This is a genomic window from Brevibacillus sp. NPDC058079 (assembly GCF_042885155.1).
Classification (GTDB): Bacteria; Bacillota; Bacilli; order Brevibacillales; family Brevibacillaceae; genus Brevibacillus.
In genome coordinates, this window is record NZ_JBHVSO010000014.1 from 1 (window position 1) to 57,671 (window position 57,671).

The 57,671-nt window shown below is 47.7% G+C and carries 47 protein-coding genes, 15 tRNA genes and 2 riboswitches (1 of these 64 running past the window's edge); of the genes, 59 read left to right on the top strand and 3 right to left on the bottom strand.

Translation table 11 applies throughout. The features are described from left to right. Positions 1-16: 16 nt before the first annotated feature. The 19 genes from ACFVS2_RS28980 (at position 17) to guaA (ending at position 7,953) form a co-directional block, all read left to right on the top strand. Positions 17-92, top strand: a tRNA-Asn gene (locus tag ACFVS2_RS28980). A gap of 7 nt (positions 93-99) precedes the next feature. Then, positions 100-190 (top strand) — tRNA-Ser (locus ACFVS2_RS28985). A gap of 24 nt (positions 191-214) precedes the next feature. Then, a tRNA-Met gene (locus ACFVS2_RS28990) sits at positions 215-291 on the top strand. 8 nt (positions 292-299) lie between these two features. Beyond that, a tRNA-Leu gene (locus ACFVS2_RS28995) sits at positions 300-384 on the top strand. Positions 385-398: 14 nt separating this feature from the next. Then, positions 399-472: transfer RNA gene (locus tag ACFVS2_RS29000), tRNA-Glu, on the top strand. Between the two features lie 34 nt (positions 473-506). Continuing rightward, positions 507-582, top strand: a tRNA-Val gene (locus tag ACFVS2_RS29005). 57 nt (positions 583-639) lie between these two features. Then, a tRNA-Met gene (locus ACFVS2_RS29010) sits at positions 640-716 on the top strand. 5 nt (positions 717-721) lie between these two features. Further along, positions 722-798: transfer RNA gene (locus ACFVS2_RS29015), tRNA-Asp, on the top strand. Between the two features lie 35 nt (positions 799-833). Then, positions 834-909 (top strand) — tRNA-Phe (locus tag ACFVS2_RS29020). Between the two features lie 18 nt (positions 910-927). Next, a tRNA-Thr gene (locus tag ACFVS2_RS29025) sits at positions 928-1,003 on the top strand. Between the two features lie 4 nt (positions 1,004-1,007). Continuing rightward, positions 1,008-1,082, top strand: a tRNA-Gln gene (locus ACFVS2_RS29030). A gap of 5 nt (positions 1,083-1,087) precedes the next feature. Continuing rightward, positions 1,088-1,163: transfer RNA gene (locus tag ACFVS2_RS29035), tRNA-Lys, on the top strand. 67 nt (positions 1,164-1,230) lie between these two features. Next, positions 1,231-1,312, top strand: a tRNA-Leu gene (locus tag ACFVS2_RS29040). Positions 1,313-1,363: 51 nt separating this feature from the next. Beyond that, positions 1,364-1,439, top strand: a tRNA-Gly gene (locus ACFVS2_RS29045). A 7-nt stretch (positions 1,440-1,446) separates the two neighbouring features. Then, positions 1,447-1,523: transfer RNA gene (locus tag ACFVS2_RS29050), tRNA-Arg, on the top strand. 197 nt (positions 1,524-1,720) lie between these two features. Beyond that, on the top strand, positions 1,721-2,674 hold the full coding sequence (locus tag ACFVS2_RS29055) for an AAA family ATPase (RefSeq protein WP_390239784.1): 954 nt from the start codon (positions 1,721-1,723) through the stop codon (positions 2,672-2,674). 14 nt (positions 2,675-2,688) lie between these two features. Then, positions 2,689-3,894, top strand: a complete 1,206-nt coding sequence (locus tag ACFVS2_RS29060; protein ID WP_390239786.1) for a DUF58 domain-containing protein — start codon at positions 2,689-2,691, stop codon at positions 3,892-3,894. A gap of 4 nt (positions 3,895-3,898) precedes the next feature. Beyond that, the gene (locus tag ACFVS2_RS29065; RefSeq protein ID WP_390239788.1) at positions 3,899-6,133 is read left to right on the top strand and encodes a transglutaminase TgpA family protein; all 2,235 of its coding nucleotides are present in this window, start codon (positions 3,899-3,901) and stop codon (positions 6,131-6,133) included. Positions 6,134-6,153: 20 nt separating this feature from the next. Continuing rightward, a riboswitch (purine riboswitch) is annotated at positions 6,154-6,256 on the top strand. Between the two features lie 158 nt (positions 6,257-6,414). Then, positions 6,415-7,953 (top strand): glutamine-hydrolyzing GMP synthase, encoded by a 1,539-nt coding sequence (gene guaA / locus ACFVS2_RS29070; RefSeq protein ID WP_390239937.1) that lies wholly within the window; start codon positions 6,415-6,417, stop codon positions 7,951-7,953. Positions 7,954-8,018: 65 nt separating this feature from the next. Here guaA and ACFVS2_RS29075 read toward each other — a convergent pair whose 3' ends face one another. Then, the gene (locus ACFVS2_RS29075) at positions 8,019-8,504 is read right to left on the bottom strand and encodes an NTF2 fold immunity protein (RefSeq protein WP_390239790.1); all 486 of its coding nucleotides are present in this window, start codon (positions 8,502-8,504) and stop codon (positions 8,019-8,021) included. A gap of 137 nt (positions 8,505-8,641) precedes the next feature. Then, positions 8,642-8,743, top strand: a riboswitch (purine riboswitch). A gap of 195 nt (positions 8,744-8,938) precedes the next feature. Between ACFVS2_RS29075 and ACFVS2_RS29080 the strand changes: the two genes are divergently transcribed. From ACFVS2_RS29080 to ACFVS2_RS29275, 40 genes are all read left to right on the top strand, one after another. Continuing rightward, positions 8,939-10,315 carry an NCS2 family permease gene (locus ACFVS2_RS29080; RefSeq protein WP_390239792.1) on the top strand — a complete coding sequence of 459 codons (1,377 nt, stop codon included), beginning with the start codon at positions 8,939-8,941 and terminating at the stop codon, positions 10,313-10,315. A 294-nt stretch (positions 10,316-10,609) separates the two neighbouring features. Further along, positions 10,610-11,911 carry a histidine--tRNA ligase gene (locus tag ACFVS2_RS29085; RefSeq protein WP_390239794.1) on the top strand — a complete coding sequence of 434 codons (1,302 nt, stop codon included), beginning with the start codon at positions 10,610-10,612 and terminating at the stop codon, positions 11,909-11,911. A gap of 59 nt (positions 11,912-11,970) precedes the next feature. After that, a complete protein-coding gene (locus tag ACFVS2_RS29090; protein ID WP_390239796.1) occupies positions 11,971-13,467 on the top strand; it encodes a M1 family metallopeptidase in 1,497 nt (498 codons plus the stop codon). A 19-nt stretch (positions 13,468-13,486) separates the two neighbouring features. Continuing rightward, entirely contained in the window at positions 13,487-15,025 is a 1,539-nt protein-coding gene (locus tag ACFVS2_RS29095; protein ID WP_390239798.1) for a M1 family metallopeptidase, read from the top strand. 181 nt (positions 15,026-15,206) lie between these two features. Beyond that, positions 15,207-15,695 (top strand): 5-(carboxyamino)imidazole ribonucleotide mutase, encoded by a 489-nt coding sequence (gene purE / locus ACFVS2_RS29100; RefSeq protein WP_012684280.1) that lies wholly within the window; start codon positions 15,207-15,209, stop codon positions 15,693-15,695. Beyond that, positions 15,692-16,855, top strand: coding sequence for a 5-(carboxyamino)imidazole ribonucleotide synthase (purK, locus tag ACFVS2_RS29105; protein ID WP_007730006.1), 1,164 nt, complete (start codon positions 15,692-15,694; stop codon positions 16,853-16,855). Before purE ends, purK begins: the two co-directional genes overlap by 4 nt. Beyond that, the gene (gene purB / locus ACFVS2_RS29110) at positions 16,852-18,147 is read left to right on the top strand and encodes an adenylosuccinate lyase (protein WP_173618414.1); all 1,296 of its coding nucleotides are present in this window, start codon (positions 16,852-16,854) and stop codon (positions 18,145-18,147) included. The genes purK and purB overlap by 4 nt, the downstream gene beginning before the upstream one ends. A 445-nt stretch (positions 18,148-18,592) precedes the next feature. Continuing rightward, positions 18,593-19,165 carry a GNAT family N-acetyltransferase gene (locus tag ACFVS2_RS29115; RefSeq protein WP_390239801.1) on the top strand — a complete coding sequence of 191 codons (573 nt, stop codon included), beginning with the start codon at positions 18,593-18,595 and terminating at the stop codon, positions 19,163-19,165. A 298-nt stretch (positions 19,166-19,463) separates the two neighbouring features. After that, complete coding sequence (locus ACFVS2_RS29120) at positions 19,464-19,979, top strand: sigma-70 family RNA polymerase sigma factor (RefSeq protein ID WP_007730013.1); 516 nt, start codon at positions 19,464-19,466, stop codon at positions 19,977-19,979. Positions 19,980-20,636: 657 nt separating this feature from the next. Further along, entirely contained in the window at positions 20,637-21,335 is a 699-nt protein-coding gene (locus ACFVS2_RS29125) for a response regulator transcription factor (protein WP_173618411.1), read from the top strand. Continuing rightward, positions 21,332-22,348, top strand: a complete 1,017-nt coding sequence (locus ACFVS2_RS29130) for a sensor histidine kinase (protein ID WP_173618410.1) — start codon at positions 21,332-21,334, stop codon at positions 22,346-22,348. Before ACFVS2_RS29125 ends, ACFVS2_RS29130 begins: the two co-directional genes overlap by 4 nt. Before the next feature lie 67 nt (positions 22,349-22,415). Continuing rightward, on the top strand, positions 22,416-23,186 hold the full coding sequence (locus ACFVS2_RS29135) for an ABC transporter ATP-binding protein (protein ID WP_007729857.1): 771 nt from the start codon (positions 22,416-22,418) through the stop codon (positions 23,184-23,186). Next, entirely contained in the window at positions 23,161-25,047 is a 1,887-nt protein-coding gene (locus tag ACFVS2_RS29140; RefSeq protein WP_390239805.1) for an FtsX-like permease family protein, read from the top strand. Before ACFVS2_RS29135 ends, ACFVS2_RS29140 begins: the two co-directional genes overlap by 26 nt. Positions 25,048-25,117: 70 nt before the next feature. After that, a complete protein-coding gene (locus tag ACFVS2_RS29145) occupies positions 25,118-25,588 on the top strand; it encodes a nucleoside deaminase (protein WP_390239807.1) in 471 nt (156 codons plus the stop codon). 242 nt (positions 25,589-25,830) lie between these two features. After that, positions 25,831-26,307: an Lrp/AsnC family transcriptional regulator gene (locus ACFVS2_RS29150; RefSeq protein WP_173618407.1), complete on the top strand. Its 477-nt coding sequence runs from the start codon at positions 25,831-25,833 to the stop codon at positions 26,305-26,307. A gap of 119 nt (positions 26,308-26,426) precedes the next feature. After that, a complete protein-coding gene (locus ACFVS2_RS29155) occupies positions 26,427-27,989 on the top strand; it encodes an ABC transporter substrate-binding protein (RefSeq protein WP_390239809.1) in 1,563 nt (520 codons plus the stop codon). 41 nt (positions 27,990-28,030) lie between these two features. Then, positions 28,031-28,987 carry an ABC transporter permease gene (locus ACFVS2_RS29160; RefSeq protein WP_017249656.1) on the top strand — a complete coding sequence of 319 codons (957 nt, stop codon included), beginning with the start codon at positions 28,031-28,033 and terminating at the stop codon, positions 28,985-28,987. Continuing rightward, the gene (locus tag ACFVS2_RS29165) at positions 28,987-29,817 is read left to right on the top strand and encodes an ABC transporter permease (protein ID WP_173618445.1); all 831 of its coding nucleotides are present in this window, start codon (positions 28,987-28,989) and stop codon (positions 29,815-29,817) included. The genes ACFVS2_RS29160 and ACFVS2_RS29165 overlap by 1 nt, the downstream gene beginning before the upstream one ends. Positions 29,818-29,852: 35 nt before the next feature. After that, positions 29,853-30,827 carry an ABC transporter ATP-binding protein gene (locus tag ACFVS2_RS29170; protein WP_390239811.1) on the top strand — a complete coding sequence of 325 codons (975 nt, stop codon included), beginning with the start codon at positions 29,853-29,855 and terminating at the stop codon, positions 30,825-30,827. Beyond that, on the top strand, positions 30,824-31,810 hold the full coding sequence (locus tag ACFVS2_RS29175) for an ABC transporter ATP-binding protein (protein WP_007729875.1): 987 nt from the start codon (positions 30,824-30,826) through the stop codon (positions 31,808-31,810). The genes ACFVS2_RS29170 and ACFVS2_RS29175 overlap by 4 nt, the downstream gene beginning before the upstream one ends. Before the next feature lie 24 nt (positions 31,811-31,834). Further along, on the top strand, positions 31,835-32,416 hold the full coding sequence (locus ACFVS2_RS29180; RefSeq protein ID WP_048030999.1) for a chromate transporter: 582 nt from the start codon (positions 31,835-31,837) through the stop codon (positions 32,414-32,416). Continuing rightward, on the top strand, positions 32,413-32,943 hold the full coding sequence (locus tag ACFVS2_RS29185; RefSeq protein WP_017249659.1) for a chromate transporter: 531 nt from the start codon (positions 32,413-32,415) through the stop codon (positions 32,941-32,943). Before ACFVS2_RS29180 ends, ACFVS2_RS29185 begins: the two co-directional genes overlap by 4 nt. 315 nt (positions 32,944-33,258) lie before the next feature. Further along, a complete protein-coding gene (gene ggt, locus ACFVS2_RS29190) occupies positions 33,259-34,869 on the top strand; it encodes a gamma-glutamyltransferase (protein WP_390239814.1) in 1,611 nt (536 codons plus the stop codon). 201 nt (positions 34,870-35,070) lie between these two features. Continuing rightward, entirely contained in the window at positions 35,071-35,619 is a 549-nt protein-coding gene (locus ACFVS2_RS29195; RefSeq protein WP_173618401.1) for a hypothetical protein, read from the top strand. Between the two features lie 39 nt (positions 35,620-35,658). Then, positions 35,659-36,267: a hypothetical protein gene (locus ACFVS2_RS29200; RefSeq protein ID WP_173618400.1), complete on the top strand. Its 609-nt coding sequence runs from the start codon at positions 35,659-35,661 to the stop codon at positions 36,265-36,267. A 275-nt stretch (positions 36,268-36,542) separates the two neighbouring features. Continuing rightward, entirely contained in the window at positions 36,543-36,914 is a 372-nt protein-coding gene (locus tag ACFVS2_RS29205) for a response regulator (RefSeq protein ID WP_173618399.1), read from the top strand. 281 nt (positions 36,915-37,195) lie between these two features. Beyond that, positions 37,196-38,248: a glycosyl hydrolase family 8 gene (locus ACFVS2_RS29210; protein WP_390239817.1), complete on the top strand. Its 1,053-nt coding sequence runs from the start codon at positions 37,196-37,198 to the stop codon at positions 38,246-38,248. Further along, positions 38,229-39,098 (top strand): GGDEF domain-containing protein, encoded by an 870-nt coding sequence (locus tag ACFVS2_RS29215; RefSeq protein ID WP_390239819.1) that lies wholly within the window; start codon positions 38,229-38,231, stop codon positions 39,096-39,098. The genes ACFVS2_RS29210 and ACFVS2_RS29215 overlap by 20 nt, the downstream gene beginning before the upstream one ends. Next, positions 39,064-40,851, top strand: coding sequence for a DUF2334 domain-containing protein (locus ACFVS2_RS29220; protein ID WP_390239821.1), 1,788 nt, complete (start codon positions 39,064-39,066; stop codon positions 40,849-40,851). Before ACFVS2_RS29215 ends, ACFVS2_RS29220 begins: the two co-directional genes overlap by 35 nt. After that, positions 40,844-42,130: a glycosyltransferase family 2 protein gene (locus ACFVS2_RS29225; protein WP_390239823.1), complete on the top strand. Its 1,287-nt coding sequence runs from the start codon at positions 40,844-40,846 to the stop codon at positions 42,128-42,130. The genes ACFVS2_RS29220 and ACFVS2_RS29225 overlap by 8 nt, the downstream gene beginning before the upstream one ends. A 3-nt stretch (positions 42,131-42,133) precedes the next feature. Further along, positions 42,134-44,398 (top strand): cellulose biosynthesis cyclic di-GMP-binding regulatory protein BcsB, encoded by a 2,265-nt coding sequence (locus tag ACFVS2_RS29230; protein WP_390239825.1) that lies wholly within the window; start codon positions 42,134-42,136, stop codon positions 44,396-44,398. Positions 44,399-44,656: 258 nt separating this feature from the next. Continuing rightward, positions 44,657-45,076 (top strand): response regulator, encoded by a 420-nt coding sequence (locus ACFVS2_RS29235; protein ID WP_390239827.1) that lies wholly within the window; start codon positions 44,657-44,659, stop codon positions 45,074-45,076. Next, positions 45,073-47,277 (top strand): NAD-dependent epimerase/dehydratase family protein, encoded by a 2,205-nt coding sequence (locus tag ACFVS2_RS29240; protein WP_390239829.1) that lies wholly within the window; start codon positions 45,073-45,075, stop codon positions 47,275-47,277. The genes ACFVS2_RS29235 and ACFVS2_RS29240 overlap by 4 nt, the downstream gene beginning before the upstream one ends. Next, entirely contained in the window at positions 47,270-48,244 is a 975-nt protein-coding gene (locus ACFVS2_RS29245; protein ID WP_173618396.1) for a hypothetical protein, read from the top strand. The genes ACFVS2_RS29240 and ACFVS2_RS29245 overlap by 8 nt, the downstream gene beginning before the upstream one ends. Then, positions 48,241-50,148, top strand: coding sequence for a DUF2194 domain-containing protein (locus tag ACFVS2_RS29250; protein ID WP_390239831.1), 1,908 nt, complete (start codon positions 48,241-48,243; stop codon positions 50,146-50,148). The genes ACFVS2_RS29245 and ACFVS2_RS29250 overlap by 4 nt, the downstream gene beginning before the upstream one ends. 3 nt (positions 50,149-50,151) lie before the next feature. Continuing rightward, positions 50,152-51,558, top strand: a complete 1,407-nt coding sequence (pelF, locus tag ACFVS2_RS29255; RefSeq protein ID WP_390239833.1) for a GT4 family glycosyltransferase PelF — start codon at positions 50,152-50,154, stop codon at positions 51,556-51,558. 5 nt (positions 51,559-51,563) lie between these two features. Then, on the top strand, positions 51,564-52,964 hold the full coding sequence (pelG, locus tag ACFVS2_RS29260; RefSeq protein WP_390239835.1) for an exopolysaccharide Pel transporter PelG: 1,401 nt from the start codon (positions 51,564-51,566) through the stop codon (positions 52,962-52,964). Positions 52,965-52,995: 31 nt separating this feature from the next. Continuing rightward, positions 52,996-54,720 carry a CotH kinase family protein gene (locus tag ACFVS2_RS29265; protein ID WP_390239837.1) on the top strand — a complete coding sequence of 575 codons (1,725 nt, stop codon included), beginning with the start codon at positions 52,996-52,998 and terminating at the stop codon, positions 54,718-54,720. After that, positions 54,717-55,451 carry a polyphosphate polymerase domain-containing protein gene (locus ACFVS2_RS29270; protein WP_390239839.1) on the top strand — a complete coding sequence of 245 codons (735 nt, stop codon included), beginning with the start codon at positions 54,717-54,719 and terminating at the stop codon, positions 55,449-55,451. Before ACFVS2_RS29265 ends, ACFVS2_RS29270 begins: the two co-directional genes overlap by 4 nt. A gap of 22 nt (positions 55,452-55,473) precedes the next feature. Next, positions 55,474-56,160: a DUF4956 domain-containing protein gene (locus ACFVS2_RS29275; RefSeq protein WP_390239841.1), complete on the top strand. Its 687-nt coding sequence runs from the start codon at positions 55,474-55,476 to the stop codon at positions 56,158-56,160. 66 nt (positions 56,161-56,226) lie between these two features. Here the strand turns inward: ACFVS2_RS29275 and ACFVS2_RS29280 are convergent, their stop codons facing one another. Beyond that, positions 56,227-57,621, bottom strand: coding sequence for a DUF4832 domain-containing protein (locus tag ACFVS2_RS29280; RefSeq protein ID WP_390239843.1), 1,395 nt, complete (start codon positions 57,619-57,621; stop codon positions 56,227-56,229). A gap of 32 nt (positions 57,622-57,653) precedes the next feature. Further along, positions 57,654-57,671 carry the end of a response regulator gene (locus ACFVS2_RS29285; RefSeq protein ID WP_390239845.1) on the bottom strand. Its footprint extends 1,134 nt past the window's final position, so the window shows 18 of its 1,152 coding nt (coding positions 1,135-1,152); the start codon falls outside the window, past its right edge; the stop codon is at positions 57,654-57,656.

Consider the following 57,671-nt stretch of genomic DNA (forward strand, 5'->3'; position numbering starts at 1 on the left):
AACAAACCTTCAATGTTCCTCGGTAGCTCAGTTGGTAGAGCAATCGGCTGTTAACCGATCGGTCGGCGGTTCGAGTCCGTCCCGAGGAGCCATATATACGGAGAGTTACCCAAGAGGCCGAAGGGGACGGTTTGCTAAACCGTTAGTATGCGCAAGCGTAGCGAGGGTTCGAATCCCTCACTCTCCGCCATATGTTTTAATCTCATAGCTTCATGGCGGTGTAGCTCAGCTGGTTAGAGCGTTCGGTTCATACCCGAAAGGTCGGGGGTTCGATTCCCTCCGCCGCTACCATATTAGTTGCGGTCGTGGTGGAATTGGCAGACACACCATCTTGAGGGGGTGGCGGGGCGACCCGTGCGAGTTCGAGTCTCGCCGACCGCACCATACTTCATAATCTTGGCCCGTTGGTGAAGCGGTTTAACACAGCAGCCTTTCACGCTGTCATACAGGGGTTCGAATCCCCTACGGGTCACCTAGCAAAATGCCCTGCAATAGCAGGGATTCCTGGAGGCTTAGCTCAGCTGGGAGAGCATCTGCCTTACAAGCAGAGGGTCGGCGGTTCGATCCCGTCAGCCTCCACCACTTATTTAATAAGGCAAAGAAGATCAGTCAGCACTGACAATTGATCGTCCTAATCGTCGCGGGATGGAGCAGCTCGGTAGCTCGTCGGGCTCATAACCCGAAGGTCGCAGGTTCAAATCCTGCTCCCGCAACCAAATATGGAGCTGTGGTGAAGTTGGAGTTCACGCCGGTCTGTCACACCGGAGGTCGCGGGTTCGAGTCCCGTCAGCTCCGCCATTTTTCTTAAAGAATGGCGAAGATCAATCATAAATGGCTCGGTAGCTCAGTCGGTAGAGCAGAGGACTGAAAATCCTCGTGTCGGCGGTTCGATTCCGTCCCGAGCCACCACTAATTAAATTAAACAGCGCCGGTATAGCTCAATTGGTAGAGCACCTGACTTGTAATCAGGGGGTTGTGGGTTCAAGTCCTATTGCCGGCACCACCATTGGGGTATAGCCAAGCGGTAAGGCAACGGACTTTGACTCCGTCATTCCTAGGTTCAAATCCTAGTACCCCAGCCATTTGCGAGCCATTAGCTCAGTTGGTAGAGCATCTGACTTTTAATCAGAGGGTCGAAGGTTCGAGTCCTTCATGGCTCACCAGTTTTTTTGCTGAATAAGCAAAGCTGCGTGATAGTAATAGTAATGCCTTTTCTGTTCTAAGTAAAATGCGGGTGTGGCGGAATGGCAGACGCACCAGATTTAGGTTCTGGCGGGCAACCGTGGGGGTTCAAGTCCCTTCACCCGCACCATACTATGACAGAAAGCTTTGAGCTCAGTATAAACCACATAAAATGTAACATGCGGACGTAGCTCAATTGGTAGAGCGTCGCCTTGCCAAGGCGAAGGTCGAGGGTTCGAGACCCTTCGTCCGCTCCATTTATTTGTGCCCTTAGCTCAGCTGGATAGAGCGTTTGACTACGAATCAAAAGGTCGGGAGTTCGAATCTCTCAGGGCACGCCATATTTCATATGAAATCGAAGAGTAGGAATAGATCCTACTCTTTTTTTTATAATAACTTGTGTATTTTTGCAAATTTTAAGTATTTTTTCCTTGTATCTCCTATTTGCATCCATTACTTTAGAATTACGCTGAAAAGCATGGAGGAACATCTGTTACAAACCTGCGGAAGAATATCATGGAACAGGAGTTGTATCAACATGAACCCTATCAAATTGGAACAAGTAAATCCTGCAATAGCCAGTTTAATCGATAATATAGAAAAAGTATTGATTGGTAAACGCTCTGTAATTGAGATGATGGTAGCGGCTGTTCTAGCGAATGGACACGTTTTGCTCGAAGATGTACCAGGCGTTGGGAAAACCATGATGGTACGTGCATTGTCCAAATCAATCAGCGGTGAGTTTAAACGTATTCAATTTACCCCAGATTTGTTGCCAACGGATGTGACAGGGGTTGCTATCTTTAATCAAAAAAGTCTGGAGTTTGAGTTCCGTCAAGGGCCGCTTTTTGCAAATGTCATTCTTGCAGACGAAATCAACCGGACTTCGCCAAAAACACAATCCGCACTCTTGGAAGCAATGGAAGAGCGCTCGGTAACAATCGATGGTGCTACGTATCGATTGGAAGAGCCGTTTTTTGTTATGGCTACACAAAACCCATTAGAGTATGAAGGAACCTTCCCATTACCTGAAGCTCAATTGGACCGATTTTTCATGCAATTAAGCTTGGGGTATCCAACGGTAGAGGAAGAAATGCGGATGCTGTCCAGATTCTCGGCAGCGAATCCATTGGAAGAGCTTCAGCCGGTTATGACCACAGCCGAGCTTGCGGAACTTCAACGCCAGGTATCGACGATCAAGGTATCGGAAGGAATAAAAGAATACATTGTGCGTCTATGTCATCGTACGCGTGAGCATCATCATATTTATCTAGGCGTAAGCCCGCGCGGTTCTCTTGCTCTTTTCCGGGCTGTTCAGGCGTTGGCCTTCGTTCGTGGACGTGACTATGTCATTCCAGATGACGTGAAGGAACTCGTTCCATTTGTATTTGCACACCGTATGATTGTGAAACCAGAAGCAAGACTGGAAGGAGCAACCGTAAATCGGGTGTTGGCTATGATCTTGTCTGAGACCCGTGTCCCGGTAAGCTAAGGCGGTGATTGCAGATGAGACAGCAAAGGTGGGGTAGGCTCAAGGCGATTGCATTAGTCCTGATCACTTATTTATTCGCAAAATTTCAAGGTGGCTTCTCAAGCTGGTTTCTTTTCTATAGTAGTTTGGTATTTCTTCTGTATGAAATTGTCGCTTATGTACTCATGTTCACGAAACTAGAAGTCGAGCGTGAACTAGACCGCAATCGTCTACAGGATGGGGAAGATGTCATTGTAACGATACGCCTGCGCCGGAGGATTTGGTTTCCGCTGGGATGGAATATGATTATGGAGCCATTGCCGGCGAGGCTGGCTGGCGTGTATGAGCCGCATCGACAACTGATTTTCCCATGGTTCAAGAGGGAAGTCGAATTTCGTTATGTCATCCCCAATGTACCGCGGGGATATTATCGTCTCGATGAATGTGTAGTGAGCGGCGGGGATTTTTTTGGATTTTTTGAGCGCCGCAAGGTTTATACGATTTCTCAGGAGTTTCTCGTTTATCCAAAATACAAAGAATTGACCCATTGGGCTCTGGGGGATGGGAGCTTCAGTGGGACTGTGCATGTTTCCCATCGACGGTCTGATGACGTAGCAGCAGTACGCGGCGTAAGAGACTATCATCGGGGCGATCGGTTGAGCCAAATTCATTGGCGAGCTTCCGCACGGGGGACGGGTCTGAAGACGAAAGAGTTTGAGCATCAGGCGATGAATCAGGCGGTCTTTTTCCTTGATGTGGAGAAGGCGAGCTACCAAGGGAAGCCTGTGCACTTGTTCGAAACAGCAGTGAAGCTGGCTGCGAGTCTGATCGCTTACGCCAATCGGAATCAATATCATTATGGGCTCGTATACAAGCAAGCAGAACGCATATCGATACCACCAGGTCTGTCCCATGCCCATTTCCTCAGAGTTTTTGATCAATTAGCTCGTGTCGCGCCAGAAGGACAAGAGTTATTTGCAAGAATTGTGGGAAGAGAAGCATTGGAGCAGCCTCAAGGTGTTACTTTGATTATTATTACACCGCATGTAGAAAAAACGTTGATCAGTCGTTTGGTCACACTTGCTCAAAAAGGCAGACGGGTGCAGTTGTTTCTCATGCAGAACGAGTCAACGATTTCGCATGAACAAAAACAAGCGTTGCAGCTGCTTGGCGCAAACAAAGTAACATGTACGTCTATTCACATGGATGATCAAGAGTGGAAACGGATTGGAGGTGCATAGACTCATGAGCGTTTGGAAGCGTCCAACGATTTGGGAATGGGTCTTGGCCCTTTTTCTGTTCCTGATGTTAAGAGAGTGGCTCATTCCTCTACAGACATTAACCGATACGGGCGTTCTGTGGCCGTTTTATGCGATTGTGGCTGGAGTCATTATCATTGACCTGTTGATCCCTTATCGGTGGCTAACCTTACCGATCAAGGCTCTGGGGCTAATGGTGCTATTGCATGCTACTTTGTTTGACAAACCGTTTTTTGATTCGGAATGGATTGGCGAATTGTACGGGCAGATGATTCACGATCTTCCGTTAGCGTTTCAACAGGATTGGGCCAGCATGTCGATCTTGTCGCGGAATACCTTGTTTGATCTCGTGTTGGTGTTGTTAGCGACGATGTTAACGTATCTCGTGCTGGAACAACGGCAAGGCTTATGGTTTGTCTTTTTGACGGAACTGTATTTGGCTGTGTTGGATACGTTTCTCCCGTATGATGCCAGTGCAGGGGTTGTACGGACGCTGATCATTGGTTTCCTGATGCTGGCCATTAGCCATCTGATGAAGATGACGAACATGGCAACACTGGCAGGGAAGAGAAGCCGAATCATGCTCAACTCACTGCTGGCCTCGGTGATGGTCATTATGGCTTGTATAAGCATCGGTTATGCTGCACCGAAGTCAGGACCGTCATGGCCTGATCCGATCTCCTTTTTAACAGGGAAAGGAAACGATACCCCTGTTGGTGTGATGAAAAAAGTAGGATACGACAACAACGACGAACGGTTGGGCGGTCCTTTCCTACAAGATAACACATTAGTTTTTATTGCAAAGACGAACGAACGCAGCTATTGGCGCGGTGACTCGAAGGACGTGTATACGGGAGTTGGCTGGGAAAAAGGCGATAGAGAGTACGAGTCAATCCTGGACCCGCAAACTTATACATGGGAGAATACGTTGTTCCAAGGGCTTGAAACGAAGAAGGTACAAGCGACATTAGATTTTAAAGGCCCGCAGCAATTCCCGACTGTCTTTTATCAAGGTCAGCTGAAAAAGGTGAGCAACTACGCTCCACCAGAGGCAACCGTTGTTTATGACAAAATGAATCAGCAACTGGAAGTAAGGGCAGGAAAAATCAACTTGGTCCAGCTGAGTGAGAAAAACGATCGGCCAGAGTACGGCCCCAATCCCCTTTTGCTCAAACTGAATCAATACAAGGTCGAGACAGAAGTACCGATTGTCAGTGAAAAGGCCGTGACGAATGCGGGGACGAACTATCCGGATGATATCAAAGAGCGCTATTTGCAAGTGCCAGCCTCGGTCCCTCCGCGAGTAAGAGAGCTCGCTGCAACAATTACCAAGGATGCCAAGACTCCTTATGACAAAGTGAGAGCGATCGAGAATTACTTGCGAGCAAGTGGAAAATATAAGTATGAAACGAAAGACGTTCCAGTCGCTGCAGAAGGCCAGGATTTTGTCGATCACTTCTTGTTTGACAGCCTTCGAGGGTACTGCGATCATTTCTCCACTTCGATGGCGGTTATGCTTCGTACCCTGGATATCCCAACACGTTGGGTCAAGGGCTTTGCTCCAGGTGAACGAGTGGGAACGGATGCGTTTAACTACGAGACTGTAGAAGTGCGCAACAAGGATGCTCACTCGTGGGTAGAGGTATACTTCCCAGGGGTTGGTTGGGTTCCTTTTGAAGCGACGAGTACATTCATGTCGCCTGTTCGTTTTAATTATGATCTGGTCACCTCACAGCCGCAGATCCCCATCCCATTGCCAAACATGGAGAATCAAACGAACATCGATCGTGGAGATGGACGTTTCAATGAGCTGGAAGAGGGCGACAGCCCGGCAGGCAGCTGGATTAAAATTCCTTGGCAAGTAAATGTGGGATTGGCTGTAGCCGCTATCGTAGCAGGAATTATTGCGTGGCGCCGCAGACAAGACATCCAGCTATGGTGGATGCGCAGGCAACTGAATCAAGAGCGAAGCAGTGAGTTCCCGGATCGGTACCATCTGCTGATGCGAATGATGGAGCGAGTCTACACGCGCAGACAGCCAGGAGAAACGTTGCGGGAGTACGTGGGCAGGATGACCTTGCCGGCAGACAAGCGACAAGACCTGCGCTATTTGACGGAGCTGTACGAACGTACCGTGTATGGCTACAAACAAATGGAACAAAAGGCGAGAACAATAGCAGAGCAAATACTCGAACGCTTAATCCGTCAATTGAAACCTTGAACAATGCCGTTCCATCTGCTAGAATGACGATCAATGAGACTCGTATAATGATCAGGAATAGGGCCTGAAAGTTTCTACCGCTAGACCGTAAATTTGGCGACTACGAGGAGAGCACATCGGATTTTTGTACATGCAAACCGCACATGTGTACACAAGCTGGGACGTTGCCTCCGTATTGATTATCGGAGATAGCAGTCCCGGCTTTTTTGCAAATATGCGACAACTTCGCATGGCATGCCGACACTTGCACGTCCTGTATGTTACAGGAGAAGGGGGATATGATGGACAAGTCAATGGAAATGGTCGTCGTACTCGATTTCGGAGGCCAGTACAATCAGTTGATCGCGCGCCGTGTACGCGATCTGGGTGTTTATAGTGAACTGATACCGTTCAATACACCTGTTGAAAAGATTAAAGAGATAAATCCAAAAGGGATTATTTTCTCTGGCGGACCTGCTAGCGTGTATGAAGAGGGAGCACCAACTGTAGACCCTGCGATTTTTGACCTGGGCTTGCCTGTATTGGGTATTTGCTACGGTATGCAGTTGATGAGCCATTTGACGGGCGGAAAAGTAGAACGCGCGGGTAAACGTGAGTACGGAAAAGCTGAATTGCGTATGCAGCAAAAACACAGCTTGTACGACAAATGGGATACGAACGAAATCGTGTGGATGAGCCACTCTGACAAAGTAGTGGAGCTCCCAACCGGATTTGTCATTGATGCGGTAAGCGACAGCTGCCCGGTAGCTGCGATCAGCAACCCTGAGCGCCAGCTGTACGGCGTACAGTTCCATCCAGAAGTAGTTCATACCCAAAAAGGTACTGAGTTCATCGGAAACTTCCTGTTCAACATTTGTGGATGTGAAGCGACTTGGAGCATGACGACGTTCATCGAGGACGAGCTGGTTCGCATTCGTGAAACAGTTGGCAACAAGCAAGTACTGTGTGCGTTGAGCGGCGGTGTGGATTCTTCCGTAGTAGCAGCGCTGATTCACAGAGCGATTGGCGATCAATTGACGTGCATGTTCGTAGACCACGGCCTTCTGCGCCAAGGGGAAGCAGAAGGGGTAATGGAGACATTCTCTGAGAAATTCTCCATGAAAGTGATCAAGATCGATGCTCGCGAGCGTTTCATGAGCAAGCTCAAAGGTGTATCTGACCCAGAGCAAAAGCGCAAAATCATCGGTAACGAGTTCATTTATGTATTCGATGAAGAGGCTGCGAAGCTGACAGATATGGACTTCCTGGCACAAGGTACGCTGTACACCGATATCGTGGAGAGTGGAACAGCAACTGCACAAACGATCAAATCGCACCACAACGTAGGTGGTTTGCCAGAAGACATGAAGTTCACGTTGATCGAACCATTGAAAACCTTGTTCAAAGACGAAGTACGCAAACTGGGTACAGAGCTGGGCTTGCCAGATGAGATTGTTTGGCGTCAGCCATTCCCAGGACCAGGCCTCGGCATTCGTGTTTTGGGTGAAGTGACAGAAGAAAAACTGAAGATCGTTCGTGAATCCGATGCGATCTTGCGTGAGGAGATTGCCAAGGCAGGTCTTGATCGGGAAATCTGGCAGTACTTCACGGCATTGCCAAACATGACGACCGTAGGTGTAATGGGAGATGTTCGTACGTATTCTTACACAGTAGGGATCCGTGCGGTAACGTCCATTGATGGTATGACCGCTGACTGGGCGCGCATTCCGTGGGATGTATTGGAGAAAATCTCTGTGCGTATCGTAAATGAAGTAGACAATGTAAACCGCATTGTATATGATGTAACGTCCAAACCACCAGCAACAATTGAGTGGGAATAGGAACAAAAAATGACTCTCTTTTATTTGCGTGATTTGCGAATAAAAGAGAGTTTTTTTATGACCAGTTATCTCGTTCCATACATCATGAGAAGCTCTCCATTTTCTTTTGCAAGAGCAATATAAATGACTCCGCCTAGCCATCCAGGAGGAAGAGTTCCTTCGATAATCCAAGCTTCTGCAATAGGGTTATAACTGATAGCAAAGGGAGTTTCCTCTAAAAACTGAGAATAGTGCTCCGCTAAATAGGAGAAGATTGCCGTGGCAGCTGCATGTTCATCTGTAAGCTCACCAAAAGAAATTTCATCTCCAAACCGATCTTGCTGGAGAAGAGCGTCGCGATCGGCGAAGTAGAGTTCAAACCTCCCAAATAAATTCTCATCATACAAATCACGTTCTACAAAGCCATATTCGATGAGCTTTTCCTTTTGATGAACGTTGCGCTTGCTCTTTTTCTTATCGTCGACCCGAACGGTGATTCGATTGACTCGAAGCCGGTCACGTTCTCGCTCCTGCTCCGCTATTATTTGTTCCCAAGCATCCATAAAGCTCATTTTGGATCTCCTCCATCTCGTTATGAAGTATAACACAGCCCTTCTTAGTAAATATCCGGATATTAAACTCTTTCCAAAAATGAATGTTCGTATTTTCGTTGACATTCCCTATGTCACCTGATACACTTCTCAATGTGAGCAGGTAATATAGGAAGGTTCGTATATTCTTGAGAATATGGCTCGAGAGTTTCTAGATGGTCGCCGTTAACGACCTGGCTACGAACAAAATGTCATCGGGATCTGATTTTGTTATTATATTTGGAATTATTCCCGGAGTGTTTTGTTTGAAGGCCAGGCGCATGATAAGAGCGTCCGGGCCTTTTTTTGTGAAAAACGTCGATACGTTTTTCATTAAATAAGATGTGACCGTTTACGGTCGGCAAAATACAGTCTATCTGTTTTTTGCAACAAGATTAGTATGGGGGGACTTATAGGTGCGGAAGTATTTCGAGTTTGACAAGCTAGGCACCAATTACCGTCGCGAAATCATCGCAGGTATCACTACTTTTTTGGCAATGGCTTATATCTTGGCTGTCAATCCATTCATTCTCAGTGGTGCTGATCTACCGCCAGATTTAAAAGCAAACTATCCTGAATTTGGGGCTGTCTTTACAGCAACGGCTTTGGCTGCTGCTCTCGGTACACTGTTAATGGGTATTCTCGGACGTTTGCCGATCGGTCAAGCTCCGGGGATGGGATTGAACGCATTTTTCACTTATACCGTCGTTCTGACGATGCAAATTCCTTGGCAACAGGCTTTGGCTGGCGTATTCCTTTCTTGTACGATCTTTTTGATTCTGTCTCTGACAGGTGTTCGTGAAGCGATCATCAAAGCGATTCCACAGAGCTTGAAATACGCAGTTTCGGCAGGGATTGGACTTTTTATTGCCTTTATCGGTTTGAAAAACGCGGGTATCATCGTAGCAAATGATGCCACCTTTGTAGCGTTGGGGCATCTGACCTTCTATCACGAGGGCATGAAGCCGGAAGCAATTTTGGCAGCGAAAAATGCATTGCTTGCGGTGTTTGGTCTGATCGTGACGGTCATTCTGCTTTCTCGCAAAATCAATGCAGGTATCTTTATCGGAATGTTGATTACGGCGATTACCGGGATGTTTTTCGGACTGGTGAATCTGCCTGAGCAAATCGTTTCTGCACCACCGAGCCTTGCTCCTACATTCGGTGCTGCGTTCCAATATCTCGGTGATCCATCCGCTTTGTTCACCATGAACATGCTGATTGTTGTGTTGACATTCTTGTTTGTAGACTTTTTCGATGCGACGGGTACGCTCTTGGGTGTAGCAAACCAAGCGGGATTGCTTCGCGAAGACGGCAATTTGCCACGTCCAGGAAAAGCACTCGCTTCTGATGCGATTGCAGGTATGGCAGGTGCGGTACTCGGTACATCTACCACTACGGCTTATGTTGAGTCGACAGCAGGGGTAGCGGCAGGCGGACGCTCCGGATTTACAGCAGTTGTCACAGGGAGTATGTTCCTGTTGGCGTTGTTCTTCTCGCCGATTCTCGCAATTGTGACTCCAGCGGTTACGGCACCAGCACTTATTATCGTCGGTGTTCTGATGGCTTCTCATATTGCAAAAGTAGCTTGGGATGACCTGGATGAAGCGTTCCCTGCATTCCTGACGATTTTGTTGATGCCATTGACTTACAGTATTGCAACAGGTATTGCGACGGGCTTCATCGTTTATCCGGTGATGAAGGTAATGAAGGGCAAGGCTCGCGAAGTGCATCCGGCGATGTATGTGCTGTTCTTCGTCTTCCTGGCGTACTTCATCTGGTTGCGCGAATAGAATTTTTTGGGAATGAAGCTCTTCGTCTACTGGACGGGGAGCTTTTTTTGCGCTATGATAGGAAAAATCTTTTTTCATGGAAGGATGGACCGATTCTCATGACAGGTCTAAACATGTTCCTTCAACAGCATCACCACACGTAGAGCGTTTGTATCTTCGGAAATTTTTCCGCAGGTGCAAGCGCTTCTTGTGCTTCGTGCCTGCGGTGGTGTATTTAGGAAGCCATGCGGGCAGAAAGTTGCCTTGCATGGCTTTTTTGGTTTTCTCTATCTGAAAAAAGAAAGGGTGTTACTCATGGAAAACGAAGTATTAAAAACGGTAAAAGGCACAAAAGATTTCATGCCGCAGGAGCAAATGCAACGAAACTGGATACGACGGACGCTCGAAGCAGTATTCGAGACATATGGCTGCAAACCGTTGGAGACGCCTATGCTGCAGCACTACGAATTGCTGGCATCCAAGTACGGAGGCGGGGATGAAATCTTGAAGGAAGTGTATCGCTTGAGCGATCAAGGAGATAGAGAGCTTGGACTGCGCTATGATTTGACTGTACCGTTGACGAAGGTAGTGGGCATGAATCCTGAGATGCGGATGCCGTTCAAGCGGTATGAGATCGGAAAAGTATTTCGGGACGGTCCAGTAAAAACCGGGCGTTTGCGCGAATTTATTCAATGCGATGTCGATATCGTGGGAACAACATCGGTGCTGGCTGAAGCAGAATTGCTCAGTATGGCGTTTGAGGCATTCAAGCGGCTGGGGCTAGACGTGTACATTGAGGTCAACAATCGCAAGCTGTTATCTGGGGTGCTTCAGGAGCTGGGAGTTCCCGTAGAGCGGGCCGGGGATGTCATGCTGTCGCTGGATAAGCTCGAGAAAATCGGCGTGGACGGAGTGCGTGATGATTTGCGGGAGCGAAACGTCGAGGAGCCACTCGTTTTAGCGATTACGTCTTTCCTGCAAGAAGGTGTGATTACCCTGGATCTGTTGGCAGAGCGTTTTACATCCCAGCTAGTTCAGGAAGGGATTCGGGAGCTGCGTGATATGCTTGCCTATGTAAAAGGAGCGGGTGTGGGTGGAGAGATTCGTTTCTCGCCATTTTTGGCAAGAGGGTTAGGGATCTACACAGGGATTGTGTATGAGATCTTTTTGCAGGATGGAAGTATGACGTCCAGTATCGGTAGTGGGGGACGTTACGATCAGATTATCGGTCGGCTTTTGGATGATGGAAGAGAGTATCCCGCTGTAGGGATTTCGTTTGGCTTGGATGTCATTCTGGCAGCGTTGGCAAATCGCAGTACGGAAGAGCAGAAACCTGCTGATGTACTCGTCATTCCCCTCGGGACAGAAGCATCTAGTCTTGGCCTGGCCAATCGCTTGCGCGAGAGCGGCATCAGAGTCGAGCTGGAACTGACAGGTAGACGACTAAAAAAAGCACTCGATTATGCAAACAAAGAAGGCTTTGCTTTTGCCTTGATCTATGGGGAAAACGAAGTGAACAGTGGGCAGGTCGTCGTTCGAGATATGCGAGAGGGAACGGAACAATCGGTTCCTTTGGAGTTGGTTGAAAAGTGGCTGTCCGATAAGCTATCAGGGTAAAGAGGAAAGATAGTCTTTTTCTTCCATTTTTTGTACAGTAGAGAAAAGGGGGAGATGGCGTGAAGAAATGGGTCTCAATGGTTGGTTGTAGCTTATTGTTTTTGACGTGGATGTTGCCTGTAAATGCTGAGGAGGGTACTGCGCTTACGCGTAAACCACTCTATCAGGCTGATGTGCGAATTGATCCAATCAAGAAAGAAGTAGCAGGAACCGTAATGATTACCTTTTGGCCAAAAGACCCTACTCGTGCCTATCTCCATCTTTACCCGAACGTATTTACAGAAGAGCATCAAGGCATGCTATGGGAGGAACTTTTAGGCAATGGCCCAACGCTTGGCTCATACACTAATAAAAAGCTCTTGGTCGATGGAGTAGCGGTTGTCGGCAAACAGACAAAAGACCTGAACATCCTCGAAGTGCCTCTAGAAGGAGAGGCGGGCCCACGAAAGATTGTGTTGGAGTTCGAGATGACTCTTCCGCGAAACGACGGCAGGATGTCGTATGATGACCAATCGATCTGGCTGGGGAACTGGCTACCGGTTCTTGCGGTGTACGATAAGGAAGGCTGGCATCTCGATCCATACGAGCCTGTCGGTGATCCATTTTACAGTGAGAACGCAGATTATGAAGTGAACGTGACGCTACCAAAAGACTATCAATTGGCGAGCACAGCGCCAGAGAGGGCTGCGAAGCAGGTTTCTGCTCGTGAGGGAGAAAAGACGATACAGCTAGGTGCAGAAAATGTGAGGGATTTTGCCCTAGTCGTTATGGATGCCTCCTATCAGCGAATGGAAACAAAAGTGGGCGAAACAGTCGTCCGAACATGGTGGCGGAAAACAGATGATCCGGCAACTGCTGAGCAGATTCATGAAGCAGCAGCGAAGTCTCTCGCCTATTTTCATGATCAATTGGGTGCCTATCCATATACCGAATACGATGTGGTAAGGACTGGCGGTGCGATTAATGGAATGGAGTATCCTGCATTGGTCTTTCTTGACGGACGTCATTTCTTTTCTGGGGAAGAAACAGGTATCGTCACGGTTGTCCATGAGACGGCACACCAGTGGTTTTACGGCTTGCTCGGAAATAATCAGGTAAAGGAAGCATGGCTGGATGAGGGATTCACGGAGTACGTGACGCTCTCGTATTTATCTCAGCAAGATCCGCTGTTGGGAGCAGAACGGGTGCGCAGAAGGCTGGAGCAGGGCACCTCTGTTCAATATTACGTGGCAGAGGAACAGCGTCCTTGGCAAGCACTGTCTGCATTTCCTGATAATCAGAGTTATAGCGATCTCGTCTATTCCCGTCCGTCCTCAATGCTGTGGTTATTGCAAGGAGCGTGGGGGGAAGAAAGGGTACATGACGTATTGAAGCAGTATGTTGAGAAGTACCGTTATCAGGTTGTGACTGGAAAGGAATGGGAAGCTTTTCTATCTGAGATGGCAGGAGAAGATGCGAGTGCTTTCTTGGATTATTGGTTGAAAGTAGACATGTCCCAGCAGGAACAGGCAGCAGCTTGGCTGGAGCGCCAACGTCTCAAGCATCAGAAGAAGTAATCGAAAGCAGGGGATCACGATGTGGCGGAAGCATTGGGTGGTCATCGTGGCAGTAGGAGTCGTTTTGACTGTATTCTTGACCGTCCGTCCTTGGACAGGGCAGGCTGGCTTAGACGCTCAGGAGATTGTGCCGATTAATCACAGGCAGGCTGCAGTCACTTACAAGGCTGACGTACAAATCGATATGAACAAGCACGTGGTGAAAGGCATGCTGACGGCTCGTTTTGTCCCACAAGATGACCAAGCTTTTTTTCATTTATATCCCAATGCTTTTTCTGCGAATGCTGCTCTCAGTGGAGAGAACTGGGAGCTTGTGCTGGGCAAACAGCGTGAGCCTGGTGGTATCAAGATAAGCGAGGTACGGGTGAACGGAAAAAGTGTCGACGTACAGTATGCAGGAAAGACCAAAACGCTTTTACAAGTGCCCCTTCCTGCAAGAACATCGTCTGCTGAGATGGTGGTGGATATGAATTTTCAGCTCGAGGTTCCTTATAACAATGGGCGAATGTCTTACCATGATCATGCAATGTGGCTGGGCAACTGGCTACCGATACTGGCGGTCAAGGATGCAGGAGGCTGGCGGCTCGATCCTTATTCCGCGATTGGCGATCCTTTTTACTCGGATGTGGCGAATTATCATTTGCGTGTGCAGCTATCAGAGGGGTACCAGCTTGCTACGAGTGGATTGGAGAGCGTGGCTGTCATCACCGAGACGAGACCGCAACGGCTAAAAATCTATGAGGTGGACGCATGGAACGTTCGGGATTTTGCCCTTGTCGTCATGGACGATACGTACCAGCCCATATCTGGCAAGGTCGGGGAAACCATCGTACGTACGTGGGTGCAGAAAAGTGATGACCCGCAAAACGTAGAACGAATACATGAGACTGCTAGAGAGTCTCTCGACTATTACGGAAAACAGTTCGGGGTGTATCCGTATAAGGAATACGATGTTGTCAAAACAGGCGGCTTTTTTGGTGGGATGGAATACCCGAGCCTCGTTTTTATTGCCCAGGAGTATTTTGACCGTAGCGATGTCATGGGGGAAGCGGTCGTAGCGCACGAAACGGCACATCAGTGGTTTTACGGGTTGGTCGGAAACGACGAGGTGCGAGAGGCGTGGCTGGATGAGGGACTGACGGATTATGCGACGATGGTATTTTTGCAGCAAAAGTCCCCCGCACAATCACAAGCGTATATTCAGATGCGGCTAGGCCAAGCACGTGCAGCGGAAGGATATGCGAACCAAGGAGTCACTGCGAAGTCGTCCGTGGAAGCTTTCCCAGACTGGAGGAGCTACAATGACCTCGTCTATGGGCGAGCTGGTGCCATGTGGTGGAACTTGAAAGAACAATGGGGAGTCGAACGACTGCATCAGGTGTTGCGTCAATATGTACGAGATCATCAATACAAGCAAGCAAATGGGGACCAAATCACAGCGCTATTGACTGCAGCTGCCGGGGCGGATGCCAGTCCCTATTTGGATTATTGGCTTCAGGTCGAGCTAGAGAAAGCAGAAGCGGCAAACAATTGGGTAGAAAAAGGCAAACACGAATAATTTTTGATCTATCATTTTTAAATGTTCGGAAACGAGGTTGACAGGCAAACTTTCTCCCTGCTACACTGAATATGTTGAGTGAAAACGAGTTCGAATAGCCCAGGCGATGAGAGCGGTGCGAAAAGCCGTTAGTCGGTTGGGTTTTCTTCTGATGTTACAAAACGTAGGGGGCGAATGGTTCATGCTACAGCCTTTGGTAGGAGTCATTATGGGCAGTACGTCAGACTGGGAAACGATGAAGGAAGCTTGCGCAATTTTAGACGAATTACAGGTACCGTACGAAAAGAAGGTCGTGTCTGCACACAGAACGCCAGACTTGATGTTTACGTATGCCGAGACCGCGAAAAGCCGCGGCTTGGAAGTCATTATTGCGGGTGCGGGCGGGGCAGCTCATTTGCCAGGAATGGTAGCTGCTAAGACAGAGTTGCCTGTCATTGGTGTCCCGGTGAAATCATCCAACTTGAATGGTCTCGACTCGCTTTTGTCGATTGTGCAAATGCCAGGGGGTGTGCCTGTGGCGACGGTTGCGATCGGAAAAGCTGGAGCCATCAATGCAGGGTTATTGGCTGCGCAAATTTTGGGGATCAAATATCCAGACGTACAAGAGCGGTTCGTTCAAAGACGTGATGATGTACGCAATAAGGTGCTGGAGGCTAGTGAACTCGAATGACAACCAAAGACCGTAAGCAAATCAAACCAGGATCGACCCTAGGAATACTCGGTGGAGGACAGCTTGGACGGATGATTGCTCTTGCGGGACGAGCTATGGGCTACCGCTTTGTCACAATGGACCCGACAGCAGACGCACCATGCGGCCAAACGGCTGATCGGCAAATTGTAGCCAGCTACGATGATGTAGAAGCAGCGATGCAGCTTGCCTCGGTCAGCGATGTTATCTCCTATGAATTTGAAAATGTCGATGCGCAGGTCGCTGAAGTGTTGGAGAGCCGCGCTTATGTACCGCAGGGGAGTCGTCTTTTGCGTATCACCCAGAATCGGATTCGGGAAAAGACCGCCATTCGTGAGATCGGCATCCCGGTTGCTCCGTTTTGTGTCGTGAATAGCTTGGAGGATTTGCAGGACGCCGTGCGTGAACTGGGACTGCCTGCTGTTATGAAGACGGCAACCGGTGGCTATGACGGCAAAGGGCAATGGGTATTGAGAAGCGAGGCTGAGCTGGCGGAGGCGTATGAAACGTTGTCCAAAGCAGGTACAGAGCTGATCGTGGAACAATTTGTACCATTCCAAATGGAGCTGTCTGTTATTGCTGCACGTAATCCTGCGGGAGAACTGGCTGTTTTTCCTGTGTCAGAAAATATTCATCAGGAAAACATCCTGCATTTGAGCATCGTACCCGCTCGTATTTCGGCTGAAGTAGCAGTTCGTGCGGAAGAAATTGCTCGCACGATTGTAGAAAAGCTGGATGTGGTCGGACTCATTGCCGTGGAGCTGTTTTTGACCGAAGATGGTCAGCTGTATGTCAATGAATTGGCGCCTCGACCGCATAACTCTGGGCATTTTACCATGGATGCTTGTGTGACCTCGCAGTTTGAGCAGCATGTTCGGGCGGTTTGCAATCTGCCTTTAGGATCTACAGAGTTGCTCTCGAGCGTCGTGATGGTTAATATTTTGGGAGAGCATCTACAGCCTGTCATCGATCAGATCGACAAGTTGCCGCGCACAGCCAAGCTCCATTTGTACGGAAAAGCAGAGAGCAAGGCCAAGCGAAAAATGGGGCATATCAATGTGCTCGCCCCTACTGTAGAAGAAGCGCTCACCCTGATTGATGAGCTGAAAATCTGGACGAATACATCGGAGGTATTATCATGATCGAACGTTATTCCCGACCGGAAATGCGCGCCATTTGGACGGAAGAAAACAAATTTAAAGCGTGGCTGGAAGTAGAAATTCTCGCGTGTGAAGCATGGTCCAAGCTGGGCGTCATTCCTGAGGAAGACGTGAAAAAGCTGTGGGATAAAGCTACTTTTGACATGAACAGAATCTATGAGATCGAAGAAGAGACACGCCATGATGTGGTGGCGTTTACCCGTGCGGTATCGGAAACCTTGGGCGAAGAAAAGAAGTGGGTGCATTACGGACTGACTTCTACAGATGTGGTGGATACTGCTCTGTCTTACCTGCTGCGTCAGGCGAACGAAATTTTGGAGGGTGATATCCAAGACTTCATCGAGATTTTGGCAGACAAAGCTCGTGAGCACAAGGATACAGTTTGCATGGGTAGAACACATGGCGTACATGCGGAGCCTACGACTTTTGGCTTGAAGCTGGCCCTGTGGCATGAAGAAATGAAGCGTAACCTGGCGCGTTTTCAGGCTGCGAAAAAAGAAGTGGCGTTCGGCAAAATCTCTGGCGCAGTTGGAACATATGCAAACATCGATCCGTTTGTGGAAGCATACGTGTGCGAGAAGCTGGGGCTGTCTGCAGCGCCTATCTCGACCCAAACCTTGCAGCGTGATCGCCACGCCGAGTACATGGCAACATTGGCACTGATCGCAACCTCTTTAGAGAAATTCGCAACAGAAATTCGCGGTCTGCAAAAGAGCGAAATGCGCGAGGTGGAAGAAGCATTTGCCAAAGGACAAAAGGGTTCTTCCGCAATGCCACACAAGCGCAACCCAATCGGCAGCGAAAATATTTGCGGTCTGGCTCGTGTCATCCGCGGTCACATGCTCACTTCCTATGAAAATGTTTCCCTCTGGCATGAGCGGGATATTTCCCACTCCTCTGCGGAGCGCGTGATTTTGCCAGATGCGACGCAAGCGTTGAACTACATGCTGCGCCGTTTCATGAACATCGTGAAAAACTTGACGGTATTCCCTGAGAACATGAAGCGCAATATGGATCGTACCTTTGGATTGATCTACTCGCAGCAAGTGATGCTCAAGCTGATCGAAAAAGGCATGAGCCGCGAGCAAGCCTATGATACGGTACAGCCTCGTGCGATGCAGGCGTGGGAAGAGCAACGTTCCTTCCGTGCGATCGTCGAGGAGGATGCAACGGTCAGCTCCACACTGTCCAAGGAAGAGCTGGATGAGTGCTTTGACTACCGTTACCACCTGAAGCATGTGGATACGATTTTCCAACGTCTTGGATTGATTTAAATGCAAGCGCCCTCGAATTTTTTCGGGGGCGTTTTTTCTTTTTAATGTAACTGTTGTGGGGGAGAAGCGCATTTCCAGTCTACGCTTCGGCCTACGCCCTACTGAAGGATTGACTGTCCGCTCCGGAATAAATGGCGGGAGCGCTTCAAACGTAGAAATTTCAATGAAGGGTTTCATAAGTGAAGCTGAAATTCCCCGCCATTTATTCCGAAGCTGGGTCGGGCTCCAGAGGCGCTTGAAACTGGAAATGCGCTTCTCCTGCGCAGCTTTTTTAAAATTGCTTGAAAGTAATTCAAGAGTGTGAAATTGCAGCTAAGTGTTCTCAATAATAACGGTTTAGACTGACAGTATTGTTAAACTAACTGGTAGTGTTGCTTTCAATTGTCAATGAGCTGTTAAGCCGCTACTATTATTGGAAACGTATTCCTATAGAAGGAGGACTAATATGAATCCACTACTGCTCTCTTTTCCGGAACATTTAGAAACTCAGCGATTATTGATTAGAGCACCGCAATGGGGTGATGGTCAATTTGTAAATGAAGCCATACGTGAGAGTGTAAATGAGATGCGCCCCTGGCTTCCGTTTGTAAAAAACCTCCCATCCATTGACGATTCGGAAGCCTACGTACGTAAGGCCCGGCTCAATTTTCTAGAACGCACAGACTTAGTGCTTCATATATTTGAAAAGAACACAGGGCAGTTTGTGGGCAGTAGTGGACTCCATCGCTTCGATTGGTATGTACGCAAATTTGAAATTGGATATTGGCTACGCACATCGCGTACTGGTGAGGGTCTAATGACAGAGGCAGTAAAAGGTATCGTTGGCTTTGCCATTTCTGAGTTGGAAGCTAACCGTCTTGAAATTCGCTGTGATACTCGGAATAACGCAAGTATAGCCGTAGCTAAGAAGGCGGGTTTTACGTTGGAGGGTACTTTACGAAATGTTAACCTAAATGACTCAGGTGAACTAACTGATACCCATATCTTTTCAATAGCAAAAGGTTATGAATATCATTGATAACTGTGCTGAGCGAACTGATGCGAAAGTAAACTAGAAAACATGCGGCAGGACTTCTCCCCCCACCACAACGGTTTTGAAGACAACTTAAAAAATTCCTTAAGAAATTTTTAAAGATTTCTTTTGAAAGTTGTAACCGAAATGATACCCCTTCCGTACCTACTTGTGCGAGCTTACAACGAGCCCATAAGTACCTTACAAAAGTGTAAGCTTCCTGAAATATAACTCGATGGTTCCTGCTTCGTTTCGACCGTACAATGAAATCAATTCATACGGATCACGAAACGGGAGATCGATTATGACGACAGCAATCATGTATCCAAAATTAAGTCACCAACAAATTTACGAAGATTACTCTACTAAAATATATCGCTATTTCCGCTACCGGGTAAAAAACGTCTGGGATGTGGAAGACCTGACAACGACTGTGTTTATTAAGGTGTACTCCAAGCTTGAGCAATACGATGGCCGCCATCCTTTTGGCGCCTGGATTTTCCGAATTGCGCACAACGCTTTGATTGACTACATGCGCAAGAAGCGGGAGAGTCCGGTTGATCAGGACACATTTAGCAATATGGTCGCAACAGATAAGCTGCCGGAGGAGTGCCTTCTGAATCAGGAGACAACCGAGGGCTTGTGGGATAAGGTGCACACGCTGACAAAGGATCAGCGCAATGTGATCGCCTTGCGCTATCTCGGAGATTTGCGAATGAATGAGATCGCGGAAATTTTGGGTAAGACAGAGGCTTCGGTGAAAATCCTGCACTTCCGCGGGATCAAGAAGCTACAGCAATTGATGGAGAATCAAGCATAAAGGGAGGACAACAGTCCTTCCTTTTTTACTATGTGGCTGTAGTGGCGAGAAGAATATTTCCAGTCTAGGCTCCAGGCTCCGTCCTGCTGTGCGCTAAGACTGTCCGCTCCGAAGGGATTCGCGGGGAAACGCAAAAGTGGTAGCCGCTTCGTCGCAAGCACAGGGTTGCGTTTCTTTTTCCCGCTCATCCCTTCTTCGCTCGGTAGGACTCCACAAGTCGCTACGCCTGGAAATATTCTTCTCTATCGTTACTGATGACATCCTTACATTCTTTTTAAGGCTCTTAAAAACCGATTAACACGAAAAGCTCGTAGAGGAAACAGGAGAAATTAGCGAAGATCTTAGGGACACCGACCGAGACGCAATGCAAAAAGCGAAACACGCACTTAAGCGTCCACCTCTGAAACACATCCTGAAAGGACAACTTTGGACGCGGTTTCGCTTTTTGCATGGAGTCGGGCAGTCAATCCCACAGCGGGTGGCCCTAGAAGCTGAGCGTTTTCTCCTGTTTCCTCCCCTCCACAACAGCAACGCACAGGCCGTTCTTTCAGTAGACATCCAAGTAAGAGAAACGCCAAATGCTTGGCGTAGTCTAGTTTTCTAATGGTATAGTAAAGAATAAAATGGAGGAGACTCAAGACGAGAGGAGTATGAGTGATGTCCACAATTATGATTGTAGAAGACGACCCGAAAATCAACCAGCTGCTGCAAGAGCAACTGGAAAAATACGGATTTCAAACAGTCAATGTTGAACATTTCGATAGAGTCATGGAGGTATTTACCCAATCGCGCCCTGATCTGGTTTTATTAGATGTGAATCTACCGAAATTTGACGGATTTTATTGGTGCCGGCAAATGCGCCAGGAGTCCAATTGCCCGATCCTGTTCATCTCTGCACGAGAAAGTAAAATGGACCAAGTGATGGCATTGGAAAATGGGGCCGATGACTATATCACAAAGCCGTTCGACTACGATGTGGTTTTGGCCAAAATCCGCAGTCAGCTACGCCGGGCTTACGGACAATATGCTCCGCAAGAAGGGGAGCGTACGGTTGAAGTGGCGGGGCTCAAGCTGTTTTTGGAGCGAATGGAGCTGTCCATGTACGATATCAAAATCGAGCTGAGCAAAAAGGAAGCGTTACTGCTAGAAGCCTTGATGAATCAACATCCACGTGTCGTCAGCCGTGAGCGTTTGCTAGAAAAGCTGTGGGATGAACAGTTTGTTGATGAAAACACGCTGAATGTCTACATCACACGCGTGCGCGGCAAGCTGAAGGACTTAGGCTTAGAGGGAGCTGTCGAGACTGTTCGCGGTTCCGGTTATCGCTTACGTGCGACTTGGGAGGAAGGGCAATGAAGTTGTTCCTTCGAGATCAATGGCCATTCGCAGCGTTTTTTCTCGTCCAACTGATCTTATTGATTATGATTTTTGCGATGGATGGGTACTGGAATGAATCATTGATGATCTACGTCATGTTTTTATCTGTTTTTTTCGCGGGGGCTTTTCTCGCCATCCGTTATTTGTCTCACCGCACAATCTATCAGCGACTGAGCAAGCCGGTAGAGTCATTAGAGGAACTGACCCAGACATACGGGAATTCACCGTTGTGCCGCGCGATGGATGACATCAGTCAGGAGCAGTACCGACTCTACAAAGAACAGCTTCATGCCTATGAAAACAAGCAACGGGACCATACGACGTTTATTCAGCAGTGGGTTCATCAGATGAAGACGCCGATTTCGGTTATTCATCTGTTGCTGCAAAATGAAGACGATCCAACAGCAGAGAGCGTCCGTGAAGAAGTGGACCGGATCAAGCGTGGACTGGAAACTGTATTGTACATAGCTCGCCTCGACCGATTTGAACAGGACTTCCTGATTGAGCCAGTAACGCTGCGTTCCATGGTGCAGAACGTGTTGGCTGAAAACAAGCGGCTGTTTATTCGCAACCAAGTGTATCCCGAGGTAAAAGTGGATGAGAATTGGCGAGTGGAATCGGACGATAAGTGGCTCGCTTTTGTCCTCAACCAATTGTTGACGAATGCCGTTCGCTATTCAGCAGGGAAAAGCAACAAGGTCACCATTCGTGCGTATGAACGCGGAGCGCATGCCATACTGGAAGTGCAGGATTATGGAATCGGGATCCCTACCGAAGATATTCGTCGCGTGTTCAAGCCGTATTTTACGGGAGAAAACGGGCGCAAATACCCTGAGTCCACCGGGATGGGGCTGTACTTGGTGAAGGAAATTTGCGGGCGGCTCCATCATGGGGTGGAAATGGAATCAGAAGTGGGCGAGGGGACAACCGTACGTATCGTCTTGTCTGCCGTCGTACCAACCTTACAAGAAAGTAAGATAGCTGAAAGTTAATTCGATAGCTGGACTATGCGCACTTTCGTATAGTTGAATTTGGAAGTGCAAGAAAGGGGAATGGCGCATGGAAATGCTTGCTGTAAATAGCTTGAGTAAAATATACGGGGGCAAGGTAACCTACCGCGCGCTGACCGATATCGATTTTTCGATTCGCAAGGGCGAATTCGTCGGTATTATGGGCCCCTCAGGCAGTGGCAAGACTACGCTATTAAACATGATCTCTACCATTGATACACCAACCTCTGGTGCGGTTCTTTTGAACGGTACGAATCCGCATCATTTAAAAAAAGATAAACTCGCTCTGTTTCGTCGCCGTGAGCTCGGTTTTGTGTTTCAAGATTTCAATCTCTTGGACACGTTGACGATTGGGGAAAATATCGTGTTGCCGCTGACGCTGGACAATGAGAAAGTATCGGTCATGGAAGAAAAGCTGCAAAGTGTTGCAGAGAAGCTAGGGATTCAGGACATTTTGGAAAAGCGGACCTTCGAGGTGTCTGGGGGGCAACGCCAACGAACGGCAATTGCCAGGGCGATCATTCATTCCCCGTCGCTTTTGCTCGCTGACGAGCCGACAGGAAATCTTGATTCCAAGTCTTCGCGCAATGTGATGGAGACACTGGAAGCGATCAATAAGAGAGACAATACCACCATGATGATGGTGACGCATGATGCTTTGGCGGCCAGCTATTGCCATCGGGTGATTTTTATTAAAGACGGCCAGCTCCATAACGAGATGTATCGTGGTGAGAGTCGACAGGTATTCTTCCAGAAAATTATTGACTCGTTGTCGTTTTTGGGAGGGAACACCTATGACCTTTCGACAATTCGCGTGTAATAACGTTGTACGAAATAAACGGATGTACGCTGCGTTTTTCATGAGTAGCGTTTTTTCTGTCTTAATCTTTTTCGTCTATGCGATGTTCATTTTTCATCCGGAAATTATCGGACAGGAGATTCATGAATCCGTAGCCACTGGGATGATGGCGGCTGAGTACGTCATTTTTCTGTTCTCTTTCTTTTTTCTCTTTTACTGTGTCGGTGCTTTCCTGAAAAAGAGGGAGAAGGAGTTCGGCATCCTTTTTATCCAGGGCATGACACCGTTACAGCGGAACACGCTGATATTTATGGAAAACATGCTGATTGGCATTGTCTCGATTGCCATCGGGATTGGGCTCGGACTGGTTCTCGCCAAGCTATTTTTCCAATTCGCTGGATTTTTGTTGGATGTAAAAGCACTCGGGTTTTACTTCCCGTGGAAAGCGATCGGTTTGACAGTGGTGGCGTTTCTCGTCTTGTACGCAGCCATTTCGCTGTTTACCGTCCTCGTGCTGCGAAGCCGCAGTCTGTTGGATCTATTGCAAGGAAGCGGTCGGCCTAAGCGTGAGCCGAGGGCATCGGTAGTGCTGTCTCTGGTCGCAGTAGCTTTGTTGGGAATGAGCTATGCCTTAGCCCTCACTGCTGACGGCGTGAATGTGCTCGTGCTGATGCTTCCGGTCATTGCGCTGACGACTGTCGGAACGTACCTATTGTTTACTCAGCTGAGCGTCATCTTCATCGATTTTCTGAAGAAGCGTCGCGTTTTTTATTGGAAAGGTACGAATCTCCTGACGCTCTCTGATTTGGCCTATCGGATGAAGGATAATGCACGGATGTTCTTTTTGGTCAGCATCGTCTCTACCGTGGCTTTTTGTGCGATTGGCACGCTGGCAGCGTTGGCTGGGTCGATTCAGATTACGGTGATGAAAACACATCCATTTGCGTTTGAATACCAGTCCAAACAAAGCGATGCGGAGAGAGCGAAGCATCTGTCGTTAATCGAAACGAGCTTGCAGCAAAGTGGCTTTTCCTTCGAAAAATATCAAGTGGCTATGAGAGTTTTGCCAGAACTGGTTCAGGAGGAAAGGGTTGGAGTAGTCAAGCTGTCTGACTATAACCGGCTGGCGGTAGTGTCCAATTCGACTGTACTCGAAATGACGAATAAAGAGGCCTTCGTACTGCTCAATTGGATTGGTGATTCGGTAGCGAGCAAAACGTTGCAAGTGGGGAAGGCACAGCTCGCAGTCAAAACAGATACGAATATGACTCCATTGATCAGAGGGATTGAATTTGAGCGATTGGTTGTCGTACCGAATCAGGTGTTTGACCAGCTTCCGAAAATGAAGGAAGAACAGCGCTTTGTATACGAGGTGCCAAGATGGAAGGAAACGCAGGATCTTAGTCTCAAGCTTCAGGAAGATATTAGTCATTTCGAAGAAAATTATTCGTTTTCAGCTCGTGCGCCTTACTACCACAGCATGAAACAAATGGCGAACATGGGACTCTTTATCGGGTTGTTTGTGGGCGTGTTGTTCTTTGTAGCTGCAGCAAGCTTTCTCTATTTCCGTTTGTACACGGATCTGGAATACGACAAGCGGCATTATGGAGCGCTTTCCAAGATTGGACTCACGGATGCGGAATTGACGCGGATCGTTACGACTCAGGTTGCCCTGTTGTTCTTCGTGCCGATTGTGGTAGCGATTATTCACAGCATGGTGGCGTTCGTTTCCCTGCAAAGCTTGTTGAAGCTGATTCTTGTCGCGTCTGTGGTCAAACCGACCGCGATTGTCCTATGTAGCTTCGTCGTTGTTCAAGGTGTGTATTTCTGGATCATTCGAAACCGTTATTTGTTCCATTTAAAGCAATCAATGAACCGCTAGTGACTTTTCCAGCATGTCCAGATGCGCATGGACATAGGATAAAAGGAGAAGGATGCGAGGGGGCAAGCGGATGGAACGAGAGACATGGATGGGGCAAGCCGTACAGATTGCGGTTGAAAATGTACGTGATAAAATAGGCGGACCGTTTGGAGCCCTTGTCGTGAAGGACGGACAGGTAATCGGGCGAGGACGTAATGAAGTGACGACGAGCAATGACCCTACGGCACATGCCGAAATTCAAGCAATTCGGGAAGCATGTCGTCATCTCCAAACCTTTCAATTAAACGATTGTGATCTGTATACAAGCTGTGAGCCGTGTCCGATGTGTCTGGGAGCCATCTATTGGGCCAGACCGCGCAATGTCTATTACGCATGCACGAAAGAAGATGCGGCGCATGTCGGTTTTGATGATCAGTTTATTTATGAGCAGATTGTTCTCCCTCATGAAGAGCGCAGCATTCCTTTTCAGAGAATCAATCTTGCGAATAGACGGAGTCCATTTGAAGCATGGTCTCAATCTCCGAACCGTATCGAATATTAATAGAGAGCCTCTCCCAAGCGGAGTAGGCTCTTTTTCTTCGTTTTATTTATAGCAAGAATAGGTGGAAAGGAAAAATAGAATGAAAATGCTTTCAAAATCAAATTTTCAGATAAAAGTATTGCGCTATGTCGAAAATCGTATTATAGTAACAACAATCATTATGAAATTCGACCAAATTTTAAAAAATCGGGCTGTAATAAGGTTGAATATTGTTAAAAAAAGACGAATAAAGGTGTGTTTATATGGAAGAAACTTTTCGAAGATCACTTTATCCTGATTTAGATGACATCGACTATGGGATCATTCGCGCCTTGCAAGCAAATGCGCGCTTGCCGTTTACCCAGATTGCGAAGGACCTCGGGGTCACGGAAAAGACGATCCGCATGCGGGTCCAGCAATTGCAGGATGAAGGTGCCCTGAGTCTGGTCGGTATTGTCAATCCAGTCAAGGCAGGGTTTCACGTACAGGCGATGATTCAAGTGGCTGTGGATGCGGAAAAGCTGGACGATGTGGTTGCTGCGTTAACGGACACCGTAGAAATCAGACTAATCGTACTCACTTCTGGTGAATATCAGCTTTTCACACAGGTGCTCGTAACAAGTAATGAAGAATTATCTCAATTTTTGATCAAAAAGCTGCACAAGATTCCTGGCATCTCCAAAACGAATGTCATTAACGAATTGAAAATACTGAAGTCCAAGTATAACTTTATCCGTTAGATACGAGTGAACTTGGAAGGGGGAATGCCATCGGGCGAAAATCCGTTGGGATTATGAAATGAATGCCGAACGATTCTGAGAAGAGACTAGAGAAAAAACGAGAGAAAAGGGGTCATCCTATGTTTTCGACCAAAGTGAGCAAAGCAATGCTCAGTGCTGTTCTGGGGACAGTTTTATTGGTTACAGGCTGTGGAGGAGGAAACAGTGCGACTACGGACAACGGCAAAACCGCAACAACAGCGCCAGCCTCCGGCAAAAAAGTACTGAATATTGGGTTAAAGGCAGACCCGCCGTCAATGGACCCAAACACCTCGACTTCGCTGTACGACCGTCATGTATACGCGAGCCTCTATGACAAGCTGTTTGATATCGATTCAGAAGGAAAAATAGTGCCAATGCTGGCGGAATCGTATGAAGTAACGCCAGACGGCAAGACCTATACATTGAAGCTGAAGCAGGGCGTGAAATTCCACGACGGCACGGAGTTTGATGCTGAGGCAGTGAAATTCAACTTCGAGCGCAACATGAACGATGAGAAGTCCCGCCGGAAAGGCGAATTGAAATTCGTAGATTCCGTTGCTGTAGTGGACAAGCAGACCGTAAAAATCCAGATGAAAGAGCCTTTCGCTCCATTCTTGTCCGTATTGACTGACCGTTCGGGCATTATGGTATCGCCAAAAGCAGTGAAGGAACATGGCGATCAATACCTCAATCATCCGGTTGGTACAGGTCCATACGTATTTGTAGAGCAAGTAAAAGGCGACCACGTGACGCTGAAGAAAAATGAAAACTACTGGAATGGTCAAGTGAAGATCGATGAAGTGAACTACAAAGTATTCACGAACGGAACTGCGAAGGTACAAAACCTGCGCTCCGGCATGCTGGATATCATCGATGATACCCCTGTAAAAGAAATCCCTGCCATCAAGGGCGATGCGAACCTGCAATTGGTTGCGGAATCCGGCATGGGTTACCAAGGTCTTTACTTGAACAACTCTCGCCCGCCGTTTGACAACAAGTATCTCCGTCAGGCTGTGGATCGTGCCATTGACCGTGATGCCCTGGTAAAAGTACTGTTTAACGGCTATGCGGCACCGGCTCGGACAGCATTTACAAAAGGTAGTCTGGCTTACAATGAAGCACTGAACACACCGAAGCCGCCGGATGCAGCGGAAATCAAGGATTTGCTCGCGAAGGGCGGTCAACCAAACGGATTTAACTTCAAGCTGTACATCTCTACTTCTCCAGAGAATGAACAACTGGGTGCGGTACTGCAAAACATGCTGAAGCAACAAAACATCAACGTGACATTGGAAAAATTGGAATATGGACAATTGATCGAAACAGGCGATAAAGGCGAATTTGAAGCGATGCAATTGGGCTGGTCTGGACGTCAGGACCCTGATCAAAACTTCCATGATTTCGTCGTAACAGATACATCGAACAACGATGGCCGCATTTCTATTCCGAAGCTGGATGAACTGGTCATCAAAGCACGTGGTGAGCTGGACGAAGCAAAACGCAAGGCGCTGTATGGCGAAGCTGCCACATTGCTGCAAGAAGAAGCGGGCTATGCCTATATGTACCACCAATATGTACTGCTCGGCATGAACAAGAAAGTAACCGGCTTTACGTATGTTCCAGACGGTTTGATCCGTACAGCCAATTTGGACAAGCAATAGGTAGCGCAACACTATAACAGCAAGAGCAAGGAGGAATTGTCATGATGTTCATAGTCAGGCGTCTATTGCTGACAATCCCGATTCTCCTGCTGGTGTCGATTATGACATTCTCTTTGATTCATATGATCCCGGGCGATCCTGCCCGGGTCATTTTAGGAGAGGAAGCGACACCGGAAGCCTATGCGGCACTGCGAACCGAGCTGGGATTGGATCAGCCGATCGTGGTGCAGTATTTTTCCTGGCTAGGAAAAGTGGTAACGGGTGATTTGGGAATATCGATTACGGACCGTGTGCCGGTCGCAGACTTAATTATGCAAAGACTCCCGGCTACCGTGGAATTGACGATCGGAACGTTCTTGGTAGCGATTCTGATTGCGTTTCCAGCGGGAATTCTCGCGGCAGTGCGACGCGGGACCTGGATTGACTATACAAGTACCTTTACTGCGCTTGGCGGTATGAGTATCCCCAGCTTCTGGCTGGCGATGATGATGATTATTTTCTTTGCCGTGGAAAACCAATGGCTGCCTTCATCCGGTTATGTACCGTTTTCCGAGAATCCTACACAAAACCTGATGGCTATGATTCTGCCCTGTTTGGCAACGGGCTTGCGGGAATCTGCCGTATTGATGCGAATGCTGCGTTCTTCTTTGCTCGATGTCGTGAGCATGGACTTTATTCGGACAGCGAAAGCGAAGGGATTGAATGAGGCTCGCACGATTCTGGGGCATGCGCTGAGAAATGCGATGGTTCCAGTGGTAACGACCTCGGGTTTGATGATCGCAGGCTTGCTGGGTGGTCTGGTGATTACCGAGTCAATTTTTTCGATTCCTGGCTTTGGCCGTCTGATTGTGGAATCTGTATTCAAACGTGACTACGTAACGGTTCAAGGAGCCATTCTTGTTTCTGCGGTTCTCGTTGTCTTGGTAAACCTAATTGTCGACATTTTGTACGCTGTCATTGATCCGCGCATCAAGGCTGGGAAAGGAGCAGGTGAGTGATGAAAACCGTGGGCAAATTTCTCCGGAATGGTTTGGGCGTCATCGGAGCGGTGATTATCCTCGGATTGATCTTGGTGGCGATTTTCGCGCCGCTGATCGCACCCTTCGACCCCAATGCACAAGACTATAACAAAATTTTGATGTCGCCAGATGGTGAGCATTTGTTTGGGACCGATGATCTCGGTCGGGATATTTTCTCCCGTGTTGTTTACGGGGCGCGCATCTCCATTCAGGCAGCGCTGATCTCTGTTGGTATTGCGATGCTAATTGGAGTGCCGATTGGACTCTTGTCCGGTTACTACCGCGGCTTTTGGGATGAGTGGATCGTCATGCGAAGCGTCGATGCGATGCAGGCCTTTCCGTTTTTGATTCTGGCTCTGGCGATTTCGGCGGTGCTCGGTTCAGGCTTCGGGAATGCCATGCTGGCGATTGGGATTGGTTTTGCCCCTGCTTTTATACGGATTACACGCGGTCAAGTTCTTACGCTTCGGAACATGGAGTATATTCAAGCAGCACGTTCGGTTGGAGTAAAGGATGCACGCATTATTTTCCGCCACATTTTGCCGAACGCGATGAACCCGATTGTGATTCAAGCGACGTTGGCGATGGCATCCGGGATTATCGCAGAAGCATCCTTGTCCTATCTCGGATTGGGCGTACAGCCACCGACTCCCTCCTGGGGCAGCATGCTAAACCAAGCACAAACACTTATGTCCGTCGCGCCTTATGCGACATTTTATCCGGGGATTGCCATCTTCTTAGTCGTGCTGGGCTTCAACTTGTTGGGGGATGGTCTACAGCAAGTTCTGGACCCGCGCGCACGTAAATAATGAATGCCCTACACGGGAGAAAAGGAGTGGAGCAGATGACGACCATCTTGGAAGTGGAACAGCTGAGAACCCGTTTTCGCACGGACAGCGGTGTCGTCAGTGTGGTGGACGGCGTCGACTTCTTTATCCGTGCTGGTGAAACGCTTGGCGTGGTGGGCGAATCGGGCTGTGGGAAGAGTGTAACCAGCCTGTCGATCATGCGCTTGCTGCCGCCCAACGGAAGCACGGAAGGATCGATTCGCTTCAATGGGAAGAACGTGCATGCGCTGTCGGAAAAAGAAATGCAAGGTGTTCGCGGTAATGAAATCGCGATGATTTTTCAAGAGCCAATGACATCTCTCAATCCGCTACATACCGTAGGCAAACAGATTGAGGAAGCAGTCATGCTGCATCGCAAGGTAACGAAGGCAGAGGCAAAGGAACGGGCGATTGCGATGCTAAAAGCAGTCGGAATGCCTCGTGCAGAAGAGATTTACGGAGAGTTTCCGCATCAGCTATCAGGAGGGATGCGCCAGCGTGTCATGATCGCGATGGCGATGTCCTGCGATCCGAAGCTAATAATTGCAGACGAGCCGACAACGGCACTGGATGTGACAATTCAGGCGCAAATTCTTGATTTAATGCGCGATTTAAAAGAAAAGACCGGAACCTCCATCATGCTGATTACGCATGATTTGGGTGTAGTAGCCGAGATGTGCGACCGCGTTATCGTCATGTATGCTGGCCAAGTCGTTGAGGAGACTGATGTCGATACGCTGTTTGACAGTCCGAAGCATCCGTATACGATCGGTCTGATGAACTCGATTCCTGAGCTGGACGAAGAGCGCGAATACCTGGAAACCATTCCGGGAGCGGTTCCCCTGCCGTATCAAATGCCAGTGGGCTGCCGATTTGCCCCGCGCTGTTCGCAAGCAATTTCGATTTGTCACGAAAAGCCCCCTGAACTCTTGCAACTGGACAATCAAAAATGCCGCTGCTGGCTGTACGCGAAGGAGGGAGAACAGGCATGACGACACCTCTCTTAGAAGTAAAAGGGCTGCAACAGCATTTTCCCATCAAGGGTGGCTTTTTGAAGCGGACGACGGGACATGTCAAAGCAGTCGATGGTATTGATCTGACAGTGTATCCCGGTGAAACGCTTGGCATTGTAGGGGAATCGGGCTGCGGCAAGTCTACGACGGGCCGAACGATTTTACGCCTCTTGGAGCCGACAGCAGGAGAAGTCTGGTTTGATGGCAAAGATTTAGCGAAGCTTCCCAAAGAAGAAATGCGCGTCATGCGACGAAACCTGCAAATGATTTTTCAGGACCCATACGCTTCGCTGAATCCACGGATGACGATCAAGCAGATTTTGATGGAATCGCTGATGGTGCACAACATCGGGACAAAGGCAGAGCGGGAAAAAGTCATCGAAGAGATTATTCAGGTCGTTGGCTTGCGAAAAGAACATCTGAACCGCCATCCACACGATTTTTCCGGCGGACAGAGGCAGCGGATCGGAATCGCCCGCGCACTGGTCGTAAAACCAAAGTTGATCATTGCCGACGAGCCCGTATCTGCATTGGACGTATCGATTCAATCACAGGTACTCAATTTGTTGAAGGATTTGAAAAAAGAATTTAATCTGACCCTGATGTTCATTTCGCATGATTTGTCGGTCGTGAAGCACTTGTGCGATCGGATCGCGGTGATGTATTTGGGGCGGATCGTAGAAATTGCTGACAAGCGGACGCTGTTTGAGAACCCGAGTCATCCGTATACACGGGCGCTGCTCTCGGCTGTTCCAGTAGCGAAACCACGGCAAAAGCGCGAACGGATCTTGTTGACAGGCGATTTACCGAGTCCAGCAAATCCACCGAGCGGTTGCACCTTTCATCCGCGTTGTCCATATGCGACAGAGACTTGCAAGACGCAGGTGCCCAGTCTGTCAGACATCGGCAAGGGCCAACTGGTCTCCTGTCATTTGGTGCAATCGGGCGAACTTTTCCGCTAGCTAGGCAAGGATGGAGGTACAGCTATGATTTACTGGCAATTATTTCTCGCCTTTTTCCGCATCGGAATCTTCGGGTTTGGGGGAGGACCTACGATGGTTCCTCTCTTTTACACCGAATGCGTGAAAAAGTACAAATGGGTGACAGATGAGGACTTTTCCGACAATCTGGCGCTCGGCAACGCTCTTCCAGGACCAATTGCGACCAAGCTGGCCGCATTTATCGGCTATCGGGTAAAAGGCTGGAAGGGTGCATTGGTGGCAAACATCGCAGTAGTGATGCCAATCGTGCTTGTGATGATCGGTTTGCTGCAAGTCATTTATCAATGGAAGGATGCGCCGGGTGTATACGGCATGATCCAGGCAATCGGTCCCGTAATCGCAGTCATGACAGGCGTCCTTACATGGGAATTCCTTTCAAAGGGTTGGAAGGGAGCGTCCAGCAAAGCAGGTGTGAGCCTTTCACTCGCCCTCTCACTCGTAGCGTTGCTCTTCCTTGATTGGCATCCGGGCATCGTAGTAGGGATTGCGCTGGCGGTTTCATTTGCCTACTCTACTTGGTCTGTCCGCAAGCGCAAGGACAAGGACGGCAAGGAGGGAGTAGCATGATTTACCTGCAATTATTTTGGGCCTTTTTCATCTCCAACATTTTGGGGTACGGGGGAGGACCACCGAGCATCCCGTTGATCCAAAATGAAGTGGTTGACCATTACCAGTGGATGACTGTACAGGAATTCGGAGAAGTGCTGGCGGTAGGAAATGCGCTGCCCAGCCCAATTGCGACCAAGCTCGCTGGGTACATTGGCTATCAGGTAGCGGGTGTACCGGGTGCAGTAGTCGCGTTATTGGCAACGGTTGCTCCAACAGCGATCGCGATGGTCTTACTGATGGGTTTTATTAACTTATTCCGCAGTGCTCCACAGGTAAAAGCGATGACCCAATCGGTACGTCCGGTCGTTACTGTCTTGCTCGGAACGATGACGTATCAATTCCTGATGGGCGCAGTCGAGGGAATCGGCTGGATGCAAACAGGGATTTTGACAGTGGCATCCTACCTTCTGCTCGAAACATGGAAGGTCCATCCCGCTTTTGTCATTTTGGGAGCGATGGCTTACGGGTTTGTTTTCATCGGCTAGGAAAGTTTACGTAAGCTGGTAGGAAGAAAAAGCACAGGGCTCGTAGACCTTGACAACGCCTACCCAGTCGGAACTTCAAAAAGGGGAGCAAGGTTGTCGAACACCTCCTCCCTGAGAAACTTCCGCCCGTAGGGTGGCTTTGGCTCGACGGTCCCCTTTTTGAAGTGGAGATGGACAGTAATTCCCCCCTGCTGGCGTGTCAGAGTCGAAGAGAACTGTGCTTTTTCTTCTCCTCCACTATGTTGACTCAAACCAAAAGGACCTTCATTGGTTTTCATATTGGCTAACAAAGAACTACTTAAGGAGGCATAAATCATGGTTAACTATGACGCAATGGAATACCCATACGCATCAAAGCGTGTGACGACTTTTGCCAAGAACGGTATGGTAGCGACTTCGCAGCCACTGGCGGCACAAGCAGGTCTCGATATATTGAAAAAGGGTGGAAATGCGGTGGATGCGGCGATTGCAACGGCTGCGTGCCTGACTGTAGTCGAACCGACCTCGAACGGCATCGGGGGAGACGCCTTTGCCCTCGTGTGGATCAAAGACGAGCTGCATGGACTGAATGCAAGCGGACCTGCTCCACAAGGAATCTCCATCGAGACATTAAAAGCAAAAGGTCTGGAAGAAATGCCGACCTATGGCTGGACACCTGTCACTGTGCCTGGGGCGCCTGCTGCGTGGGCCGCCTTGTCCAAGCGTTTCGGACGTCTTCCGCTGACGGAGGTTTTGCAGCCAGCGATTGATTATGCGGAGAATGGCTATCCGGTATCGCCAACATTGGCGCATTATTGGAATGCTGCACACAAAAAGTTTTCCCAGCAATGCAAAGGGGAAGAGTTCGCGCATTGGTTTTCCACCTTTACGCCAGATGGCAAGGTGCCAAAAGCGGGCGACATCTGGAAGTCGCCAGGTCATGCTGAGACGCTGCGTCAAATCGCGGAAACAAATGCAGAGAGCTTCTATCGCGGTGAGCTGGCAGATAAGATCGACGCATTCTCCCGGGAGTGCGACGGCTACTTGCGTAAAGAAGACTTGGCTGCCTATGAGCCGGAATGGGTGAAGCCGGTCAGTGTCAACTACCGCGGCTATGATGTGTGGGAGATCCCGCCGAATGGGCAAGGGATGATCGGTCTGATGGCGTTGAACATTTTGAAGGGCTTTGATTTTGACGCAAAAGACACGACGGAAACGTATCACAAGCAAATCGAAGCGATGAAGCTAGCATTTGTTGATGGATTGAAATACATCACTGAAGAGAGCAAAATGAAAGTTTCCAAGGAAGCATTGTTGTCAGAGGAATACGCTGCTACTCGCCGTGCACTGATTGGTCATGAAGCCTTGACGCCAGAGCCGGGTCAGCCGAAAATGAGCGGCACGGTCTATTTGGCCACTGCTGACGGTGAGGGCAACATGGTTTCCTTTATCCAAAGCAATTACATGGGCTTTGGTTCCGGGGTAGTTGTGCCGGGGACAGGGATCGCCATGCAAAACCGCGGTCATAACTTCTCGCTGGACCCAACTCATGACAATTGCTTGGAGCCAGGCAAAAGAACGTTCCACACCATTATCCCGGGCTTCTTGACGAAGGATGGAAAAGCAGTAGGGCCATTCGGCGTAATGGGAGGCTTCATGCAGCCACAAGGACACGTACAGGTGGTCATGAACACCATCGACTTCCACCTCAATCCGCAAGCTTCGCTCGATGCGCCGCGCTGGCAGTGGATGGAAGGCAAAACGGTGGAGCTGGAGCGTCATTTCCCGGAGCATTTGGCACAAGCCTTGGAGCGCAGGGGCCATACCATCAAGTGGGCGCAGCTCGGCAATTATTTCGGGCGTGGTCAAATCATTTGGCGTGATGAAAATGGTGTGCTGAGCGGTGGGACTGATATGCGCGCAGACAGCAGCATTGCTGCTTGGTAGGGAAATAGGAGAATAAAAGAGGAAAAAAGAGCCGAAGCGATGCTGCGGCTCTTTTTCATACTTGTAAAGGGATTTCCGATGAATCCGACTGTTAGATTCGAGGTAAGAAACTATTTTTTCTAAAAACACAGTATTTACAACTTGTAGAAATATTCATACAATTGGTATAAATTCCAGTAAAAGGAAAAAGAGGTGTGAGTCATGAAGAGAAAATTTACTAGTTTAGGTATTGCAACGCTCTTATTGATTGTTCCTATTCAGTCTGCACTTGCTGATTACTGGCAGGGAGGAAAAACATGGGGAGGGACTACGGTATATGAGTTTGATTCCTCCGTATACAACTACTCCTATGACTACGAGAAAGTTTATAACCAAGCCATTCGTAATTGGGAAGGCATATCATCAAAGGTTAGCTTTGTTTCACGGTCACATGAGAATTCAGATAAATACTATGTAGGAGAAACGAGTGTTCAAGGGTTGTTAGGAAGGATGGACCCGTATAATGGTACTCGGATGGGAAGTATTAATAGTAATTGGAGCTCTACCAAAGTTCATATATTTCACAACAATATGGACGCGTTTAATATGAGCGAAGCTGAAAGAATTTCGAATGCTACACACGAAATTGGACACAGTCTGAAATTGGCACATCCTGTTGGCAACGTAACTTCTGTTATGAAACAAGGGATACAAAGTAGAGGACCAAGCTCTTATGATAAGACAGAATTAAAGAATAAATGGGGGCAATAGAGAAGTGAAATAATAAAAAGTCAAAGGAGAGGTTTTAGGATGAATCTGAAAATGAATCGATTGTATATGAAAATAGCAATTGGAATCATGTTGACTGCCATCGTTTTTGTGTGCGCAGCTTTCAGCACCTTTTCCCAAAAGAATGAGCCAATGGAAACAATCTCTTTAGAAGCACTTTATATGACATATGAAAGTGCCGAGGAGTTGGATGAAGCAGACTTAATTCTGATAGGAACCCCAACCACTGACTTTTCAGATCGAGAACATAAGACCAGTTATTATGAAGATGGTAGTTTGCAAGACTTTTATACGTTAACAGAGATTGAGATAGATAAAATTATTAAATCTCCGAATGACTTTGATTTAGCAGAATCTGAAACACTTTCCATAATAGAACCTGTTGGTATGATTGAGTTAGATGGAACGAAAAAAATCACGATTGATGAATATAAAGAAATGGAACAAGGTGAGAAGTACATTATTTTCTTGAATGAAAATGGGCATGGACAGTACAGTGTAATTAACAATGATTTAGGAAAATTTAATTTAGATTCAAAATCAACAAAAAGTGAAAAATCACTGAGCAAAAATTCAGGGATTACGTTAAAAGAAGATGTTCTAGAAAAATATAGTGAGTTCATTGAATAGTTTGAAACAGGTAGGGAAGAGAGAAACGAATAGAAAAGTGAGTAGAGCCGAAGCAGATGCTTCGGTCTTTTTTTGTTTCCCAGTAATGGAATGGACGATAGGTGTGTGATTCTTAATGCCTATTACTTCTTATGGCTATTCTGTTCTGTTCAGAAACTGTTTAGATGTTCCTAGTAAAATGTAGAAAATGGTCAGATCATGTCGTTTTTGAGTATAGGAAATACTTTTTGATAGTTCGAAAGTCGTGGTATAAAAGATAGGAGAAAACAATTTGGATGAATAGCATTTTAATTGTTGATGATACAGCGTTTACGAGACTCGTGCTGCGTAACATGTTTGAGAAATTAGGTATTGAGGTAGTTGCAGAAGCTGATTCAGGGGAGGAGGCTGTTAGAAATTATTGTTTGTATCGACCGACACTCGTCATGATGGATATTACCATGCCGGGCATGAACGGTTTGGCTGCTTCCCGAAAAATTATGGAGCTGGATAAGGATGCGAAGATCATTATTTGCTCCGCAGTTGCACGACGCGACACTGTCATCAAAGCGATCCAGGCAGGTGCACGTGATTTTATCGCAAAGCCCTTACAGTTCGAGAGGATTGAATGGGCTGTTCAACATTTGTTGGAAACAGATACTAGGTGAAACAAAATAGCAGTGGTGTTAGTATGAAATTTTGATCACAGAAAGTTGTGGGCTCATTGTCGAGTGAAGGCGGAGTTATCTCTACCTTTTTAACGGATGGATTATAATAGGAAGTGCGACACCTTTCGCTAGGTTCGTCGAAAATGGGATGAATCGAGCGAGATAGAAACTTATGTTAAAAAGGCGTGAGCATGTTGAAAGATTTTCGCTTTCCCATGATAGCAGTCTCCCTACTTGTCCTCATCTTGAGTGGATGCTTTTTTCAGGGGGTGCCGTCTGCCATGAAAACGGAACAAAATACCAGTAGCTCCGAATACGTCAGGCTTTTGCCGGGCGAGCTCTTTATCAAGGAGCATTTGACGAATGACGATCAGACCTTGAAAACGAATATGAAACCTGCTACATCTAATGACCCGAATGTTGCAAAAGGGACAGAGACCTTATCGGAATCGCTTGGTCTGTGGATGCTGTACGCAGTGGAAAAAGGGGATCAAGCCCTCTTCGCTCAGAATGTAGAGGTCATGAAAGCCTACGATTATCAGAATGGATGGATTGCTTGGAAAGCGGGTGGAGGGAATGAGACCCCAGTCGCGACCAATGCATTGGTGGATGACCTGAGGATCGCAGAAGCTCTTTACATGGCAGGGGAAAAATGGGGAGACGAGAGCTATATCCAATTGGCCAATGAAGTTGGACAAAGCATCGTGGAGAACCAGAGTCGAGAGGGACTGCTGGTCGATTTTTACGATCGCCATTATAAGGTAGCAAGTGATAACCTGACACTCTCCTATTTGAATGCTTCAGCCGTTCAATTGATGGAGAAGCATCAACAGGTGAGCAAAGAATTGAATAATCAAGTACATTCCTTTCTGAACGCGTTGCCGACCCAAAACGGGTTTTTCCCATTTTCTTATCAGTTAGGCAGCAAGGAGTATGTCTATCATCAGGAAGTGAATCTGATCGACCAGTTGTACATCGGCTACCATCGCGCACAAGTAGGTATATCATCGCCAGAGTTGTGGGCGTTTCTCAAAGATGAGTTTGCGCGTAATGGCCTATTGTATGGCAGATACGATGCCGGTACCAAGAAACCGCTGGTATCGTACGAGTCTCCAGCTGTGTACAGCTTGGCGATCCTGACAGCGAGCGAGCTTAAGGATTACACGTTTGCCCGTGATTTATATGAACGGATGGTTCGTCAGCAGATTCGACGTCCAGAAAGTGAGTTCTATGGCGGTTACGTGGACATGAGTCAGATGGACACGCATTCGTTTGACAATCTGCTTCCACTGCTCGCAGAAAGGAGGCTGTTCAATGAGGGAACGCTTCAGTAAAAACGGTAAATTTATCAGTTATCAAGTGTTGTTTTTGCTTTTCATCATTCTGCTCGCCCTGTTTGCGGTGGGTATGTCTGCTCTGCCGTTGATCCCAACCTTACTGTTGGGCTGGACAGTGGTCATTAGTCTGACGGGTATCATTTTTGGGCTGTTGGCTAGCCTGGGGCTCGCCCTGATCAGCTTATTCGCCTTTGGCAGTTTGTTAATTTGGGGCATGTTTGCTGGCTGGACGATTTCCTTTTCCTTCTCTGACATCGTCATCTGGATGGGACTCTTTCTCGGCGCTGCTGTTCTGACCGGCTTGATCCATCGCTTGGTGAGGCAGACAGTGGCCGAGCATCAGGAGATGGTTGGGAAGTTTGACGAGCTGGTGACGATCGACGAAGTGACGGGTTTTTCAAATGAGAAGCGACTGCTCTTTGATTTGGAAGAAGAATGTAGCCGCTCTCGCCGGACAGGCATCCCTTTTTCGCTGATGCTCATTGAAGTCCTGTATCTGGATTCCTTCCATCGCTTGTACGGCCCAAAAGAGGGAGATTATCTGCTCAGCTCGCTCTCAACCATATTACGCAACAACACGCGACTAACAGACCGCAAGTTTCGTCTCGACCGCGGGGAGCAGGGCTCAGGAACCTTCGCTGTTATTTTGAGCAACAGCCATGAAGAAGGGGCGGAAGTAGTCGTCAAAAAGATCGAAAGGCTCCTATCCGTACACAATTTGGAAAATGACAAAAAGCAGGTCACACTGACGATCGGGTTTGGAATCAGTCATTACGCGGAAGATGTGAGTGACCATTTGGAGATGGTGCAACGTGCCAAACAAGAGCTGGAACAATACATTCAATAATCGCTGCCGCATAGTCGTTTCTTTGCTTGCCGTGCTCTTGCTGCTGGCTGGAACAGGGGGCAAGCTGTACGCTGTGGAGCGGGCGGGACAAGAGCCAGAGGTACTGGTCGTCTACTCGACCCAAGACGGAGCCTTGACGGATGAAGTGCGCATGCTTGATCTGGTGATGGGACATTACAGCTCAAAGCTCACCTATGTGGCGGACGAGGTATTGACCGAGCGAGATTTGGACGGAGTCACACACCTCGTCTATTACGGTAGCATCTCAAAGGATTTGAGTAGTTCTTCGAGGCAAATCATGCAACGCTTTCAGGGCACCTGGCTTGCGCTTGGCAAAAACGTAGAGCAGTTGGGAGCGCGGTTTTCCTTTTTCCAGGTGAACGGACAGGTGGATATCCAGAAGGTATCAAAGCCTCAGGGTGTTGACCAAGTCCTGCTAAATGACAACTATCTGGTGGGGCATATCTCGCTATCTCAAGGCGATGTTTTGCTTGAGGGCTGGAAGGGGATGTATACATACCCGCTGTTGGTTCAGAACGGAAAGACAGCGTATTTTGCCAGCTCCAATTTCACTTCGCCCTTCTCCCTCTTTGTGTCAGAAGCACTACACGAGGTTTTCAAGCAGCCGCATGACGCGGGGCGTTACGCATTGATTCGTTTGGAGGACGTACATCCTCATTCCGATCCGAAGCTGGTCTGGGAGGCGGGGAGTTATTTAGCAGACAAGGGGATTCCTTTCGTCATTGCGCTTATCCCGGTGTACGAAAACTCCGAGACGCACGAGATGGTCCATCTGAAGGATCGCCCAGAGATGCTCAAGGTGCTGCGGGAGTTGCAAAAAAGAGGAGCAAGCATCGTACTGCACGGATACATGCACCACTATCGCAATTCGGAAACAGGGGAAGGGTCGGAGTTTTGGGACATCGAAAACAACTCGCCAGTCTCCAAAGCTCCGGACGACGAGACTCCTTTGAAGAAAAGGCATGCGTTTTCGTCTCAGGCCGAGTATGAGACTTATCAGCAGTCGCTGAAAGAATACGAGGAGCAATATATACAGACACGCATGGAGACAGGAATCAAGGAACTGACTGAGCTGGGTCTGGCTCCCGTTGCTTTTGAGGCCCCGCACTACACGATGAGCCAAAAAGGGTACGAGGTCATGGCTCGCTACTTTCCTTATGTCCTTGGCCAGCTTCAGTTTAATGACAGGGACTGGGTACACATGGGAGCGCCTCCTTTTGTATCGAAGCCGGCCTTTTTGCACGGAATGACCCTCCTGCCGGAAACAGTCGGTTATTATGATCCCTCCTCTTCTACTCCGATGCAGGATATCAAGGACAAATACAGAGAGGTCAGCTTTGTACGAGATGGCATGGTCAGCATGTTTTTTCATCCCTATTTAGGAATAAAACCTTTAAAAGAAATGATTGCCTACGTGGAGACTTTGCCTGATGTGAAGTGGATAGACGTCCGCGGGATGAGCGGACAGGAAATCAGTCTGGATAGCGGTCAGGAAGCTAGTGAGGCACCTATCCTCGCCGAGTCTTTAGAAGAGCAGAGTTCAACGTTGAAGGCTTCGGATATTTACCAAAATCTTCAGGATTTCCTGCGTGAAAATGGGTGGGTACAGCTCGTACTATGGGGCATTGCCGTACTCGTGTCTGTCATGGTCATGCTGTTTATGTTGTATACGTGGCGCAATCGGGCTAACCTGCGCAAACAACTATTTATGGAGCGTGATCTCGATGGCTAATGCTTTATTTTATCTCTCCCTGTCTGTCATCTGGATTATGCTGCTGTACCATATGTTCTTGATGCAGGGTGGGTATTTTCACTACCTGCGATATAGACGACCCATTCCAGAGTGGGAAAAAAAACAGCATCCGCTGCCAAAGGTAAGCGTTCTGATCCCCGCTCACAATGAGGAAGTCGTCATCGAACGGACCATTAAGGCGATGCTGAGGTTGGATTATCCGAAAGACAAACTGGAGATTGTCGTCATCAATGACAATTCCCGTGATCGCACGGGGGAAATCGCCGATGAATACGCCAGCAAATACCCGTACGTGAAGGTGGTCCACACCAAGCCTCCTCATGCCGGAAAAGGAAAATCGGGTGCGCTCAACCAAGGCTTGGCTCATTCCACAGGAGAAGTCATCGTGGTCTATGACGCTGATAATACACCAGAGCGCAAAGCCGTCTATTACCTTGTTCTGGCGCTGTTAAACGATCCAAAGGCAGGGGCTGTTGTCGGCAAATTCAGGGTGGTGAACGCCGCTACGAATTTACTTACACGTTTTATCAACATCGAGACGATCTGCTTTCAATGGATGGCGCAGGCAGGACGATTTTTCTGGTTCCGGGTGACGACGATTCCGGGGACCAACTTCGCCATTCGCCGCAGCTTGGTTGAGGAACTGGGTGGCTGGGATGAAAAAGCTCTCGCGGAAGACACCGAGCTGACGATCCGTGTCTACAATGAGGGCTACTATATTCGTTTCTTCCCGGCGGCGATCACCTGGGAGCAGGAGCCTGAAAGCTGGAAGGTATGGTGGAAGCAGAGGACGCGATGGGCGCGAGGGAATCAGTACGTTGTGCTGAAGTTCATGTGGAGAATCTTCTCTTTGCGAAAGAAAAGCATCATGTTTGATTTGATCTACTTCTTTTTCACTTATTTCCTGTTCTTTATGGGTGTGATCGTATCGGATGTACTGTTTGTGACGAATATGTTCGTCGATTTGCATTTGCAGGTAGGCATTGTTGCCATGATTCTCTGGATTTTGGCTTACTTCCTGTACGTCACTGAAGTAATGATCGCACTTAGTATTGAGCGGACTGAATTGAATGTAAAAAACTTCTTGATAGTATTGTTGATGTATTTTACGTACTCGCAGCTCTGGATCGTCCTGGTCGTCTACGCTCTGTACCTGGAGTTCAAGAGGGTTGTATTTCGACAGGAGCTTAAATGGTATAAGACAGAGCGTTTCGCGGCAGATAAGAAGTCCGCACCGCCAGCAGAAAGACAGGTGTAAAACATGAAGAGAAACAATTGGAAACCGGCGTTTGCGCTATTGACCGTAACCGCTCTCCTTTTTGGGCAAGGAGTGGGTACGCTCTACGCTCAAGGCACGACAACACCGACACAAGCCGGGGCAACTGCGCCATCGGGACCGGCGATGCGCCCACCTGTGTTTACCTTTTCAAACCTAGCCAAGCAAGCAAAAACGACTTACGCATCCAATGGAATTGACAAGACACCAGGAACTGTTTTGCGTTTTACGAGTGAACCGGTCACATTGGATGGGGTAAACGAGTCTTTTGATTACTTCTACAGTGTTCCGCGTGCAACCATCGGAAGCAACAACTATCTGGAAATCTCATTTAGTCATTCCGAGCTGCTGAACGGCACACGTTCTACTTTGACGGTAAGTGTCGATGACAAGCCGTTGAAAAGCGTGTTTTTAACCAAGGAGACTGCCCAGCAAGGGAAAATCAGAGTACCGCTGGGAGCGGACGAGACGGCAATCGGCTTCCACAAAATTACCATCACCAAGCATAGCCTGCTCACCGACAACATTTGCGACGATCAGAACGATCCTGCGAACTGGGTAAAAATCGATAAAAGCTCCTTTGCTTTTCTGGATACGCAGGCCGTAACCTCGTCTGCCGATCTGTTGAGGGAGTACCCGGTACCGTTCGTAGAGCCGGGCAATTCGACTGAAGTGTTTACCAAGATCGTCGTTCCTGATGCCGCAGATCAAGATGTGGTGGCAGCCGCGTTGAAGGTAGCCACATCCTTGTCTGCCCAGACAGCTACGAAACGCCCGATCCCGATCATGACAGAGAGCGAGTGGAAAGCAAAGGGAGAATTGGGACACATCATCGCGATCGGCAATCCGGAAGGCTGGACTGGCCCGCTTAAAACACTGGTTGCTGAACAGGGGATTGCGACCAGGGAACAAAAGCTGGGGCTCGATTACTATCAGATGAGAGTGAATCAATCTGCTGAAGCCAAGCTCTTGCTCTTGGTGTCGAGAGGCAAGGAGACAAACTTTGCCGAGACGATTCATCTACTGACAGATAAGGAAATGAACAAGCAGTTGGCAGGGAATCAACTGACTGTCAAGCAGGTTCCCAGCGTACAGGCAGCAGAGCAAAGTCCGATTTCTCTTTCTTTGGCTTCAGGCGGATATTCGCATGTTATGCTTGAGCACGGAAACAGCCGTACCGAGCAGGTGAGCTTGAAAATTCCGTCTCATTGGAAGATTACCGGGGACGTCACGCTAGATTTGAAACTGAAGATTTCCCCATTGCTTATGCAGAAGTACGAAGGGGAAGATAAGCCACAGCACCAGTTGACGGTAACGGTAAATGGCGTACCTTATACGGTCATGCTCCAGCAGTTGAAAGCAGTGGACGATAACGATAACTACCATGTGAGTATTCCCATTCCACAGTCTGTCATCAAAGAGGCGAATCATGCTCTGACAGTCTCTTTCTCGGCTTCGATGAACCAGAAGGGTGATGTGTGCGCGCCTGAGAACAACATGGGACGCTGGGTGTTTGTGGATAAGGAAAGTAGCTTGAACGTGCCGCACGAGGTACCTGCACAGCGTAGCTTCCGGTACTGGCCCGCTCCGTTTGTGCAGGATGCAGGTTTGAAGGACACCGCCTTCCTGCTGCCGGAAAAATGGACAGGGTCCTATTTGTCCCAGTTTTCAATGCTAATGAATAATATGCTGTCTGAGGTAAGCAATCAGAAGGGAAGCTCCTTCGTCATTTTCCAGGAGCCTCTGAACGAGAAAGCCTTGCAAGAGATCGCCTCGTACAATGTGATTGCGATGGGGGATATTGAGCAATACCCGAGCTTGCAGAAGGTTCAGGGACAGCTTTTGATCAATGAGGCCAAACAGTTGAACCAATACCACGTAATCAACGAGACGAGCCGTTATGTGGCCTGGGTCCAGCCCTCGATCTGGAATCAGGAGCGGACGTTGAGTGTTTTCCAATCTGGAGACGAGAGTAAGGCTAGTCAGGGAACCTTCCTTCATGCTGATCTACTTGAGTATCTGAAGAATTCCAACGAAGATGGGCAAATTGTTGTGATGAGCAAATCAAACGAGGTTTTCTCTATTCAGCTCGAAGACCATGAAGAGAAACAGACAAAAGGCATAAATGAGGTAGTAGGCAATATCCCGCTCTGGTTAATCGGAGTGATTTTGGCGGTATTTTTGATTGTACTAGTGATCTTTATTCGCTTGTTGAAAAAAGAGAAAGAGAAGGTTCGGCGAAAAAAATAGTGTAAAAACATGAAGAAGAACAGGGATAAGTTGCCGTATAGGTAACTGTCCCTGTTCTTTTTTATGATTGTCTTTTGTTCAGAAATTGTTGAGATGACCCTAGTAGAATAGGAAAAGCTACATGCTAGGGGTCTTTGTGCCTATGTAAAATAAAAGTTACAGGACAGTAACTTTGGTTGGTAGTGAAAGTAGGTATATATTACTATAATAAAATGATCCGAAAGATACAGATGGTTGGGATGGGAGATAACGTTTTGGATGAATAGCATTCTGATTGTTGATGATACGGCGTTTACGAGACATGTGCTGCGCAGCATATTTGAGTCGCTAGGACTGCATGTCGTTGCGGAAGCTGCTTCGGGAGAGGAGGCTGTGAGAAATTACTGCTTGTACAAACCATCACTTGTCACGATGGATATCACCATGCCCGGCATGAACGGTTTGACTGCTTCACGCAAAATCATGGAGTTGGACAAGGATGCCAAGATCATTATTTGCTCAGCAGTGTCTAGGCACGATACCGTCATCAAGGCGATTCAGGCAGGTGCGCGGGATTTCATAGCGAAGCCACTGCAGCTGGAGCGAATCGAATGGGCTGTCCAAAAAGTGCTGGGAACAGGGTTAGATGTTCGAGGTGGAGATAGACAGGTGAAACAAATAGCTGAGGTGTTAGTATGAAAGTTTTGATCACAGGTGGTTATGGGTTCATCGGTTCTTTTGTCGCGGAGAGATTTAATAAGGAAGGCTATAAAGTATTCATCCTCGACAATCTTAGTTCAGGCAATCAGAGGAACGTCACATTTCCGCATAAGGCATACGAGCTGGATGTAGCGAATAAAAAATGCGATGAAGTATTTAAAAGCAACAAGTTCGATGTCGTCGTACATTTAGCGGCCCAAGTGAGTGTTGCTGCATCCATGGAAGACCCCCTGCTGGATTCGAATACGAACATTCTTGGCCTCATGAATATGCTGAGGCTATCGAGCAAATATGGCGTGTCCAAATTTATTTTTGCGTCATCAGCCGCTGTTTACGGCATGAATGAAAATACTCCTTTACATGAAGATTCAGTGTGTGATCCGGTATCTGTTTATGGAATAAACAAGCACATCGGCGAAATGTATTGCCTCAAATGGGCGGAAATGTATGGCTTGCGAACGGTTGTCTTTCGCTTGGCGAATGTGTATGGGCCCAGACAAAGCGCAGTCGGGGAAGGCGGCGTCATCTCTACTTTTTTAACCCAGATCAACCATGGAAAAGAAATAGTTTTGCACGGGGACGGCAGTCAAACGAGAGATTTTATTTATGTAGAGGATGTAGCTGACGCCATTTTCCGTTCCGTTACCACGGATGATACCGGGGTGATGAATTTGTCTACCAATCAGGAAAGCAGCATTAATGAGCTTATTGACATTCTTGGGGCGAACCAGCAGCTCCAGGGAATAGTGCGAAGGGAAAAACGCCCAGGAGATGTAGACAAGTCGGTTTTGGACAATACGCGGGCAAAGAGAAGACTAGACTGGATCCCGATGTATTCATTGCCAGAGGGGCTGGAAAAAACGGCGCAGTGGTATCAAGAGACCCTCGCAGAGAAAGAACAAGAGCAGGAGAGCGAAACGAAGAAAACGATCAATTGGCTCCGTTCATGGGATGCAAGGCCGTACATTGAGAATATTATCGCTTTTCTTGTGGTGGTTTTCGCTACAGTTGGAACGGTTAACAGTGGTGTTTTTGATCTCAAGCTGATTTACATCGTGTTGATAGGCGCGATTTACGGAACGAAGCAATCACTCTTGTCTGTCATCCTGGCCTGTGCACTTTACATCGGAGAAAGCCTGCATAACGGGCGCGATGTCGTATCGCTCTTATATGACGCCAATGCTCTGTTTCATATCGCTGTCTATTTTATTATCGGGATTGCTGTGGGTTATTCGATCGATAAACGCAACAGGGACATACTGTCTAAGGAACTGCAAAAGCAAGCGCTGGAAGACAAGTATGACTTTTTAAAAGACATTTACAACGATGTCCTGATGGTCAAGCAAGAATTGCAGCAGCAAATCGTGAATTCGGAAGACAGCTTCGGAAAAATCTACAACATCACCAAGGAGCTGGACAGCCTCGAGCCGGAACGCGTATTGCAGAAATCGGTCAAGGTGCTGGAAAGAATCATGAAGTCCGATGAGATCGCAATTTATACGATGAATCAAAATGGATCTTTCTTGCGATTGATGGCTAAATCAAATAAAGCGGGCTTTGATCTGCCACGCTCGTTGAAAATGAGTGAGCATACTTATCTTACTGAACTAATGATAATAAAGAAGATCATCGTGAATAAAGAACTGCGTCACGACATGCCTCTTATGGCAGCTCCCATTTTTGACAATGGCAAAATGGTGGCGGTCATTACACTGCAACAACTTGGATTCGAAAATTTTACGATGTACACCCAAAACCTTTTCCAGGTCGCCGTTCAATTAATCTCTTCCGCGTTGTCGCGTTCACTTCGTTTCTTAAACTCCACACAAAAGGATCGCTACCTAGAAGGCACCTCCATCCTGATTCCAGCTTATTTTTCGGCTATGTTGAAGAATAAAAGGGACGCCAAGCAACAGTTGAACACGGATTTTACACTCTTGGCAGTGGACGCTGCGCAAATGGATCATCATACGCTCTCTACCTTTATCGCGAGCTCTCTGCGCGAAGCGGATTATATGGGAATGGACGAAGCAGGAGATGTCTATATCATTCTCTCCAATTCAAACGAGCAAGAAGCCAATATCGTGATTGATCGGCTTGGTAGACTCGGCATTGCAGCGAGAATTGTACAGGAAAAAGACCAGAATCGCTTCTCCCTGAAGGATGGCGCCTATGCTTAATCTAGTCCTCCTCCATGTCTTGGTGACTGTTAGTTACAGTTGGATGCAAAGCCGCGGCAAAAACAAGCAGGTGCTTATTATGCGAATGCTTGTTGCTGGCTTTCTTCCTGTTTTTGGCCTCCTGTTATTGGGGATTACCGATGTGTACAAGCGAACGTCGAAAAAGAATGTGAATGAGCTAATGCTGGAGAGTGATTTGCTTAAACTAGCCGAGGGATCGAATATTTTCCGAAGAGCGGACATGGAAAAGGAAATGAACATCGTTCCAGTTGAGGACATTTTGTTTTTGAATGACACCAGCACGCGCCGAAAGATGCTGATCGATGTCCTGAAAGAGCAGACCATTTGGCAGATCGGCACATTGGAGACAGCCCTGCAAAACGAGGATTCGGAAACGGTTCACTACGCGGCAGCCGCTTTAACGGAAATGCGGCGCAACCTTCAGCTCCAACTGCAGGATTTATCAGTGAAATACGAGGAGAACAAGCAGGATCTTGAGGTTTTACGCGCCTACGCAGACGTTTTGAAGAAGTACTTGGACAGTTCACTGATTGATCAACGCACCTATGTGAAATACAGCTATACGTATTCCTTTGTGCTGGAGTCTTTATTGGACATTTATCAGGACCAAGAAAGCTATTTTGTGGACAAGATCAATTGTGAGTTAGTGAACCAGTCCTATGAAAAAGCCGCACAGTACTGTCAATTGTTTCATGAGTATCATCCAGAAAGCGAACAGCCATATGTCATGTCGCTAAAGCGCTTTTTTACGATCAGAGACCATGCAGGGTTTGCGGCAGAAATGAATCGATTAAAAGGCTCGTCGGTTAAAATCTCTCACGCTACGCTGATGATGATTCGCTACTGGAACACCCTGGAAGCGGATGAACAAGACAGTACTTGGAAGGAAGTCGCTGCTGCACAGGAAACAGGTACGAATTCGAAAGAGATGAGCGATACAAAATGAGAATGACAAGGAACAGAAGAAAGAAAAGAGACGTGGAAAATGACCGAGAATGGAGCCAGCCGAGGTCCAACGACATTCCTGTGAAAAAAAACATCTACATCATTCTGATCTTTGTGGCGATTCTGGGGATCACCATAGAAGCTACCCGATCACAGTTCATCCTCCAGGTGAGTAGTAATAAATCGGGAGGCTCGGGAGTGCAGACTGACGAGCCGAAGCAAAACGCAATCAGCCAGGAGGAAATCGCCAAGCTTGCAAAGGAGCGGTTCCTCATTCTGCATGATTCCAAGGATGAGAGCAGTATGGCAATCGCGAGGAATGTGGAGCAAATGCTGCGGTATATGAAAAAGGAGTACGATCTCGCAGACGTTAAGCAGTTCTCGAAGCCCGATTCCCAATACATGACGGTCATTGTCACCATAGAAAATCTGGGCTTGCTAGCCGATCTGGATGCGATTTTGCAATATGCGCACAATGGGGGAAATGTGTTCCTTTCACGTACGCCTGAATACAACGACAGCTTATATCGCATTTACCGAAAGCTAGGGATCAATTCCATCGATCTCCCCATCGTGACAAACGGCATTCAGATGACATCCAATCTCTTGATCCAAGGAGAAGATGCAAAAATCGGGGCAGAGTCCATTGTTAATTCCTCGATTCCTGTAGAGCTGGATAGGAAAGCGAAAGTACATGCAGTTTCTGCCGACAATATGCCACTGCTATGGGAGGCCCAGCATGGACAGGGAAAGTTTCTGGTCTATAACGGGACGAATATGCAATCTGCAATGAACAGAGGACTGATTGCTGGTGGCATCAGTTTACTGAATCAAGATTTCATGTACCCCATTTTCAATATGAAAATCACGTATATTGACGACTTTCCTGCTCCCTTTCGCCAGGGAATCGAGCCGAGTATTTACCGCGAGTACCGCAAAGATATTCCCAGCTTCTTTCGGGATGTGTGGTGGCCCGACATGATCAAGCTTGCTGCTGATTACGATGTGACCTACACGGGAGCGATTATCAAAACCTACAATAACCGAGTTGCCGCCCCCTTCACAGATGAGGAAGGAACGGATTCGAACAATCTGATTACGTACGGCAGGGATTTGGTGAAATTGGGTGGCGAATTGGGCATCCACGGATATAATCATCAATCGCTGGTTACTGATGAAGCGACAGCGAGCCATTACGAGTATAAGGCTTGGCCTGATGAAGAAAGCATGGCCGAGTCACTTTCGTACCTGAACGATTATATCAAGAAGGTCTTCTCGTCATATGACGTACAGGTGTATGTCCCGCCTTCCAACGTGTTGGGAGCCGAAGGGCGTCGAGCGCTAAAAACGTCCTTCCCTGATCTGAGAGTCATTGCCTCCTTATATGCGGAATCAGACAGCACGCACGAATACATCCAGGAGTTTTCCGTGGCCGAAGATGGCATTGTAGAGCTGCCGCGTATTACCTCGGGATACAGTCGCACAGACATTCATGATTGGTACATAGCGAATGCGATCACATCCATCGGTGTCTTTTCTCATTTTGTTCATCCAGACGATGTGTTGGACAAGGAACGAAGCAATAACAAGTCGTGGCCGGAATTGGTAAATGACTTTCAACGTATGATGGAAGAGCTTTACCAGCACTATCCATGGCTGCGCAGCCAGACTGCTTCCGAAGCTGCAACAAGCCTTGAGAGCTATTTGCAGACGGATGTGTATATCGCGCATACGGATAAAAAAGTGACAGGATACATGAACAACTTCTCCGACGAAATGTATTACATCTTGCGGACAAACAAAAAAATGACGAGCTTAGTAAATTGTACGGTAGAAAAAATAGAGGAAGGCGCCTATCTCGTACATGCAACGGGTGCAAAATTTGAAATAGGACTGGAAGAGTAAGCGATGAAAATTTGTCTGATTGCCGAAGGATCTTACCCTTTTATTACTGGGGGCGTCTCTAGTTGGATTCATTCCTTAATCGCTAGCATGCCAGAGCATGAGTTTATCATTTATGCCATTGGTGCAGAAGAGAAAAACAGGGGGAAGTACGTCTACCAGCTCCCCGCGAATGTGGTGGAAATCAAAGAGGTATTTCTGGATGCCTATCTCAAAGAAGAGGCTGCACTGGGCAAGCGTCTGGGGCTAACTGATGATGAGCAGCAAGCATTGCTTTCGTTGCTGGATGGAAGTAAGGGCGACTGGCATGCTCTTTTTTCCGTGTTGTCGGGGAGTAAGGTGCCAGCCGTAGCCGAGTTACTTACAAGTAAGGACTTCTTCGAGGTAATCCAGCGGCTTTGCGAGCAAAAATACCCGCAAATTCCCTTTACCGAAATGATCTGGATGATTCGCTCGATGGTGTTGCCGCTATGTCTGGTCATTCAAAACGGCATGCCGCAAGCGGATTTGTATCACAGTGTTTGTACGGGATATGGCGGTGTAGCAGGGAGTCTCGGGAAGTATCTGCATAAAAAGCCGTTTTTGCTGACGGAGCACGGAATCTACACCCGCGAGCGGGAAGAAGAAATTATCAAGGCAAACTGGATTAAGGGTCACTTTAAAGATATTTGGATCGATTATTTTCATAACCTTTCTGCATGTGCCTATTCCTACGCGGATGAGGTAATCACGTTGTTTGAGCGAAACAAGGAAATTCAGATTGAGCTAGGCTGTGATCCTTCCAAAGTATCAGTGATCCCAAACGGTGTAAAAGTGAGCGACTATGCAGACATCGTGGAGGAAAAAAAGAACGAGGCAATAACGATTGGCGCTGTCGTCCGCGTGGTACCCATCAAGGATATTAAAACAATGCTGCACAGCTTCGGGCTCGTCAAGGAACAAGTGCCACACGCACGCTTTGTCATCATGGGCCCGACGGATGAAGATGGGGAGTACTACACAGAATGCCTGCAATTGGTCGAAAGTCTGCAGCTGGAGGATGTTACGTTTACGGGTGCGGTCAATGTGAAAGAGTATCTCGGAAAAATGGACATGCTTGTTTTGACCAGCATCAGTGAAGGACAACCGCTCGTTATTTTGGAAGGAATGGCATGCAGAAAGCCCTTCGTCACAACGGACGTGGGAAGCTGTCGGGAATTGTTATACGGCAATGGTGACAACTATGGCAACGCAGGGATAACGGTACCCGTCATGCATTTTACTCAAATTGCCCAAGCGATCATTACGTTATGCCAAAACGAGCCCATGAGACGGCGCATGGGCAGATGTGGCTTCCAAAGAGTATCGGCTATTTACACACATGAGAATTTCTTGGCGGGATATCGCAATATGTATCGGAAATACGAGGTGTAAGAAACATGGCGGGCATTGGCTTTGAACTGAAGAAAATGTTTCGAAATAAAGGGTATTTGTCCAGTGTGAAGGCGTATGCATTTTCTTCACTGGTCACAGTCGGACCGATGCTGATTTGTATGGTAATGATTACGGTGCTACAGCAAATCCTTCTTCAATTGAATGTCAGCTATTTGGAAAGGATGTCTTTTTTAGCTGCTGTCGTTTATGCATTCGTGTTTTCAATGTTAATTACCTGCGGCTTTTCCATGGTCATTTCTCGCTATATTGCAGACAAAATTTACTTGCGTGAGTATAACGACATCATTGCGTCTTTGTATGGAGTTATCGCTGTTTGTCTGGGTTTGGGGGGAATTCTCGGCGGTGCATTTTACTGGCTCGCGCCTCTGCCGTCTGGCTTTAAGCTCGTAGCCTACCTTCTTTTTGTGGAACTGATCGTCGTATGGCTACAATCCGCCTACTTGTCTGCATTAAAGGATTATATGCGCATCATTCGTGGGTATTTGGCTGCTGTTGCCGTTACGCTTCTGGCTGCGTTTCTGCTGTTGAATCTGACTGAGCTGGAAAAAGGAATCGCGATGCTGATTTCTTTGGATCTCGGCTTTTTTACGATGATTGTCTTATCTATGCTTCATCTGGAGAGTTTTTTCCCGAAGCAGGCAAGGAATTATTTTGATTTCCTGAAGTACGTGAAAAAGTACCCAAGTCTGCTTGGTGTGGGTCTTTTTTGTTCTCTTGGTTTTTATGTGCACCATTTTATTTACTGGCTGGGGAGCCCGTTGCAGGAGGTAGTGGCGGATACTTACGTGATTGCGCCTTTTTACGACGTGCCAGCGTTCTACGCTTCCTTGAGCATATTGCCTACCATGGTCATGTTTGTGGTATCTGTGGAGACTGCTTTTTACGAGAAGTATCGAGCGTATTACGGAACGATATTGGGCACAGGCTCGGTGCAGGATATCAAGCGGGCGAAAACAGACATGGTTCAAACGTTGATGCAGGAGCTCAGCTTCATGATGGAGGTGCAGCTGTTCTTTTCCTTCGTTGCACTGGCTCTAGGCATTACGCTGCTTCCGCATATCGGTTTTACGTCCGATCAAATGGAGCGGTACAACATCTTGGTCATCGCGGGGTATTTGTACGCTGTTATGTTTGTGATCGTGCTGATGTTGCTCTATTTTGACGATCGGAAGGGAGCGCTTACGGTTACAACCTTATTTCTCGTCAGTACCGTTGTCATCACCATAGCGATGTTGCCCCTTCATAACTACGGTTTTTCATTTTTTATTGCTTCGTTTCTTGCACTGGTAGCCGGTCTCGGCAGGTTGATCTATTACTTGAAAAATATCGATTATTACACCTACTGCCTACAGCCGCTCTTTGTCAAAGGAAAGCGAATGGAATAGATGGTTACGTATAGATTGGGGAGGACTTAGGTTGAAGAAAAAACGATTCATACTGAGCCTACTCGTAGCATTAGGAGTTGTATCGACTGGTTGTACACAGGATGCGCCTGAACAGCCAGTGTCAGACAACCCGCCAGCAACGAGTCAGGTGGCGTCAACTCAGCAGATGAACGAGGATCTGATTGAGAATAGAAGCGTATACGATCAGGATGTTGATGGGAGCATCGTCCATTTATATGTGACGGTAGTCAACGAAGAAAATTCGAAATTGAAAACGACCACCTTTACGGAACTCAATCTAGCTCCTAGCGGACGGAATGAAAAGGGAGAAGATCTCCAGGCCAAAGTCATTATGCAGGAAGGGACGGCGGAGGGGCCAACCCAGGGGTACTTTGGTTTTAGCGAGACGAGAGCGAACGGAACGATTGAGCTGCGGGGGGAATCGAGCAGAAGAGCGGAACAAAAATCGTACAAAATCCGTTTGTTCGACAGCGCCGGATACTGGCGGGATCAGCGCAATATCAACTTAAGCAAGCACAAGTCTGACATGACGCGTGTTCGACAAAAGCTTAGCTTTGATTATTTTGAGCAAATGCCCAATATGACCAGTTTGCGGACGCAGTTCGTTCAAGTGAAAATCAAGGATTTGACTAAAAAAAATCCGGATCGAGACTTTGTTGATTACGGTTTGTTCACTCAAATTGAACAGCCGAACAAAACATTTTTGCAGGCGCACGGATTGGACCGAAACGGAAATTTATACAAGGCAATTGATTTCGAGTTCCACCGTTACGAGGAACAACTCAAGCTGGCAACAGATCCTACCTACGATAAGAAAGCCTTTGATAAAATTTTGGAGATCAAAGGCAGCGAGAACCATGAAAAGCTCATTTCTATGCTGGACGATCTTCACAATCCTGCGATCAATACGCAAGACTTTTTGGACAAGCATTTTGATCGGGAGAACTACTATACATGGCTGGCATCCAACCTGTTGATGGGGAATCACGACACGGCAGTTCATAATTTTTACTTATACAGCCCTAGCAACTCCAACAAGTGGTATTTCCTACCTTGGGACTACGACGCATCGTGGGGATTTTTTGAAGAAGAGCTCAAGCGAAGCCCAGAAAAAGGGCTAGGACAATGGCAGTTTGGCATTTCCGACTACTGGGTGTCGAATTTGCATCGCCGCATCTTTAAAGATCCCGAAAACATCAAAACGCTTAACGAAAAGGTTGAGGAAATCAGCAAGATCATTACGAAGGAGCAAACGGAAAAATACTTGAAGAGCTATTATCCGATTGTGAGTAAATATGTGCTGCAACAACCTGATTTATATAACTTACCGTTGGATGTCTCCTATTTTCACAATGAGCAAGCACTTCTATCTGGTGAACCGGAGCGTAACAAAAAGAGGTACTATGAACGCCAAGAGAATCCGATGCCCTTTTTTATGGGGGAGCCAAGAAAAGAAGGAGATAAGCTCATTTTTGCCTGGGACCATTCCTATGATCTGCAAGGTGACGATCTGAATTACGACTTTGCCGTCAGTTACGATCCTGCGTTTACGAAGATACACGCGCAGGCCAAGGGGCTGACAGGGGTTCAATACACCATAAACGATCCGGGTAAAGGTCGCTTTTTCTGGCGCGTGATTGTTCGGGACAGCAAAGGGAACACACAGACGGCATTTGACAGGGTAGAGTCCGAGGATGCGCTTTATCATGGGGTGAAGGAGTTCGTATTGAAATGAAAGGAATACAGAGCACGGGCATCCAGCTCGGCAACAAGCGATTGCGGCATGAGTTGAAGTATTATCTTCGGCTGAGTCATTACGAGCCGCTGCGGCAGAAATTGCGTCTGATCGCGACTCCTGACCCTTATTCTGTGAGTGAGGAAGGATATCATATTCGTAGCCTGTACTTTGACGACTTTCACGACACAGCTCTCTATGAAAAAAACTACGGGGTTTTTCAAAGAAAAAAGTATCGCATTCGCATCTACAACAAAAGTGATGCAGTCATCAAAATGGAGCGAAAGAGCAAGTTCGGTGGATACATTTGCAAAGAATCAGCGTCGATTACACGAGATGAGTATGAACTGATTTTGGCAGGTGATGTTGAGTTTCTGCGAGAGACAGAAAGTGCTGTGCTACGAGATTTTTATTTATCGTGCAAAAATCATCTGTTTCGGCCTCGCGTCATTACGGATTATGTCCGAGAGGCGTATTTGGTGAGAGAAGGGAATGTCAGAATTACGTTTGATAAGTATTTGAAGGCAAACGTCAATTCACTCGATATTTTTGACGAAAACATCATGATGGTCAGAGCTATTCATCAGCCCATGATGATCATGGAAGTGAAGTACGATCAATTCCTGCCGTTTCATATTAGACATTTGCTACAAAACCTGAGTAATAAGCGATCGGCTATCTCCAAATATGTCATTTGCAGAGAGGAGACCAAAAAATACTATAATCTTTAGTGTGAGGAGAAGTCGGGAAACTATGGATACTACCAATACGATTAATTTTCAAGATATCATCAAAAAAAGTGTCTTAAAAATAGATCAATTCGCCAGCATCTCGATCATTGATACCATCATAGGGCTTGTGCTGTCGGGATTGATAGGTTTGTTCATCTACTATATTTACAAAAAAACGTTTCGCGGTGTCGTCTATACACATACCTTTAACATCACGCTGGTGGCAATGGCGATGCTTACTTGCCTGATTATCATGACGATTAGCACCAATATCGTGCTCTCTCTCGGGATGGTTGGCGCGTTGAGCATCGTGCGGTTCCGTACTGCCATCAAAGACCCGTTGGATATTGTTTTCATGTTTTGGTCGATCTCGGTAGGTATTGCGACGGGAGCGGGTGTGTACCCGGTTTCCGTCCTTGGATCGCTGGTGGTGGCGGTTGTCATTGTTGTATTATCCAAGCGGCAAATGAAAGATGTTGCCTATCTGCTCATTATCAACTATCACGATCAAGCCAATGACGGGGTTAAATATCAGTTGAACAAACTGAAATACGCCTTGAAGTCAAAGACTGTACACAAAGAGATGGTGGAATTGATCGTGGAAGTCAAAATCAAAGGAGATAATACGGCATTTGTTCAAGATATTTCAGAGGTAGAAGGTGTGAAGAACGTATCATTGGTAAGCTACGATGGCGATTATGCACCATAATGATTAGAAGAAAAAATCCCTTTCTGACTCCTTTACAGGTGGTCAGGAAGGGATTTTTTGGATGGATCAGTCTCGTACTTGGACCGTACCCAACGTATATCTTCCGTCCGAGCGTTTGCCTTCCATGGCAAATTGAATGCCCGGCTCTTCTGTATGGGGATCGAGGATCGCTACACAGAGGGTGTATGTTCCTTCAGGAAGATTATCCGGAATTTCCAAGCTTTGCTTGACGGTTTTCTTGCCGGGAAGCCATTTGCGGATGTCTTCATACGTGTTGGTCTTGGTTACGATCTCACCGTTTTCATCCGCGAGTGACAGCTCGAGAATCCACGGGAAGTAAAATGGAGCGACACCGCGGTTTTGCCAATCCATCGTCACAGCGAGGCTGTCTCCGGGCTCGACTGCTTTGGCATGTGTCTCTTTGGTGATGGAGAAGCGGTAGCCAATCGTGTTTAAAAAGCGGTCCAAATATTCTTGTTGATCGCTGTCTTTTTCGAAACGTGCGGGTGTATTCGGGCCAAGCCAGCTAATATGCGAAGCTTTGGCTTGTGAGATTACCTGGTTAATCGAGGAGCGAGTAAAGTAGCTTGGCAAGGAGTCGGATGGAGAGAATTCTCCGCCGCTTGGCGCATACTTCCAAAAGTCGGGCATGGCAGGCATTTTTTCTTTGGTGAGCCAGGAGACGTAGCCCTTCTGTATCCAGGACAGGTAGCTGTTTGTATCTTCTTTGTTGCCAAACATGTCGTTAAACAGCCCCAGTTTGTACTCCTTGGCAACTGGGTGTGGTCTGCGCATCAGTAGCATGGAATCAGGGAAATTATCTAGATACGGTTGTACGTACTGATCCGTGATTTCTGTTGCAGGGAAAGGAATAGAAGTATCTGTGTGCCATTCTCCCCAGTGACCGACGCTTCCTAGCTGTATGAAAGCAATGCGGGGATCGTCCTTGTAGCGCTCTCCCAGAGCGTCAATCAATTCCTTGTGGTACTTGATAATCAATGGATTACTGTAGTTGGGACTGTAGCCTTTGCCATAGTCGTTTCGATACCACTCGCCATCATCAAAATGGTCATTGTCCCCGCCGATCTCGTTGTATAGCCAATCCGGTATCTCCATGTCCGATTTTTTATCAGGAAGATCCATAACGATGCGGAGGATGAACTTGACGTCTTTTTCTGTCCATTCTTCAAACCGGATTGCGTCTTCGACCTCATCAAAAGCATAATCTCCTTTGGTTGGTTCAAGCATCCTCCAGGTTAGGTTGGCATAGACGAGGGTGTGTTCTTGCTCATTATTACTCGTCCGTGAATCGGGAGCCAGTCCCATATAAGGGTTTTGTAGTACGTCTTGGGATTGCTTTGGCGAATAAGTCGCCGTTCCATAACTGGAGGCGGCGGCAGAGGAAGGTAGAATGCAAAAAGCAGCGAGAAGTACGCTGTATAGACCACTTCGGATCTTCATGAGTGCCCCCTAGATCTAGTGAGAGAGTTTCATTACTTTTGTTCTGTCTC

What these genes read in the sequence shown, in the direction of transcription:
- ACFVS2_RS29055 (WP_390239784.1), top strand. Translation starts at nt 1,721, where the DNA reads ATGAACCCTATCAAATTGGAACAAGTAAATCCTGCAATAGCCAGTTTA.
- ACFVS2_RS29060 (WP_390239786.1), top strand. Translation starts at nt 2,689, where the DNA reads ATGAGACAGCAAAGGTGGGGTAGGCTCAAGGCGATTGCATTAGTCCTG.
- ACFVS2_RS29065 (WP_390239788.1), top strand. Translation starts at nt 3,899, where the DNA reads ATGAGCGTTTGGAAGCGTCCAACGATTTGGGAATGGGTCTTGGCCCTT.
- guaA (WP_390239937.1), top strand. Translation starts at nt 6,415, where the DNA reads ATGGACAAGTCAATGGAAATGGTCGTCGTACTCGATTTCGGAGGCCAG.
- ACFVS2_RS29075 (WP_390239790.1), bottom strand. Translation starts at nt 8,504, where the DNA reads ATGAGCTTTATGGATGCTTGGGAACAAATAATAGCGGAGCAGGAGCGA.
- ACFVS2_RS29085 (WP_390239794.1), top strand. Translation starts at nt 10,610, where the DNA reads ATGGAAAACGAAGTATTAAAAACGGTAAAAGGCACAAAAGATTTCATG.
- ACFVS2_RS29095 (WP_390239798.1), top strand. Translation starts at nt 13,487, where the DNA reads ATGTGGCGGAAGCATTGGGTGGTCATCGTGGCAGTAGGAGTCGTTTTG.
- purE (WP_012684280.1), top strand. Translation starts at nt 15,207, where the DNA reads ATGCTACAGCCTTTGGTAGGAGTCATTATGGGCAGTACGTCAGACTGG.
- purK (WP_007730006.1), top strand. Translation starts at nt 15,692, where the DNA reads ATGACAACCAAAGACCGTAAGCAAATCAAACCAGGATCGACCCTAGGA.
- purB (WP_173618414.1), top strand. Translation starts at nt 16,852, where the DNA reads ATGATCGAACGTTATTCCCGACCGGAAATGCGCGCCATTTGGACGGAA.
- ACFVS2_RS29115 (WP_390239801.1), top strand. Translation starts at nt 18,593, where the DNA reads ATGAATCCACTACTGCTCTCTTTTCCGGAACATTTAGAAACTCAGCGA.
- ACFVS2_RS29120 (WP_007730013.1), top strand. Translation starts at nt 19,464, where the DNA reads ATGACGACAGCAATCATGTATCCAAAATTAAGTCACCAACAAATTTAC.
- ACFVS2_RS29125 (WP_173618411.1), top strand. Translation starts at nt 20,637, where the DNA reads ATGTCCACAATTATGATTGTAGAAGACGACCCGAAAATCAACCAGCTG.
- ACFVS2_RS29130 (WP_173618410.1), top strand. Translation starts at nt 21,332, where the DNA reads ATGAAGTTGTTCCTTCGAGATCAATGGCCATTCGCAGCGTTTTTTCTC.
- ACFVS2_RS29135 (WP_007729857.1), top strand. Translation starts at nt 22,416, where the DNA reads ATGGAAATGCTTGCTGTAAATAGCTTGAGTAAAATATACGGGGGCAAG.
- ACFVS2_RS29140 (WP_390239805.1), top strand. Translation starts at nt 23,161, where the DNA reads ATGACCTTTCGACAATTCGCGTGTAATAACGTTGTACGAAATAAACGG.
- ACFVS2_RS29145 (WP_390239807.1), top strand. Translation starts at nt 25,118, where the DNA reads ATGGAACGAGAGACATGGATGGGGCAAGCCGTACAGATTGCGGTTGAA.
- ACFVS2_RS29150 (WP_173618407.1), top strand. Translation starts at nt 25,831, where the DNA reads ATGGAAGAAACTTTTCGAAGATCACTTTATCCTGATTTAGATGACATC.
- ACFVS2_RS29155 (WP_390239809.1), top strand. Translation starts at nt 26,427, where the DNA reads ATGTTTTCGACCAAAGTGAGCAAAGCAATGCTCAGTGCTGTTCTGGGG.
- ACFVS2_RS29160 (WP_017249656.1), top strand. Translation starts at nt 28,031, where the DNA reads ATGATGTTCATAGTCAGGCGTCTATTGCTGACAATCCCGATTCTCCTG.
- ACFVS2_RS29165 (WP_173618445.1), top strand. Translation starts at nt 28,987, where the DNA reads ATGAAAACCGTGGGCAAATTTCTCCGGAATGGTTTGGGCGTCATCGGA.
- ACFVS2_RS29170 (WP_390239811.1), top strand. Translation starts at nt 29,853, where the DNA reads ATGACGACCATCTTGGAAGTGGAACAGCTGAGAACCCGTTTTCGCACG.
- ACFVS2_RS29175 (WP_007729875.1), top strand. Translation starts at nt 30,824, where the DNA reads ATGACGACACCTCTCTTAGAAGTAAAAGGGCTGCAACAGCATTTTCCC.
- ACFVS2_RS29180 (WP_048030999.1), top strand. Translation starts at nt 31,835, where the DNA reads ATGATTTACTGGCAATTATTTCTCGCCTTTTTCCGCATCGGAATCTTC.
- ACFVS2_RS29185 (WP_017249659.1), top strand. Translation starts at nt 32,413, where the DNA reads ATGATTTACCTGCAATTATTTTGGGCCTTTTTCATCTCCAACATTTTG.
- ggt (WP_390239814.1), top strand. Translation starts at nt 33,259, where the DNA reads ATGGTTAACTATGACGCAATGGAATACCCATACGCATCAAAGCGTGTG.
- ACFVS2_RS29195 (WP_173618401.1), top strand. Translation starts at nt 35,071, where the DNA reads ATGAAGAGAAAATTTACTAGTTTAGGTATTGCAACGCTCTTATTGATT.
- ACFVS2_RS29200 (WP_173618400.1), top strand. Translation starts at nt 35,659, where the DNA reads ATGAATCTGAAAATGAATCGATTGTATATGAAAATAGCAATTGGAATC.
- ACFVS2_RS29205 (WP_173618399.1), top strand. Translation starts at nt 36,543, where the DNA reads ATGAATAGCATTTTAATTGTTGATGATACAGCGTTTACGAGACTCGTG.
- ACFVS2_RS29210 (WP_390239817.1), top strand. Translation starts at nt 37,196, where the DNA reads ATGAAAACGGAACAAAATACCAGTAGCTCCGAATACGTCAGGCTTTTG.
- ACFVS2_RS29215 (WP_390239819.1), top strand. Translation starts at nt 38,229, where the DNA reads ATGAGGGAACGCTTCAGTAAAAACGGTAAATTTATCAGTTATCAAGTG.
- ACFVS2_RS29225 (WP_390239823.1), top strand. Translation starts at nt 40,844, where the DNA reads ATGGCTAATGCTTTATTTTATCTCTCCCTGTCTGTCATCTGGATTATG.
- ACFVS2_RS29230 (WP_390239825.1), top strand. Translation starts at nt 42,134, where the DNA reads ATGAAGAGAAACAATTGGAAACCGGCGTTTGCGCTATTGACCGTAACC.
- ACFVS2_RS29235 (WP_390239827.1), top strand. Translation starts at nt 44,657, where the DNA reads ATGAATAGCATTCTGATTGTTGATGATACGGCGTTTACGAGACATGTG.
- ACFVS2_RS29240 (WP_390239829.1), top strand. Translation starts at nt 45,073, where the DNA reads ATGAAAGTTTTGATCACAGGTGGTTATGGGTTCATCGGTTCTTTTGTC.
- ACFVS2_RS29245 (WP_173618396.1), top strand. Translation starts at nt 47,270, where the DNA reads ATGCTTAATCTAGTCCTCCTCCATGTCTTGGTGACTGTTAGTTACAGT.
- ACFVS2_RS29250 (WP_390239831.1), top strand. Translation starts at nt 48,241, where the DNA reads ATGAGAATGACAAGGAACAGAAGAAAGAAAAGAGACGTGGAAAATGAC.
- pelF (WP_390239833.1), top strand. Translation starts at nt 50,152, where the DNA reads ATGAAAATTTGTCTGATTGCCGAAGGATCTTACCCTTTTATTACTGGG.
- pelG (WP_390239835.1), top strand. Translation starts at nt 51,564, where the DNA reads ATGGCGGGCATTGGCTTTGAACTGAAGAAAATGTTTCGAAATAAAGGG.
- ACFVS2_RS29270 (WP_390239839.1), top strand. Translation starts at nt 54,717, where the DNA reads ATGAAAGGAATACAGAGCACGGGCATCCAGCTCGGCAACAAGCGATTG.
- ACFVS2_RS29275 (WP_390239841.1), top strand. Translation starts at nt 55,474, where the DNA reads ATGGATACTACCAATACGATTAATTTTCAAGATATCATCAAAAAAAGT.
- ACFVS2_RS29280 (WP_390239843.1), bottom strand. Translation starts at nt 57,621, where the DNA reads ATGAAGATCCGAAGTGGTCTATACAGCGTACTTCTCGCTGCTTTTTGC.